The 56,786-nt window shown below is 73.4% G+C and carries 50 protein-coding genes, 1 rRNA gene and 1 pseudogene (1 of these 52 running past the window's edge); 37 read left to right on the forward strand and 15 right to left on the reverse strand.

Annotation, left to right across the window (positions count from 1 at the left end):
* Both rrf and AB0K80_RS24105 read left to right on the forward strand, forming a co-directional pair.
* Positions 1 to 92, forward strand: a 5S ribosomal RNA gene (rrf, locus tag AB0K80_RS24100); the annotation flags it as partial.
* 1,105 nt (positions 93 to 1,197) lie between these two features.
* Positions 1,198 to 1,929: a hypothetical protein gene (locus AB0K80_RS24105; RefSeq protein WP_365673201.1), complete on the forward strand. Its 732-nt coding sequence runs from the start codon at positions 1,198 to 1,200 to the stop codon at positions 1,927 to 1,929.
* Between the two features lie 54 nt (positions 1,930 to 1,983).
* Here the strand turns inward: AB0K80_RS24105 and AB0K80_RS24110 are convergent, their stop codons facing one another.
* Positions 1,984 to 3,276: a DUF1015 domain-containing protein gene (locus AB0K80_RS24110; RefSeq protein WP_365672902.1), complete on the reverse strand. Its 1,293-nt coding sequence runs from the start codon at positions 3,274 to 3,276 to the stop codon at positions 1,984 to 1,986.
* Positions 3,277 to 3,350: 74 nt separating this feature from the next.
* On the opposite strand from AB0K80_RS24110, the gene AB0K80_RS24115 reads away from it, so the two are divergent.
* From AB0K80_RS24115 to AB0K80_RS24130, 4 genes are all read left to right on the forward strand, one after another.
* Complete coding sequence (locus AB0K80_RS24115) at positions 3,351 to 4,382, forward strand: HAD hydrolase-like protein (protein WP_365672904.1); 1,032 nt, start codon at positions 3,351 to 3,353, stop codon at positions 4,380 to 4,382.
* An 85-nt stretch (positions 4,383 to 4,467) separates the two neighbouring features.
* Complete coding sequence (locus AB0K80_RS24120; RefSeq protein WP_365672906.1) at positions 4,468 to 5,511, forward strand: iron chelate uptake ABC transporter family permease subunit; 1,044 nt, start codon at positions 4,468 to 4,470, stop codon at positions 5,509 to 5,511.
* Positions 5,512 to 5,519: 8 nt separating this feature from the next.
* A complete protein-coding gene (locus AB0K80_RS24125) occupies positions 5,520 to 6,566 on the forward strand; it encodes an iron chelate uptake ABC transporter family permease subunit (protein WP_365672908.1) in 1,047 nt (348 codons plus the stop codon).
* On the forward strand, positions 6,563 to 7,516 hold the full coding sequence (locus tag AB0K80_RS24130; protein ID WP_365672911.1) for an ABC transporter ATP-binding protein: 954 nt from the start codon (positions 6,563 to 6,565) through the stop codon (positions 7,514 to 7,516). Before AB0K80_RS24125 ends, AB0K80_RS24130 begins: the two co-directional genes overlap by 4 nt.
* Here AB0K80_RS24130 and AB0K80_RS24135 read toward each other — a convergent pair.
* Positions 7,500 to 7,847 (reverse strand): SCP2 sterol-binding domain-containing protein, encoded by a 348-nt coding sequence (locus AB0K80_RS24135; protein ID WP_365672914.1) that lies wholly within the window; start codon positions 7,845 to 7,847, stop codon positions 7,500 to 7,502. The genes AB0K80_RS24130 and AB0K80_RS24135 overlap by 17 nt on opposite strands.
* A gap of 42 nt (positions 7,848 to 7,889) precedes the next feature.
* Here AB0K80_RS24135 and AB0K80_RS24140 point away from each other — a divergent pair, with 42 nt between their 5' ends.
* The 6 genes and pseudogenes from AB0K80_RS24140 (at position 7,890) to AB0K80_RS24165 (ending at position 13,749) form a co-directional block, all read left to right on the forward strand.
* Positions 7,890 to 8,174, forward strand: coding sequence for a hypothetical protein (locus AB0K80_RS24140; protein WP_365672916.1), 285 nt, complete (start codon positions 7,890 to 7,892; stop codon positions 8,172 to 8,174).
* A 7-nt stretch (positions 8,175 to 8,181) separates the two neighbouring features.
* Positions 8,182 to 8,997, forward strand: a complete 816-nt coding sequence (locus AB0K80_RS24145; RefSeq protein WP_365672918.1) for a TlyA family RNA methyltransferase — start codon at positions 8,182 to 8,184, stop codon at positions 8,995 to 8,997.
* Positions 8,994 to 9,899 carry an NAD kinase gene (locus AB0K80_RS24150; RefSeq protein WP_365672920.1) on the forward strand — a complete coding sequence of 302 codons (906 nt, stop codon included), beginning with the start codon at positions 8,994 to 8,996 and terminating at the stop codon, positions 9,897 to 9,899. The genes AB0K80_RS24145 and AB0K80_RS24150 overlap by 4 nt, the downstream gene beginning before the upstream one ends.
* 113 nt (positions 9,900 to 10,012) lie before the next feature.
* Positions 10,013 to 11,731: a DNA repair protein RecN gene (gene recN, locus AB0K80_RS24155; protein WP_365673203.1), complete on the forward strand. Its 1,719-nt coding sequence runs from the start codon at positions 10,013 to 10,015 to the stop codon at positions 11,729 to 11,731.
* A 19-nt stretch (positions 11,732 to 11,750) separates the two neighbouring features.
* A pseudogene (locus AB0K80_RS24160) lies at positions 11,751 to 12,380 on the forward strand (hypothetical protein).
* A 226-nt stretch (positions 12,381 to 12,606) separates the two neighbouring features.
* Positions 12,607 to 13,749: a glycosyltransferase family 4 protein gene (locus AB0K80_RS24165; RefSeq protein WP_365672922.1), complete on the forward strand. Its 1,143-nt coding sequence runs from the start codon at positions 12,607 to 12,609 to the stop codon at positions 13,747 to 13,749.
* Here the strand turns inward: AB0K80_RS24165 and AB0K80_RS24170 are convergent, their stop codons facing one another.
* Positions 13,750 to 15,411, reverse strand: a complete 1,662-nt coding sequence (locus AB0K80_RS24170) for a PucR family transcriptional regulator (protein WP_365672923.1) — start codon at positions 15,409 to 15,411, stop codon at positions 13,750 to 13,752.
* An 88-nt stretch (positions 15,412 to 15,499) separates the two neighbouring features.
* Between AB0K80_RS24170 and AB0K80_RS24175 the strand changes: the two genes are divergently transcribed.
* Complete coding sequence (locus tag AB0K80_RS24175) at positions 15,500 to 16,462, forward strand: LLM class F420-dependent oxidoreductase (RefSeq protein ID WP_365672925.1); 963 nt, start codon at positions 15,500 to 15,502, stop codon at positions 16,460 to 16,462.
* On the opposite strand, the gene AB0K80_RS24180 is transcribed toward AB0K80_RS24175, so the two are convergent.
* Positions 16,459 to 18,261: a glycoside hydrolase family 15 protein gene (locus AB0K80_RS24180; protein WP_365673205.1), complete on the reverse strand. Its 1,803-nt coding sequence runs from the start codon at positions 18,259 to 18,261 to the stop codon at positions 16,459 to 16,461. The two genes, AB0K80_RS24175 and AB0K80_RS24180, sit on opposite strands and share 4 nt — an antisense overlap.
* A gap of 529 nt (positions 18,262 to 18,790) precedes the next feature.
* On the opposite strand from AB0K80_RS24180, the gene AB0K80_RS24185 reads away from it, so the two are divergent.
* The 12 genes from AB0K80_RS24185 to AB0K80_RS24240 all read left to right on the forward strand — a co-directional run bounded on the left by AB0K80_RS24185 (position 18,791) and on the right by AB0K80_RS24240 (position 32,680).
* The gene (locus AB0K80_RS24185) at positions 18,791 to 20,476 is read left to right on the forward strand and encodes a CTP synthase (protein ID WP_365672927.1); all 1,686 of its coding nucleotides are present in this window, start codon (positions 18,791 to 18,793) and stop codon (positions 20,474 to 20,476) included.
* A gap of 90 nt (positions 20,477 to 20,566) precedes the next feature.
* Positions 20,567 to 21,193, forward strand: a complete 627-nt coding sequence (locus tag AB0K80_RS24190; RefSeq protein WP_365672928.1) for an NUDIX hydrolase — start codon at positions 20,567 to 20,569, stop codon at positions 21,191 to 21,193.
* Between the two features lie 193 nt (positions 21,194 to 21,386).
* Entirely contained in the window at positions 21,387 to 23,450 is a 2,064-nt protein-coding gene (locus AB0K80_RS24195) for a tetratricopeptide repeat protein (RefSeq protein WP_365672930.1), read from the forward strand.
* Positions 23,451 to 23,586: 136 nt separating this feature from the next.
* A complete protein-coding gene (gene ald, locus AB0K80_RS24200) occupies positions 23,587 to 24,711 on the forward strand; it encodes an alanine dehydrogenase (protein ID WP_365672932.1) in 1,125 nt (374 codons plus the stop codon).
* A gap of 370 nt (positions 24,712 to 25,081) precedes the next feature.
* The gene (locus AB0K80_RS24205; protein ID WP_365672934.1) at positions 25,082 to 26,260 is read left to right on the forward strand and encodes a ParA family protein; all 1,179 of its coding nucleotides are present in this window, start codon (positions 25,082 to 25,084) and stop codon (positions 26,258 to 26,260) included.
* Entirely contained in the window at positions 26,245 to 26,847 is a 603-nt protein-coding gene (locus AB0K80_RS24210) for a hypothetical protein (RefSeq protein ID WP_365672936.1), read from the forward strand. Before AB0K80_RS24205 ends, AB0K80_RS24210 begins: the two co-directional genes overlap by 16 nt.
* 474 nt (positions 26,848 to 27,321) lie before the next feature.
* The gene (locus AB0K80_RS24215) at positions 27,322 to 28,356 is read left to right on the forward strand and encodes a segregation/condensation protein A (RefSeq protein WP_365673207.1); all 1,035 of its coding nucleotides are present in this window, start codon (positions 27,322 to 27,324) and stop codon (positions 28,354 to 28,356) included.
* The gene (scpB, locus tag AB0K80_RS24220; RefSeq protein ID WP_365672938.1) at positions 28,353 to 29,042 is read left to right on the forward strand and encodes an SMC-Scp complex subunit ScpB; all 690 of its coding nucleotides are present in this window, start codon (positions 28,353 to 28,355) and stop codon (positions 29,040 to 29,042) included. The genes AB0K80_RS24215 and scpB overlap by 4 nt, the downstream gene beginning before the upstream one ends.
* Positions 29,042 to 30,106, forward strand: a complete 1,065-nt coding sequence (locus AB0K80_RS24225) for a pseudouridine synthase (protein ID WP_365672940.1) — start codon at positions 29,042 to 29,044, stop codon at positions 30,104 to 30,106. Before scpB ends, AB0K80_RS24225 begins: the two co-directional genes overlap by 1 nt.
* 73 nt (positions 30,107 to 30,179) lie before the next feature.
* A complete protein-coding gene (locus AB0K80_RS24230) occupies positions 30,180 to 30,908 on the forward strand; it encodes an NUDIX domain-containing protein (protein WP_365672943.1) in 729 nt (242 codons plus the stop codon).
* Positions 30,905 to 31,924, forward strand: coding sequence for an ADP-ribosylglycohydrolase family protein (locus tag AB0K80_RS24235; protein ID WP_365672945.1), 1,020 nt, complete (start codon positions 30,905 to 30,907; stop codon positions 31,922 to 31,924). The genes AB0K80_RS24230 and AB0K80_RS24235 overlap by 4 nt, the downstream gene beginning before the upstream one ends.
* A 3-nt stretch (positions 31,925 to 31,927) precedes the next feature.
* Positions 31,928 to 32,680: a nucleotidyltransferase domain-containing protein gene (locus tag AB0K80_RS24240; RefSeq protein ID WP_365672947.1), complete on the forward strand. Its 753-nt coding sequence runs from the start codon at positions 31,928 to 31,930 to the stop codon at positions 32,678 to 32,680.
* Here the strand turns inward: AB0K80_RS24240 and AB0K80_RS24245 are convergent.
* A complete protein-coding gene (locus AB0K80_RS24245) occupies positions 32,606 to 33,382 on the reverse strand; it encodes a nucleotidyltransferase domain-containing protein (RefSeq protein WP_365672949.1) in 777 nt (258 codons plus the stop codon). The genes AB0K80_RS24240 and AB0K80_RS24245 overlap by 75 nt on opposite strands.
* A 22-nt stretch (positions 33,383 to 33,404) precedes the next feature.
* Positions 33,405 to 33,842, reverse strand: coding sequence for a Rieske (2Fe-2S) protein (locus tag AB0K80_RS24250; protein ID WP_365672951.1), 438 nt, complete (start codon positions 33,840 to 33,842; stop codon positions 33,405 to 33,407).
* Between the two features lie 154 nt (positions 33,843 to 33,996).
* On the opposite strand from AB0K80_RS24250, the gene aroH reads away from it, so the two are divergent.
* The 5 genes from aroH (at position 33,997) to der (ending at position 38,438) form a co-directional block, all read left to right on the forward strand.
* A complete protein-coding gene (aroH, locus tag AB0K80_RS24255; protein WP_365672953.1) occupies positions 33,997 to 34,359 on the forward strand; it encodes a chorismate mutase in 363 nt (120 codons plus the stop codon).
* Complete coding sequence (locus AB0K80_RS24260) at positions 34,356 to 35,441, forward strand: prephenate dehydrogenase (RefSeq protein ID WP_365672955.1); 1,086 nt, start codon at positions 34,356 to 34,358, stop codon at positions 35,439 to 35,441. Before aroH ends, AB0K80_RS24260 begins: the two co-directional genes overlap by 4 nt.
* Positions 35,442 to 35,547: 106 nt before the next feature.
* The gene (gene cmk / locus AB0K80_RS24265; protein ID WP_365672957.1) at positions 35,548 to 36,228 is read left to right on the forward strand and encodes a (d)CMP kinase; all 681 of its coding nucleotides are present in this window, start codon (positions 35,548 to 35,550) and stop codon (positions 36,226 to 36,228) included.
* The gene (locus tag AB0K80_RS24270; protein WP_365672959.1) at positions 36,186 to 36,899 is read left to right on the forward strand and encodes a lysophospholipid acyltransferase family protein; all 714 of its coding nucleotides are present in this window, start codon (positions 36,186 to 36,188) and stop codon (positions 36,897 to 36,899) included. The genes cmk and AB0K80_RS24270 overlap by 43 nt, the downstream gene beginning before the upstream one ends.
* Before the next feature lie 57 nt (positions 36,900 to 36,956).
* Positions 36,957 to 38,438 (forward strand): ribosome biogenesis GTPase Der, encoded by a 1,482-nt coding sequence (gene der, locus AB0K80_RS24275; protein WP_365672961.1) that lies wholly within the window; start codon positions 36,957 to 36,959, stop codon positions 38,436 to 38,438.
* A gap of 50 nt (positions 38,439 to 38,488) precedes the next feature.
* Here the strand turns inward: der and AB0K80_RS24280 are convergent, their stop codons facing one another.
* The 5 genes from AB0K80_RS24280 to AB0K80_RS24300 form a co-directional block, all read right to left on the reverse strand.
* Positions 38,489 to 38,890 carry a hypothetical protein gene (locus tag AB0K80_RS24280; RefSeq protein WP_365672962.1) on the reverse strand — a complete coding sequence of 134 codons (402 nt, stop codon included), beginning with the start codon at positions 38,888 to 38,890 and terminating at the stop codon, positions 38,489 to 38,491.
* Positions 38,891 to 38,980: 90 nt separating this feature from the next.
* A complete protein-coding gene (locus tag AB0K80_RS24285; RefSeq protein ID WP_365672964.1) occupies positions 38,981 to 39,763 on the reverse strand; it encodes a hypothetical protein in 783 nt (260 codons plus the stop codon).
* A gap of 331 nt (positions 39,764 to 40,094) precedes the next feature.
* The gene (locus AB0K80_RS24290) at positions 40,095 to 40,742 is read right to left on the reverse strand and encodes an ATP-binding cassette domain-containing protein (RefSeq protein WP_365672966.1); all 648 of its coding nucleotides are present in this window, start codon (positions 40,740 to 40,742) and stop codon (positions 40,095 to 40,097) included.
* Positions 40,739 to 43,456 carry a branched-chain amino acid ABC transporter permease/ATP-binding protein gene (locus AB0K80_RS24295; protein WP_365672967.1) on the reverse strand — a complete coding sequence of 906 codons (2,718 nt, stop codon included), beginning with the start codon at positions 43,454 to 43,456 and terminating at the stop codon, positions 40,739 to 40,741. Before AB0K80_RS24295 ends, AB0K80_RS24290 begins: the two co-directional genes overlap by 4 nt.
* Positions 43,456 to 43,932 (reverse strand): hypothetical protein, encoded by a 477-nt coding sequence (locus AB0K80_RS24300; RefSeq protein ID WP_365672968.1) that lies wholly within the window; start codon positions 43,930 to 43,932, stop codon positions 43,456 to 43,458. Before AB0K80_RS24300 ends, AB0K80_RS24295 begins: the two co-directional genes overlap by 1 nt.
* Before the next feature lie 164 nt (positions 43,933 to 44,096).
* Between AB0K80_RS24300 and AB0K80_RS24305 the strand changes: the two genes are divergently transcribed.
* From AB0K80_RS24305 to AB0K80_RS24315, 3 genes are all read left to right on the forward strand, one after another.
* The gene (locus AB0K80_RS24305) at positions 44,097 to 44,672 is read left to right on the forward strand and encodes a hypothetical protein (RefSeq protein WP_365672971.1); all 576 of its coding nucleotides are present in this window, start codon (positions 44,097 to 44,099) and stop codon (positions 44,670 to 44,672) included.
* Positions 44,641 to 45,939, forward strand: a complete 1,299-nt coding sequence (locus tag AB0K80_RS24310; protein WP_365672973.1) for an ABC transporter substrate-binding protein — start codon at positions 44,641 to 44,643, stop codon at positions 45,937 to 45,939. Before AB0K80_RS24305 ends, AB0K80_RS24310 begins: the two co-directional genes overlap by 32 nt.
* Positions 45,940 to 46,335: 396 nt before the next feature.
* Positions 46,336 to 46,551 carry an I78 family peptidase inhibitor gene (locus AB0K80_RS24315; protein ID WP_365672976.1) on the forward strand — a complete coding sequence of 72 codons (216 nt, stop codon included), beginning with the start codon at positions 46,336 to 46,338 and terminating at the stop codon, positions 46,549 to 46,551.
* Positions 46,552 to 46,651: 100 nt separating this feature from the next.
* On the opposite strand, the gene AB0K80_RS24320 is transcribed toward AB0K80_RS24315, so the two are convergent.
* Both AB0K80_RS24320 and AB0K80_RS24325 read right to left on the reverse strand, forming a co-directional pair.
* Complete coding sequence (locus AB0K80_RS24320) at positions 46,652 to 47,677, reverse strand: phosphatase PAP2 family protein (protein WP_365672978.1); 1,026 nt, start codon at positions 47,675 to 47,677, stop codon at positions 46,652 to 46,654.
* A 228-nt stretch (positions 47,678 to 47,905) separates the two neighbouring features.
* Positions 47,906 to 49,072 (reverse strand): hypothetical protein, encoded by a 1,167-nt coding sequence (locus AB0K80_RS24325; protein ID WP_365672980.1) that lies wholly within the window; start codon positions 49,070 to 49,072, stop codon positions 47,906 to 47,908.
* A gap of 272 nt (positions 49,073 to 49,344) precedes the next feature.
* Here AB0K80_RS24325 and AB0K80_RS24330 point away from each other — a divergent pair, with 272 nt between their 5' ends.
* Positions 49,345 to 50,949: an MFS transporter gene (locus AB0K80_RS24330; protein WP_365672982.1), complete on the forward strand. Its 1,605-nt coding sequence runs from the start codon at positions 49,345 to 49,347 to the stop codon at positions 50,947 to 50,949.
* Between the two features lie 483 nt (positions 50,950 to 51,432).
* Complete coding sequence (locus tag AB0K80_RS24335) at positions 51,433 to 52,623, forward strand: acyl-CoA dehydrogenase family protein (protein ID WP_365672985.1); 1,191 nt, start codon at positions 51,433 to 51,435, stop codon at positions 52,621 to 52,623.
* A gap of 36 nt (positions 52,624 to 52,659) precedes the next feature.
* Here AB0K80_RS24335 and AB0K80_RS24340 read toward each other — a convergent pair whose 3' ends face one another.
* Positions 52,660 to 53,097, reverse strand: a complete 438-nt coding sequence (locus AB0K80_RS24340; protein ID WP_365672986.1) for a cell division protein SepF — start codon at positions 53,095 to 53,097, stop codon at positions 52,660 to 52,662.
* A gap of 291 nt (positions 53,098 to 53,388) precedes the next feature.
* Between AB0K80_RS24340 and AB0K80_RS24345 the strand changes: the two genes are divergently transcribed.
* Positions 53,389 to 54,570, forward strand: coding sequence for a DUF5685 family protein (locus AB0K80_RS24345; protein ID WP_365672988.1), 1,182 nt, complete (start codon positions 53,389 to 53,391; stop codon positions 54,568 to 54,570).
* Between the two features lie 339 nt (positions 54,571 to 54,909).
* The gene (locus tag AB0K80_RS24350) at positions 54,910 to 55,818 is read left to right on the forward strand and encodes a S1 family peptidase (protein WP_365672989.1); all 909 of its coding nucleotides are present in this window, start codon (positions 54,910 to 54,912) and stop codon (positions 55,816 to 55,818) included.
* Positions 55,819 to 55,966: 148 nt separating this feature from the next.
* Here the strand turns inward: AB0K80_RS24350 and AB0K80_RS24355 are convergent, their stop codons facing one another.
* Positions 55,967 to 56,786, reverse strand: the 3' portion of a protein-coding gene (locus tag AB0K80_RS24355; protein WP_365672991.1) for a DUF3533 domain-containing protein. 200 nt of this gene lie beyond the right edge of the window; the window shows 820 of its 1,020 coding nt (coding positions 201-1,020); its start codon lies off the right edge, out of view — the gene reads right to left on this strand; the stop codon is at positions 55,967 to 55,969.

The raw sequence follows: 56,786 nt of genomic DNA on the forward strand, positions 1-56,786 counted from the left end.
CGCCCGGTTACATTCCGAACCCGGAAGCTAAGCCTTACAGCGCCGATGGTACTGCAGGGGGGACCCTGTGGGAGAGTAGGACGCCGCCGAACAATCTTTGGAGGGACCCCTGGTCACCAGCGTACAGCTGGGATCAGGGGTCCTTTTCTTTTTACAATGCTTGCGGTACCGAAGACAGGAGTCACCATGTCCACCAACTCTCCCGACGACCGACCGGAGCGCGACCAGCGGCGACGGGACAGTGGTGATCGCGGCGACCGCGGTGGTCAGCGCGGGGACCGTGGCGGCTTCCGCCGGGACAACGACCGTCGCGACAGCGACCGTGGTGGCTACGGCCGTCGCGAAGGCGACCGCGGTGGTTTCCGGCGCGACGACAGGCGTGATGACAGGCGTGATGACAGGCGTGACGACCGCCGTGGTGACGAGCGTGGGGAGCGCGGTGGTTTCCGCCGCGACCGCGAGGACAACCGTGGTGAGCGGGGCGGGTACGGCCGGCGGGACGACCGTGACCGGGGTCCGCGCCGTGACGACCGGGACCGTGGCTTCCGGCGGGATGACCGCGGTGACCGTCCCTCCTTCCGCCGCGACGACCGCCGCGACGACCGCCGTGACGACCGTCGCGATGACCGCCGTGACGATCGTGGGGAGCGGCGGGGCGACGACCGCGGTGGCTTCCAGCGCCAGGACAGCCGCGGTGGTGGATACGGTCGGCGTGATGACCGGCGAGGGGACGACCGCGGACCGCGTGGCGGTTTCCGGCGGGACGACCGCCGCGGTGACGACCGTCGGGACGACAGGCGTGACGACCGGCGTGACGAGCGTCGGGACGAGCGGGACCGTGGCTTCCGGCGGGACGACCGGGGTGGTTTCCGGGGCCGCGACGACCGTCGCGGGGACAGCCGTGACCACCGCGGCGACCGCGGCGGCTTCCGGCGCGAGGACGACCGCGGTGAGCGCGGCGGTTTCCGCACCCGGGACGACCAGCGTCCGGACCGCGGCGGCTTCCGGCGGGACGACAGCAGGGGCGAGCGGGGCGGGTTCCGCGGGCGTGATGACCGCGGGCGGGACGACCGTGGCCGCGGGCCCCGCCGGGACGAGCGCGGTGGCCGGCCCGGGGGGTTCCGGGGCCGTGACGACCGGCACGGCGGCGGCCGGTTCCGTGAGGAGCGGGAGCGGGACAGGGAGCCGATCAAGCGGCTGCCCATCCCGGAGGACGTCACGGGCGACGAGATCGACAAGGACGTACGGCAGGAGCTGCAGAGTCTGCCCAAGACGCTCGCGGAGGATGTCGCCAAGAACCTGGTGATGGTCGCGCGGCTCATCGACGAGGACCCCGAGGCCGCCTACGGCTACTCCAAGGTGGCGCTGCGGCTGGCGTCGCGGGTCGCCGCCGTACGGGAGGCCGCCGGGTTCGCGGCGTACGCGAACCAGAAGTACGGTGAGGCGCTCGCCGAGTTCCGGGCCGCGCGGCGGATGACCGGGACCGTGGACCTGTGGCCGGTGATGGCCGACTGCGAGCGTGGGCTCGGGCGGCCGGAGAAGGCGCTGGACATGGCCGGTGCGCCCGAGGTGCACAAGCTGGACAAGGCCGGGCAGGTCGAGATGCGGCTCGTCGCGGCCGGCGCCCGGCGTGACATGGGGCAGCTGGACGCGGCCATCGTGACGCTGCAGAGCCCCGAGCTGGCGTCCAGCTCCGTGCAGCCGTGGACCGCACGCCTGCGGTACGCGTACGCCGACGCGCTGCTCGCCGCCGGGCGGGACGGCGAGGCGCGGGAGTGGTTCGCGAAGGCCGTGGAGGCCGACCGGGACGGCAGCACCGACGCCTCGGACCGGCTCGCCGAGCTGGACGGGGTGGAGTTCACGGACGCCCTGGACGAGAGCCAGGACGACGGTGACGCGGCCTCCCCGGAGGACGGCGACAAGGACTGACGTAAGGGAACGAAGAGACGAAGGGGCGGGGCCGGTGGTCCCGCCCCTTCGGCGTCACAGGTCCAGTGCGCGCAATACGAGGCCGGACGCCGGTTTCGGGCCGAACGACGTCGACTTGCGGGGCATGCTCACGCCCTGCCGGGCCAGGTCCCGGACGACCTCCTCGCGGACGGGATGCAGCAGCACGGCCGTACCGCCGTCGCGTTCCGCCTTGCTGACCGTGGCGGCCGGGTCGTGGATGTAGGCGATGCGGGCCGGGTCGTCCTCCGGGACGCGCCAGACGTGGGCGAGGAGCGTGGCGTGCAGCACCGTCGCGTCCAGGGTGCGCCAGGCGACGGGGCGGTCGAGCGGGACCGTCCGGGCCAGCAGGTCCGGGTCCGGGCGGTCGACCAGGTGGAAGGCGCCGTCGCCGGCGAGCAGGAAGGCGTTGCCCGCGCAGGCCGCGTCCGCCAGGACCTCCAGGGCGTCGGGCAGGGCGACGTCGAGACGCCGTACGCGGAACCGGCCGTCCAGGGCGGCGAGGGCCTCCGCCACCGGCAGGCCGTGCAGGAGGCGGTGGATGGCGCGGACACGCAGGGGGTAGCGGGCCGTGTCGACGAGGAGGACCAGGCCGTAGTCCCAGGGGCTGGGGGAGGGGTGTTCGGCGCGCAGCCGGCGGTAGGTGGCCCAGCGGTGGTGGCCGTCGGCGATGAGGGCCTGGTGCCGGGCGAGGTCGGCGCGGATCGTCGCCAGGTCGTCGGGGTCGGTGAGCGACCACAGGCGGTGGCTGAAGCCGTCCTCGGTCGTCGTCGACAGCAGGGGAGGGGTGGCCGCCGTGCGCTCCACCAGGTCGGCCGTGGCGGTCGCCGAGCCGTCGCCGCGGTACGTCAGCAGGAGGGGTTCGAGGTTCGCCGAGGTGGCGCGCATCAGGGCCGCGCGGTCGGCGACGATGTGCGGCATCACGTCCTCGTGCGGCAGCACCACCTGCTCGGCGGGGTCCGTCACTCGCAGGGCGCCTATGACGCCGCGTTGCAGCATGCCGCCGCCGTCGCGCTGCTCGTAGACGTACAGGCCCGGCTCGGGGTCGGCGGTCAGGACGCCCTCGGACAGCCAGCGGCGCAGGGTGTCGGCGGCCTGGGCGTTGCGGGCGCCGGGGGTGTCGGCCTGGGGCAGGATCAGGCGGACGATGTTGTACGGGTCGGCGGACTGGAGGTGGTGCAGGCCGTCGGGGCGGACCACGACGTCGTAGGGCGGGGATGTCACGGCGGCCAGGCTGCCGACCCGGTCGGGGTCGTAACGAAGGCCTCGGAACGGGGTGAGTTCGAGGCCTCGGCGCGGCGTTGCTTCCGAGTGACCTGCTGTGTTCATCCCGGCATCGTACGGGTGCCGGTGGCATGGGGGATGATCGGGGGAAAGTGAGCCGTACCAAGGAGCGATGCGGAATGAGCCGGAGCGTCAGGACGAGGCCCGAGGGCAGTGGGCGGGCCCTGAGCGAGGCGTACGACACGGCGCTGCTCGACCTGGACGGGGTGGTGTACGCGGGCGGGAACGCCATCGAGCACGCGGTCGAGTCGCTGGATCGGGCGCGTGCCGGCGGGATGCACCTCGCGTACGTCACCAACAACGCGCTGCGGACTCCGGACGCCGTGGCCGCGCATCTGACCGAGCTGGGTGTACCGGCGGACGCCGGTGATGTCATCACCTCGGCGCAGGCGGTCGCCCGGCTGATCAGCGAGCAGGTGCCGGAGGGCTCCCGGGTGCTGGTGGTCGGCGGGGAGGGGTTGCGGGTCGCGCTGCGCGAGCGCGGGCTGGTGCCCGTCGAGTCGGCCGACGACGATCCGGCGGCGGTCGTGCAGGGGTACGGCGGTCCGGAGTTGCCGTGGGGGCGTTTCGCGGAGGCCAGTTACGCCGTCGCGCGCGGGGTGCCGTGGTTCGCGTCCAACACCGATCTGACGATTCCGAGCGGGCGCGGGATCGCGCCGGGCAACGGGGCGGCCGTGGAGGTCGTACGGATCGCCACGGGAGCCGAACCGCAGGTCGCGGGCAAGCCGTTGCCCCCGATGCACCGGGAGACCATCCTGCGGACGGGCGCCCGGCGGCCGCTCGTGGTGGGGGACCGGCTGGACACCGACATCGAGGGGGCGTTCAACGGGGACGTGGACTCGCTGCTGGTGCTGACCGGGGTGACCGACGGGGCGCAGCTCCTCGCGGCTCCGCCGCAGCACCGGCCGACGTATGTCGACGCCGACCTGCGGGGGCTGCTCGCCGGGCAGCCGGAGGTCGCCGAGGCGGACGGCCGGGGCTTTTGTTGCGGGGGCTGGACGGCGACGGCCGGGGCGGAGCGGCTGGAGCTTGAGGGAGAGGGTGAGGCCCTGGACGGGCTGCGGGCGCTGTGTGCGGCGGCCTGGACGGCGGCCGGTGACGGGGTGTGCGAGCTGGACGGAGGGAAGGCGCTGGCGCGGTTGGGGCTGTGAGGGGTCGTCCGGGACGCCCTCGGGCAGCGGGAGGTTGCCGGGCTCGGCATCGAGATCGCTTGGCAGGGTAGGCTAACCTAACTGCGTGTTGGTCGACAGTCCTCCCGAACAGCGCGCGGAGACCGCCCCCGCGCCCCCGAACCGCCGGGCGATACGTGCCGTCGGCCTGCTCGTCGCCGTCGCGCTCCTGGTGGCCGTCGCGCTGGCGAGCATCGCCGTCGGCGCCAAAGAGCTGTCCCTGGCGCAGGTCTGGCACGGCTTGTTCGACGACTCGGGCACTTACGGGGACGTGGTCGTGGCGGAGCGGCTGTCGCGGACCGTTCTCGGGTTGCTGGCCGGCGCCGCGCTCGGCCTGTCCGGTGCGGTGCTCCAGGCGCTCACCCGCAACCCGCTGGCCGACCCCGGTCTGCTCGGCATCAACGCGGGCGCGTCCGCCGCGGTCGTCACGGCCATCACGTACCTCGGCGTCACCTCGCTGAGCGGCTACGTGTGGTTCGCGTTCTTCGGCGCCGCGGCGGTGGGGGCGCTGGTGTGGTTCCTGGGCGGCAGCAGGGGAGCGACGCCGGTGCGGCTGGCACTGGCCGGCACCGCGATCAGCGCCGCGCTGTACGGCTACCTCCAGGCCGTGATGATCATGGACGAGGCCGCGCTCGGCAAGATGCGGTTCTGGACGGTCGGTTCGCTGTCGGCGGCGGACGACTCGGCCATCACCCAGGTGCTGCCGTTCTTCGCGGCCGGCATGCTCCTCGCCCTCGGCCTCGCCCGGCCGCTCAACGCCATGGCCATGGGCGACGACACCGCCAGGGCGCTCGGCGCCGACCTCAACCGGACGCGGGCGCTGTCGATGCTGGCCGCGACCGTGCTGTGCGGGGCCGCGACCGCCGCCTGCGGGCCGATCGTGTTCGTGGGGCTGATGGTGCCGCACGTGGTGCGCTCCTTCACCGGGCCCGACCTGCGCTGGATCCTGCCGTACGCGGCGATCCTGTCGCCGGTGCTGCTGCTCGGCGCCGACGTCATCGGCCGGATCGTGGCCCGGCCCTCCGAGCTGCAGGTCGGCATCGTCACCGCGGTCCTCGGCGGCCCGGTGTTCATCTTTCTCGTACGACGGCGGAGGACGGCGCAGCTGTGAGGACCGCGGTGAAGACCACACGGGCCAACCGTGCCGTGCGGACCCCGGGCGGGCTGTCCGTCCTTGTGGACGTCCGTGCCCTGATCGTGGTCGTGCTGCTGCTGGTCGCGGCGCTCGCGGCGAGCGTGGTGCTGATCGGCACCGGTGACTTCCCGATCCCGACCGCCGATGTGCTCAGGACGCTCGTGGGGAACGGCACCGCGGGGCAGGAGTTCATCGTCAACGAGCTGCGCCTGCCGCGGGTGCTGGTCGGGCTGCTGGTCGGGGCCTCGCTGGGGTTGGGCGGCGCGCTGTTCCAGTCCATCTCCCGCAATCCGCTGGGCAGTCCGGACGTGCTCGGCCTCGGGCAGGGGGCGACCGCCGGGGCCCTGGTGGTGATCGTGCTGTTCTCCGGGTCCGCGAACCAGGTGGCCCTCGGAGCACTCGTGGGCGGCCTGGCGACCGGGCTCGCCATCTATCTGCTCGCCTGGAAGCAGGGTGTGCACGGGTATCGACTGGTTCTGGTCGGTATCGGTGTCTCGGCGATCGTCACCGCCGTCAACGGCTACCTGCTCACCAAGTCCGACATCGTGGACGCGGCCCGCGCGGTGGTGTGGATGACCGGGTCCCTCGACGGCCGTGACTGGGCCCAGGTCTGGCCGCTGCTCGCGCTGTTCGCCGTGCTCGTGCCGCTGGTCCTCGCCAACGCGCGGGGGCTGCGGATGCTGGAGATGGGCGACGACGTCTCGTACGCCCTCGGCGTGCGCGTCGAGCGCGTACGGGCGTTGCTGATGGTGGCCGCCGTACTGCTCACCGCCTCCGCCACCGCCGCGGCCGGGCCCGTCAGCTTCGTCGCGCTCACCGCGCCGCAGCTCGCCCGGCGGCTGACCCGCTCGCCCGGCCCGAACCTGCTGGCCTCCCTGTGCATGGGCGCCGCCCTGCTGGTGACCGCCGACTGGGCCTCGCAGCGGCTCTTCGGCGCCGAGCAGTTGCCCGTCGGCGTGGTCACCGGTGTGCTCGGCGGTGTGTATCTGCTGTGGCTGCTGGTCACCGAGCGCAGGGCGGGCCGGATATGAGCGGCCGGAGCGTCGGGAGCACCACGGCCGGGAACAGCAGGCCCGGGAGCAGCACGGCCGGGAACAGCAGGCCCGACAGCAGCAGGGCCGCCGGCGGGCCGAACACCGACGGGCCGCAGAACAAAAGGAGCACCGTGAACCGTCTGTCCGCCCAGGACGTCACCCTCGCCTACGACCAGCGCGTCATCGCCGAGCAGCTGTCGGTGGAGATACCCGACCACTCCTTCACCGTCATCGTCGGCCCCAACGCGTGCGGCAAGTCCACGCTCCTGCGGGCGCTGTCGCGGATGCTCAAGCCCAGCCAGGGCCGGGTGCTGCTCGACGGGCAGGTCATCCAGTCGATGCCCGCCAAGAAGGTCGCCCGGACGCTGGGCCTGCTGCCCCAGTCGTCCATCGCGCCCGACGGCATCACCGTCGCCGACCTGGTCGGCCGGGGCCGCTACCCGCACCAGGGCATCCTGCGCCAGTGGTCCGCCGAGGACGAGCGGGTGGTCCAGGAGTCGATGCGGCAGACCGGGGTCGCCGAGCTCGCCGACCGGTACGTCGACGAACTCTCCGGCGGTCAGCGGCAGCGCGTGTGGATCGCCATGGCGCTGGCCCAGCAGACCCCGCTGCTGCTGCTCGACGAGCCGACCACGTTCCTGGACATCCAGCACCAGATCGACGTGCTGGACCTGTGCGCCGAGCTGCACGAGGAGCAGGGGCGCACGCTCGTCGCCGTCCTGCACGACCTGAACCACGCCGCGCGGTACGCCACCCACCTCATCGCCTTGAAGTCCGGCAGGGTCATCGCCGAGGGCGCGCCGGGCGACATCGTCACCGCGGAGCTGGTCGAGGAGGTGTTCGGGCTGCGCTGCCAGGTGATCGACGACCCGGAGACGGGCACGCCCCTGGTGGTGCCGGCGGCGCGCAGGGCGCGGGCACGGGCCGTCGCTACAGAAGCTTCCTGAGGCGGAACAGGTCCCGCAGGCCCGCCTCCAGCCTCACCCGGCCCGAGCCCCAGGCCTTCGCGAAGTTCAGCTCGCCGTCGACCAGCGCCACCAGGTCGTCGCCGGTCATGGCCAGTCTGATCTCGGCCTTCTCGCGCGGCGGACCGTCGAGGGTGTCGTGCACCACGATCCGGCCGTCCTGGAGGCGGCCGGTGAAGGTGACGTCGAGGTCCGTGATGTGGCAGCTCACCGAGCGGTCCAGGGCCGCCGCCTCGCGGACATCCCCTTCGGTGTTCTGCATGCTGTCCGAAAGCTTCTCGAGTGCGGCACGGCACTCATCGATCGTGGCCATCGCGATCGACGGTACACCGCCTGTTCGAGGTAGCGTCTGGGCATGGACGAGTCGGTTCCGCAGACGCAGACCCCTGAGGAGACGGCGGCGCCCGGGCCCGCGTACGACCCCGCCGCCCCCGCCCCGCTGCACGTGCCCCGCACGCCCACCGGCAACGCCGACGTGGACGCGGCCCTTCAGCGGCTCGGTGACGCCGACCACCTCGCCACCGACGGGCACGTGGAGGTGTACGAGGATGTACACCGGGGGCTGCGCGACGCGCTCACCGCGCTCGACGCCCGCCCGGGACCTCCGGCGCCCCCATCGGCCTACGGGAACAGGAGCTGAACCCACCGTGGCAGGAGTCGCACGCCGCCGTCTCGACGCGGAGCTGGTCCGCCGCAAGCTCGCGCGCTCGCGGGAGCACGCCAGCCAGCTGATCGCCGCCGGGCGGGTCACCGTCGGCAGGACCGTCGCGACCAAGCCCGCCACACAGGTCGAGACCGCGGCCGCGATCGTCGTCGCCCAGGACGACAGCGACCCCGACTACGTCTCCCGGGGCGGACACAAGCTCGCCGGTGCCCTTGAGGTCTTCGTGCCGCAGGGGCTGGTCGTCGAGGGCCGGCGGGCCCTGGACGCCGGCGCCTCCACCGGCGGCTTCACCGACGTACTGCTGCGCTCCGGAGCCGCGCACGTCGTCGCCGTGGACGTCGGATACGGACAACTCGCCTGGTCTCTGCGCAACGATGAACGCGTCACCGTCAAGGACCGTACGAACGTACGCGAGTTGACGCTCGACGTGATCGGTGGGGAGCCTGTGGATCTTGTCGTGGGGGATCTGTCCTTCATCCCGCTGGGGCTGGTGCTGCCGGCCCTGGTGCGGTGTGTGAAGCCGGACGCCGACCTGGTGATGATGGTCAAGCCGCAGTTCGAGGTGGGCAAGGAGCGGCTGGGCAGCGGGGGAGTCGTACGCAGTCCGCAACTGCGGGCGGAGGCCGTGCGGGGGGTGGCCGACAAGGCCTGGCAGCTGGGGCTCGGGGCGAAGGGCGTGACGGCCAGTCCGCTGCCCGGGCCCTCGGGCAATGTCGAGTACTTTCTGTGGCTGCGCGCCGGGGCCCCGCAACCGGACCCGGCCGACATCGACCGAGCAGTGGCGGAGGGGCCGCGTTGACCGAGAACCGAGCTCGTACTGTTTTCCTGCTCGCCCACACCGGCCGGCCCGCGGCCGTGCGCAGCGCCGAGCTCCTCGTCAAGGGGCTGCTGCGGTCCGGGATCGGCGTGCGTGGCCTGGAGGCCGAGGCGCGGGACCTTCCGCTGCCGGACGAGGTCGACCTGGTCAAGGAAGCCACGCCGCAGTGCCTGGACGGCTGTGAGCTGCTGATCGTGCTCGGCGGTGACGGCACGCTGCTGCGGGGCGCGGAGTTCGCCCGGGCGTCCGGTGTGCCGATGCTCGGCGTCAACCTCGGGCGGGTCGGGTTCCTCGCCGAAGCCGAGCGCGACGACCTGGAGAAGGTCGTCGACCGGGTCGTGAGCAGGGCGTACGAGGTCGAGGAGCGCATGACCATCGACGTGGTCGTGCACCGCAACGGCGAGATCGTGCACACCGACTGGGCGCTCAACGAGGCCGCCGTGCAGAAGGGGTCCGTCGAGAAGCTCCTGGAGGTGGTCCTGGAGATCGACGGGCGGCCGGTGACCGGGTTCGGCTGCGACGGGATCGTGTGCGCGACGCCCACCGGGTCGACGGCGTACGCGTTCTCCGCGGGCGGGCCCGTGGTGTGGCCGGAGGTGGAGGCGCTGCTGATGGTGCCGATCTCCGCGCACGCGCTGTTCGCCAAGCCGTTGGTGACCTCGCCGGACTCCGTGCTCGCGGTGGAGGTCCTGCCGCATGTCTCGCCGGGGGTGCTGTGGTGTGACGGGCGGCGGACCGTGGAGTTGCCGCCGGGGGCGCGGGTGGAGGTGCGGCGGGGGGCCGTGCCGGTGCTGCTCGCGCGGCTGCATCACGCGTCGTTCACCGACCGGCTCGTGGCCAAGTTCGCCTTGCCGGTCTCCGGGTGGCGGGGGGCGCCGCACTAGCCGGTCGCGCAGCGCCCCGCACCCATGCGGGCAGCCACTCACGTGGGTGACAAAGGCGGGCCGGTCGCACTCCCGGGCTTCGACCTCGTAAGGTCTTGTCCGTGTTGGAGGAGATGCGGATACGGTCGCTTGGTGTGATCGACGACGCTGTCGTCGAGCTGTCGCCCGGATTCACCGCTGTCACCGGTGAGACGGGCGCGGGCAAGACCATGGTGGTCACCAGCCTCGGACTGCTGCTGGGCGGGCGCGCGGACCCGGCGCTCGTGCGGATCGGAGCCGAGAAGGCGGTCGTGGAGGGGCGGATCACCGTCCCCGCGGGCGCGGCGGCCGCCGTCCGTGCCGAGGAGGCCGGGGCCGAGCTCGACGACGGGGCGCTGCTGGTCAGCCGTACCGTTTCCGCCGAGGGACGATCGCGGGCTCACCTGGGCGGGCGCAGCGTGCCCGTGGGGCTGCTCGCGGAGCTCGCCGACGAGCTGGTGGCCGTGCACGGGCAGACCGACCAGCAGGGGCTGCTGAAGCTGTCCCGGCAGCGGCAGGCGCTCGACCGGTACGCGGGCGACGCCGTCGCCGTGCCGCTCGCCAAGTACAGCGAGGCGTACAAGCGGCTGCGGGCCGTCTCCGCCGAACTGGAGGAGATCACCACGCGCGCGCGTGAGCGGGCCCAGGAGGCCGACATGCTGCGCTACGGCCTCGACGAGATCGCCGCCGTCGCACCGCGCGCGGGTGAGGACGTGGAGCTGGCCGAGGAGGCCGAGCGGCTCGGGCACGCCGAGGCGCTGGCGTCCGCCGCGAACGCCGCGCACCGCGCTCTGGCGGGCGACCCGGAGGACCCCGAGGGCGTCGACGCGGGCACGCTCGTCGCGGGTGCGGCACGGGCGCTGGAGGCCGTACGGTCGCACGATCCGGCGCTGGCCGCGCTCGCCGACCGGATCGGGGAGGTCGGGATCCTGCTGCGGGACGTGGCGGGGGAGCTGGCCGGGTACGCCGACGACCTGGACGCCGACCCGCTGCGGCTGGCCGCCGTCGAGGAGCGGCGGGCCGCGCTCAACGGGCTGACGCGGAAGTACGGCGAGGACATCGCCGCCGTGCTGGCGTGGGCCGAGCGCGGCGCGCAGCGGCTGACCGAACTCGACGGCGACGACGAGCGGATCGCGGAGCTGACCGCCGAGCGGGACGCGCTGCGCGCCGAACTGGGCGGTCTGGCGCAGGCCCTGACGGATGCCCGGACGGAGGCCGCCGAGCGGTTCGCCGCCGCCGTGACCGCCGAGCTGGCCTCGCTCGCCATGCCGCACGCACGCGTGTCCTTCGACATCCGGCAGAGCGAGGACCCCGACGGCGTCGAGGTCCATGGGCGGACGGTGGCGTACGGGCCGTCCGGTGCCGACGAGGTCGAGCTGCTGCTCGCCCCGCACCCCGGGGCGCCGCCCCGGCCCATCGCCAAGGGCGCCTCCGGTGGTGAGCTGTCGCGCGTGATGCTCGCCGTGGAAGTGGTCTTCGCGGGCACGGACCCCGTGCCGACGTACCTCTTCGACGAGGTCGACGCGGGTGTCGGCGGCAAGGCCGCGGTCGAGATCGGGCGGCGGCTGGCGCGGCTGGCCAAGACCGCGCAGGTCGTGGTGGTGACGCACCTGCCGCAGGTGGCCGCCTTCGCGGACCGGCAGCTGCTGGTCGAGAAGACCGATGACGGGTCGGTGACCCGGTCCGGTGTGAAGGTGCTCGAAGGGGAGGAGCGGATCCGGGAGCTGTCCCGGATGCTCGCCGGGCAGGAGGACTCCGAGACGGCCCGGGCGCACGCGGAGGAGCTGCTGGCGACGGCTCGGGCGGACGTGTAGCGGACCCGGTACCGGTGCCCTGCGGGCTGCGGCGCCGGGTGGCCGGGAGCGGAAGAACTACGCCGGGCGGACCGTCGAGTTGTACGCGGGGCCGGCGGCGGCGCTGGCCGCGGCGGCCGGGGCGGGACGGGGGCGGCCCGCCCCCGCCTTCGCCGTCCTGGCGGCCGGGTGTGCGGCGCCTGGGGCGATGTCGCCGGTGACGAGCGGCGCGGGTTCCTGGCGCATCTGGCCGCACTGCGCGACGGTGAGGTCACCAGCGGGGCCGTGAAGCTGTTCGGGATCTCCGCGGCCGGGCTCGTCGCCGGGGCGCTGTGAGGGAACGGCCGGTCGACCAGGTGCTCGCCGGGGTCGTGATCGCCGGGGCCGCGCACTTCGTGAACCTCCTCGACGTACGGTCCGGCCGGGCCGCCGCGGCGGTGCTCGCGCTCGGGGCGCCGGGGCTGCTGCCCGGCCGGGCCGCAGGGCAGCTGTCCGCCGCCGCGCTCGGAGCCGCCGCGGCCGTGCTGCCGACGACCTGGGCGAGCGGGCCATGATCGGCGACACGGGAGCACACGCGAGGGGCGCGGCCGGCGTCGCCGGTGCCGGGCGCGCCGGGCTGGTGGCGCACCTGGCCGCACTGGTGACGGCGGCGATGTACGGCGACAGGTGAGCGGGGCGGTCCGGGCAACGGGACAGTGGCGTCACTCGTGTGGGTGACGCTGGCCGTCTCGTTGCCGTGGCAGTCCCGAGGCGGCGGTCCCCGCCCGTCCCGGAACCCCCGTACGAGCTGGCATCCTTGGCGGTGTACGGGAAGAAAACCGCGCGCTGCGCCCCCGCCGTCCGATCCTTCTGTACTTTCGTCGTGACCGCTCGACCGAACCAGGAGCCCCGGCCACGTGACCCCCGTGAGCAGCCCCTCACTGCACGGCCAGTCGCCGCTGCGCACCGTGCAGGTGCTGGGCGGAGGCAACGCCACCAGCAGCGCCCACGTGCGCTCCCTGGCCGCGGGGCTCGTCGCGCGGGGCGTGAAGGTCACGGTGTGCGCCCCCGTGGAGGCCGACCGCGCCTACGACTTCACCGGCGCCGGCGCCGACCACGTGCACGTGCCGCGCAGCAGCGACCCGGTGTCGGTGGCGGCCCTGCGCGCGGCCTGCGCGCATGCCGACCTGGTACACGCGCACGGGCTGCACGCCTCCTTCCGTACCGTGCTCGCGCTCAGCGGGCGGCGGGTGCGCACCCCGCTGGTCGTGACCTGGCACGACCGGGCCCACGCCGAGGGGGCGCGCGCCCAGTTGCTGCGGCTGTTGGAGCGGCGGGTGGTGAAGGCGGCCACCGTGGTGCTCGGGACGACGTCCGCGCTGGTGGACCGGGCGCGCCTGACCGGTGCCCGGGACGCGCGGCTCGCCGCCGTCGCCCTGCCGGGTCCCCGGCGGCCCGTCGAGCCCGACGACCCGGACGGGCTGCGCTCGAAGGTACGGGCCGAACTCGGCGCCATCGGGCGGCCGTTGCTGATCGCGGTCGGCTCACTTGAGGCCCACCGGGGGTACGACGTCCTGCTGAACGCCGCGCGCGCGTGGCGCCACCTCGACCCGCTGCCGCTGGTGGTGATCGCCGGGGAGGGGCCGCTGCGCGCCGGACTCCAGTGGCGGATCGAGGACGAGGGGCTGCCGGTCCGGCTCATCGGCCGGCGCGACGACGTGCCCGACCTGCTCGCCGCCGCCGACCTGGCGCTGCTGCCCAGCCGCTGGGAGGCGCGCTCGGTGCTCGCGCAGGAGGCCCTCCACGCGCGCGTGCCACTCGTCGCGACCGCCGTCGGCGGCATCCCCGAACTCGTCGGTGACGCGGCCGAACTCCTCCCGTACGGGGACGCGAACGCGCTGGCGGAGACCGTCGTGCGGCTGCTCGGCGACCCCGAACGCCGCCGGCTGCTGCAGGACAGGGGCGTGCGGCAGGCGGCCACCTGGCCGACCGAGGACGAGACCGTCGCCCAGGTGCTCAGCATCTACGACGAGTTGACGCAGCCGCAGCCGCTGCTCTGACTAGCTCACATGGCGCCGGGCGCGCAGCGCCAGGTTCAGCGCCAGCACCGTCTGCGGGTCGTCGAGGTCCGTGCCCAGCAACTCCCCGATGCGTGCGAGCCGGTTGTACAGGGTCTGCCGGTTCAGGTGCAGTTCGCGGGCCGTCTCCGCCTTGCGGCCCGCGTGGGCCAGGTAGGTCTCCAGGGTGGGCAGCAGCGGCGGGCGGGAGCGGCGGTCGTGGTCCCGCAGCGGGCCGATCGCACGGTCCACGAAGGCCGCCAGGTCCGGATGGCCGCGCAGCCGCCACAGCAGCAGGTCGATGTCCAGGCGGCGCGCGTCGTACCACGGCCGGTCGGGCAGCCCCTGGGCGGCGGTCGCCGTCTCCGCCGCGTGCCGCAGGCCCGCCGAGGCCGCCGCCCAGCCGCCGGCCACCCCGACGACCACCACCGGCGCCGGCGCGCCCGGCCGCAGCATCCCGGCCCGTTCCGCCCCGGCCCGCAGCGCCGCCGCGACCCGGTCCGCCACCGCCGGCCGCTCCGCCTCCGCGCGCAGCGCGACCAGCAAGGGCACCCGGCCCTCCACCGGCCGTACGCCCAGCAGCACCGGCACTCCCACCGCGGCCAGCTCCTCCCCGACCGCACGGGCCAGCACCGCCCAGCCCCCGTCCGGGGCGAGGGCGTCGCCGAGCCGCATCACCACCGGCAGCAGCGGGCTGTCCCCCGGTCTGAAGCCCAGCACGCGTGCGTGCGCGGGGGCGTCCTCCGCGGTGACCCGGCCCTCGGCGAGGTCGGTGAGGAAGTCACCGCGCCCCCGTGCCGCCAGCTCCTCCTCCTGGCGGGCCTGCATCAGCACCACGGCCAGCAGGCCCGCCGCCCGCTCGGCCGCCATCCGGTGCACCGGGGCCAGGGAGGTCCGCACGGGCAGCAGCACCAGACGGGCGCGCACACCCGAGGTGCCGGGACCGCCGCCGGGGACGTCGACCAGCAGCGAGCCCGCGGGCGGCGGCTCGTCCCTGTGCTGACCGCGCAGGCCCTCCCACACCTGCAGCGGGTCGGTGCCCTCGGGTCCGGCCCCGGCGGCGTACAGCAGCCGTCCGTCCGCGGTCTCCAGGAACACCGGATTGCCGCCGAACTCGGCCAGGACGGCGAGGACCTGCGGCACCCCGCCGCCGCCCAGCAAAGCCTCGGTGCAGCGGCGGTGCACCTCCTCGGCGCGCTGCAGCAGCGCGTAGTGGCCGTTGACGATCTCGGTGTGGATCTCCTCCGTCACCGTCACGAACGGCACCTCACGGTGCAGCTGGACCAGCGGCAGACCGGCCGCGCGGGCCGTGTCCACCAGGGCGGCGGGCAGACGCGTGAAGCGCGGGCCGAGCTCCACCACCAGAGCCGCAATGCCTCGCTCGGCCAGCGTACGGACGAACGCCCGCTGCTCGGCGGGGCGCGAGCCCAGCCCGTAGCCGGTGGTCAGCAGCAGCTCGCCGCCCTTGAGCAGTGAGGCGATGTGCGGCACCTCACCCGCGTGCACCCAGCGCACCGTGCGCCCCAGCCGGTCGGCGCCCGCCAGCACCTCGGGCAGCCCGCCGCGCAGCCCGGGCAGCTCCAGCGCCCGCTGCACGGTGATCCCGGCGCCGTGCGTGTCGAACGCGCCGTCCCTGCCCACCGCGCTGTCCCTGCCGCTGTCCATGGGCCGGACGCTACCCGGGACGGCGCCGTCGTACGAGACGGCCCGTGCGGGCGGAATAGGGCGTGAACGGCCGGGTAGGGGCGCGGCCATGGAGTTCAGCGTGGTCGCGGTGGCGAGGGAAGACGACAGTCCGGTCGAGGAGCCGCTGCGGGTGGCCGTGGCGGCCGACCGGCTCGGCTACCGGGAGGTGTGGGCCGGCGAGGGCCCGACCTGGGACGCGTTCGTGCTGGCCGCGGCGATCGGACGGGCCACCGAGCGGGTGGCCCTGACGGCCGGGCCGGTGCCGGTGTCGGTGCGTGACCCGTACACCCTGGCCCGGGGCGCCGCCTCGGTCGCGGCCGTCACCGGCCGCCCGGCGGGCGTGGCCCTGGGAACGTCCAGCAAGCGGGTCGTCGAGGGCGTGCACGGCCGCCCGCGGGTGCGGCCCGCCGCCGTGCTGGAGGAGACGGCGGCGGCCGTACGCGGCCTGCTGCACGGCGTGCCGGGGGAACCCGTCGTGCCCGGCAGCACCTTCCGCCGCCGTCTGGCGCCGCCCGGCGGGCCGCTCACCGTGGCCGCGTTCGGCGACCGCGCCATCGCCACGGCCGCCGCGCACGCCGACCGCATGCTGCTCGACCTGGTCACCCCGGAGCAGGTGCGCACCCTGCGGACGAAGCTCCGCGACGCCGCCTCCCGCATCGGCCGTACGCCGCCCCAGCTGGCCGCCTGGCTGCCCGCCGCCGTCGACCCCGGGCCGGAGGCCCGTACGCAGATCCTGCGCAGCGTCGCCGGCTACCTGACCGTGCCGGGTTACCGCGAGATGTTCGCCGCGGCCGGCCTGGGTGAAGCCGTCGAGCTGGCCCGCGCCGGCGCCGGCCCCGGCGCCCTGCTGCGGGCCCTGCCGCCCGAGGCCGCCGAGCTGGTCGGCCTGGTCGGCGACCCCGGCACCGTGCGGGCCCGGGTCTACGCCTACGCCGAGGCGGGCCTCGACGAGATCGCCCTGGTCCCCGCGACAGCGGGCGATCCGGCGGGGGAGCGCACCCTCACCGCGCTCCGGCCCCTCCTGGCCTAGCCGCCGTACGCGCCGGACGCCGTCAGCCGCAGGGCCGTGTCGATCAGCGGCACGTGGCTGAAGGCCTGCGGGAAGTTGCCGACCTGGCGCTGCAGGCGGGGGTCCCACTCCTCCGCCAGCAGGCCCAGGTCGTTGCGCAGCGACAGCAGCTTCTCGAACAGCGCGCGGGCCTCGTCGACGCGGCCGATCATCGCCAGGTCGTCGGCCATCCAGAACGAGCAGGCCAGGAAGGCGCCCTCGTCACCGGGCAGACCGTCGACGCCCGCGTTGTCGCCGTGGGTCGGGTAGCGCAGGATGAAGCCGTCCGGGGTGGACAGCTCCCGCTGGATCGCCTCGATGGTGCCGATGACGCGCTTGTCGTCGGGGGGCAGGAAGCCCATCTGCGGGATCAGCAGCAGCGACGCGTCCAGCTCCTTGGAGCCGTAGGACTGCGTGAAGGTGTTGCGCTCCTTGTCGTAACCCTTCTCGCACACGTCCCGGTGGATCTCGTCGCGCAGCTCCTTCCAGCGCTCCAGCGGGCCGTCCACGTCGCCGGACTCGATCAGCTTGATGGTGCGGTCGACCGCGACCCAGGCCATCACCTTGGAGTGCACGAAGTGGCGGCGCGGGCCGCGCACCTCCCAGATGCCCTCGTCCGGCTCCTGCCAGTGGTCCTCGAGGTAGCGGATCAGCTTCAGCTGGAGCAGCGAGGCGTAGTCGCTGCGCGCCAGACCCGTCATGTGGGCCAGGTGCAGGGCCTCGGTGACCTCGCCGTAGACGTCCAGCTGGAGCTGGTGGGCGGCGCCGTTGCCGACCCGGACGGGGGCGGAGTTCTCGTAACCCGGCAGCCAGTCCAGCTCCGCCTCGCCGAGCTCGCGCTCGCCGGCGATGCCGTACATGATCTGCAGGTTCTCCGGGTCGCCGGCCACCGCGCGCAGCAGCCACTCGCGCCAGGCGCGGGCCTCCTCGCGGTAGCCGGTGCGCAGCAGCGACGACAGGGTGATCGCGGCGTCGCGCAGCCAGGTGTAGCGGTAGTCCCAGTTGCGCACGCCGCCGATGTCCTCGGGCAGGGAGGTGGTGGGGGCCGCCACGATGCCGCCGGTGGGGGCGTACGTCAGGGCCTTGAGCGTGATCAGGGAGCGGATCACGGCCTCGCGGTAGGGGCCGTGGTACGTACAGTGCTCGACCCACTCGCGCCAGAACTCCTCGGTCGCCTCCAGCGACTGCTCCGGCTCGGGCAGCGCCGGCGGCTCCTTGTGCGAGGGCTGCCAGGAGATCGTGAAGGCGATCCGGTCACCGGGAGCGACCGTGAAGTCCGCGTACGTGGTCAGCGACTTGCCATAGGTCTCGGCGTGTGTGTCGAACCACACGGAGTCGGGGCCGGCGACCGCCACCGTGCGCCCCTCGTGCTTGTGCACCCACGGCACGATCCGGCCGTAGGAGAACCGCATCCGCAGCGCCGAGCGCATCGGGACACGGCCCGAGACGCCCTCCACGATGCGGACCAGCTGCGGGGCGCCGTCCCGCGGCGGCATGAAGTCGATCACCCGGACCGTGCCGCGCTGGGTGTCCCACTCGGACTCCAGGATCAGCGAGTCGCCGCGGTAGCTGCGCCGGGCCGCGACGGGCGGCTGCTGGTCGGAGGCGTACGCGGGGCCGAGCCGCCAGAAGCCGTGCTCCTCGTTGCCCAGCAGGCCGGCGAAGATGGCGTGCGAGTCGAAGCGGGGCAGGCACAGCCAGTCGACCGTCCCGTCCCGGCAGACCAGGGCAGCGGTCTGCATGTCTCCGATGAGTGCGTAGTCTTCGATGCGCCCGGCCACGTGCAACTCCAGTCGAACGGCCACGTCACCCCACGAGGGGGCTGTCGCTAGTGCGGTCAAGGGGTTCTTGTAATGCGTCGTTGAGCGATGAAGCAAAACAGCCGCTCTGCCGTGACGCAAAACGCCAATTGTTGCTCAACGAACTGACGAGCTCACGTTGTTCCGGTGTGAACGGTCGGGGGTGGTGCCGTGTCTCCGGCGGGCTCGGCAGCGAGTGTCCGAGCAGGATACGACGCACGTAGATGATCTGTGTGCCGCTCTGGGCAAGGTAACTCCGCCGAACGAGTGAGCAACGGGTGAGAGACGGGTGAGGGCGAGCGGATCCGTGTCGGTCCGTGCGCGGAGCGTGGCCGGAAGCCATCCCCGCGCGGCGCTGATACGCTGGTAGCCCGTGGACCGGTGGGCGCCCCCCGAAGGGAACCAATCCGAAGGGGACCCCCGAACCGCAGCGACGGCAACCCCCGGACACCTCCGGCCGGACAGCCGCACCGCACCTCCATACCGCGACCACGGGAGCCCCCTCTTGGCCATGCCGCCCGCTGCTTTCCGAAACAGCACCACGACGACCAAGCACATCTTCGTCACCGGGGGTGTCGCCTCCTCGCTCGGCAAGGGGCTGACCGCCTCCAGCCTCGGCATGCTGCTCAAGGCCCGCGGCCTGCGCGTCGTGATGCAGAAGCTCGACCCGTACCTGAACGTCGACCCTGGCACGATGAACCCCTTCCAGCACGGTGAGGTGTTCGTCACCAACGACGGTGCGGAGACCGATCTCGACATCGGACACTACGAGCGCTTCCTCGACCGTGACTTGGACGGCTCTGCCAATGTCACTACAGGCCAGGTCTACTCGACGGTGATCGCCAAGGAGCGGCGCGGCGAGTACCTGGGCGACACCGTGCAGGTCATCCCGCACATCACCAACGAGATCAAGCATCGCATCCGCCGCATGGCGACGGACGAGGTCGACGTCGTGATCACCGAGGTGGGCGGCACGGTCGGCGACATCGAGTCGCTGCCCTTCCTGGAGACCGTCCGCCAGGTGCGGCACGAGGTCGGCCGCGACAACGTCTTCGTCGTCCACATCTCCCTCCTGCCGTACATCGGGCCCTCGGGAGAGCTCAAGACCAAGCCGACCCAGCACTCGGTGGCGGCGCTGCGCAACATCGGTATCCAGCCGGACGCGATCGTGCTGCGCTGCGACCGCGAGGTGCCCACCGCGATCAAGCGGAAGATCTCGCTGATGTGCGACGTCGACGAGGCCGCCGTCGTGGCCTGCCCCGACGCCCGCTCGATCTACGACATCCCGAAGGTCGTGCACTCCGAGGGCCTGGACGCCTACGTGGTGCGCAAGCTGGACCTGCCGTTCCGCGACGTGGACTGGACGACCTGGGACGACCTGCTCGACCGCGTCCACAACCCCGAGCACGAGATCACCCTCGCCCTGGTCGGCAAGTACATCGACCTGCCCGACGCCTACCTGTCGGTCACCGAGGCCCTGCGCGCCGGCGGGTTCGCCCACAAGGCCCGCGTGAAGATCAAGTGGGTCACCTCCGACGACTGCAAGACCCCGGCCGGCGCCGCCCAGCAGCTCGGCGACGTCGACGGCATCTGCATCCCCGGCGGCTTCGGCGACCGCGGTGTGCTCGGCAAGGTCGGCGCGATCAAGTACGCCCGCGAGAACAGGATCCCGCTGCTCGGCCTGTGCCTGGGCCTGCAGTGCATCGTGATCGAGGCCGCCCGCAACCTGGCCGGCATCCCGGACGCCAACTCCACCGAGTTCGACCCGGCCACCGCCCACCCGGTCATCTCCACCATGGCCGAGCAGCTCGACATCGTCGCCGGCGAGGGCGACATGGGCGGGACGATGCGGCTGGGCATGTACCCGGCCAAGCTGGCCGAGGGCTCGATCGTGCGCGAGGTGTACGACGGCAAGGAGTACGTCGAGGAGCGGCACCGGCACCGCTACGAGGTGAACAACGCCTACCGCGCGGAGCTGGAGAAGAAGGCGGGCATCCAGTTCTCCGGCACCTCGCCGGACGGCAAACTCGTCGAGTACGTGGAGTACCCGCGGGACGTCCACCCGTACCTGGTCGCGACGCAGGCGCACCCGGAGCTGCGCTCGCGGCCCACGCGTCCGCACCCGCTGTTCGCGGGGCTCGTGAAGGCGGCCATCGAGCGTCAGCGGGCCGAGGGCGCGCAGGAGCGTTCCGAGTAACACACCAGTTGTACGGTGGCCGGGGTGCGAACCTTCAAAGGTGAGCGCCCCGGCTTCGGTTTTCCTGGCGCACATGTGGAGGGACAGGGCATGACCATCAAGGACACCCCCGAGGAGTGGGAGATCCGCCGGACGGACACCCCCTTCACGGGCAAGAAGACCTCCGTCCGCACGGACGACGTGGTCATGCCGGACGGCACGGTCGTCACCCGCGACTACCAGGTCCACCCCGGCTCGGTGGCCGTGCTCGCCCTGGACGACGCCGACCGGGTCCTGGTGCTGCGCCAGTACCGCCACCCCGTGCGTCACAAGCTGTGGGAGATCCCGGCCGGCCTGCTCGACGTGCCCGGCGAGAACCCGCTGCACGCCGCCCAGCGCGAGCTGTACGAGGAGGCCCACGTCAAGGCCGAGGACTGGCGTGTGCTGACCGACGTCTACACCACGCCCGGCGGCTGCGACGAGGCCGTACGGATCTTCCTCGCCCGCGATCTGTCGGAGGCCGAGGGCGAGCGCTTCGCGGTCGAGGAGGAGGAGGCCGACATGGAGATCGCCCGGGTGCCGGTCGCGGAACTGGTGCGCGGGGTGCTGGCCGGGGAACTGCACAACAACTGCCTCGTCGTCGGTGTCCTCTCGCTCGTCGCCGCCCGCGACGGGGACGGGCTGGACGCCCTGCGGCCGGCCGACGCGCCCTGGCCGGCACGCCCCTTCGAGGCCTGACCGCGGCGTGGGGGCCGCATCCGCCCCTGACCTGCCCCTGTTCCCGTGGTCGGTATGACGATCTGCTGATCCGATCGAGGGACCCGTCCGCCGCGCTCCACCCGGAACGTAGCAGAGCGTGAACTAGGCTCTGAGGACGCCCGATCCGGAGTCCCGGCGGGCTTGCGTGTGCGGTGGGACGGGAGTGTGGCCCGTGACGGATCAGGCGGTGGACACAGGCGGCGTGCAGCTCTTCGGACAGCTCGGGGAGGACCGGTTCCTCGGCCGCACACGCGAGGTGAAGGAGCTGCGCGCCGACATCGAGCGCACCGGCCTGGACACCCTCGCCGGCCGCAAGGCGCCCCGCGCGCGTGTGCTGCTCATCGCCGGCCGGCCCGGCTCCGGCCGCACCGCCCTCGCCGTGGAGCTCGCACGGCAGGTGGCCCACCACTACCCGGACGGGGTGCTGCGCGCCCGCCTGAGCGAGCCCGACGGCACGCCCGTCCCCGTCGAGCGCACCGCCCGGGACCTGCTCGCCGCCCTCGAGGTGACCGCCCCGGCGGGAGCCGCCGAGGACGATCTCACCGCCGAGCTGCGCGGCGCCCTGGCCGGCCGCCGGGCCCTGCTGCTGCTCGACGACGCGGCCGACGCCGACCAGGTCGACGCCCTGCTGCCGGACAACCCGGACTGCCTGGTCGTCGCCGTCTCCCAAGGGCCGCTGACCGGCATCGCGGACGTCCGCCCGTGCACCCTGGGCGGCCTGGACACCAAGTCGGCGGTGGAGCTGCTGTCCCGGCACACCGGCTCGGTCCGCATCACGGTCGACCCCCGGTCCGCCGAGAGCCTGGCCGAGGTGTGCCAGGGGCAGCCGGCGGCGCTGATGCTGGCGGGCGGCTGGCTCGCCGCCCGGCCCCAGGCGGCCGTCTCCGACCTGGCCAAACAGCTGCGCGCCGAGGACGCCGAAGGCACCCCCCTGCACCGCGTATTCGGACTCGCCTACGCCTCCCTGCCCGCCGGCACGGCCCGGATGCTGCGCCTGCTCTCCCTGGCCCCGGCCGGCCTGGTCGACCCGCAGATCGCCTCCGCGCTCACCGGCTGCTCGGTCAGCAGCGCCCGCACCACCCTGGACGACCTCGCCGCCCTGGGCTTCCTGCACGCGGTCGAGTCGCCGCTTCCGGAGTACCAGGTGCCCGGCTGCCTGCACCCCCTGCTGCGCCGCCTGGCCGTGCTCAAGGACAAGCCCGCCGAGCTCCAGCTGGCCCGCGCCCGCATGCTGGAGCGGACCCTGCGCCTGCTCCAGTCCTGCCGGGCCATCACCGAGACCGACAGCCCGAAGGCCCGCGAGAAGCTCCTGTCCATGCCCCCGGCGCTGCGCTTCCCCAGCCCCCGGGCCGCCGCCGACTGGCTGCGCATCCGCCGGCCCGCCCTGCTGGCCGCCGCGCGCCACGCGGTCGCCGACGGGGGCCTCGACACCCTGGCCCGCCGCCTGATGTCCCAGCTGGTCCGCGCGCTGGTCGCCCACGTCGGCACCCAGGGCGCCGCGGCCGACCTGTACACCGTCCACTGCCTGGTCCTCGACGTGGCCGAGCGGCGGAACCTGCCCCGCGAGAAGGCCGCCGCCCTGCTCAACCTCGGCGACCTCGACGCCCGCACCGGCCGCAACGCCGAGGCGCTGGTGCGCTACCGGGCCGCGCTGGACGCCGGCCGCGAGGCGAACGACCCCTACGCCACCGGCCGCGCGATGGAATCCGTAGGCGGTGCCCACCTGGAGCTCGGCGACTACGACCGGGCCGCCGACTGGTTCGGCCGCGCCCTGGTCGAGCGGCTCGCCCGGGACGAGCGCGCGGACGCCGCCCGGCTGTACGGCAGGATCGCCGCCGCCCACACCTGCGCCGGGCGCTACGGCGAGGCCGTACGCAACTGGCGGGCGGCCCTCGCCGGGTACCGCAAGATCGGCGATCCGGGCGCGCAGGCGCGGGCGTTGAGCGAACTGGCCCGGGTCCAGGAGCACGCCGGACGTCCTGAGGAGTCGCTGCGCACCTGCCGGGAGGCGGCCGAGTGGGCGCGGCGGGCCGAGGACACCCGGCTGCAGGCCGCGCTGCACCTGCGGATCGCCGACATCCTCGGGCATCTCGGCGACTCCGTGGCGGCCCACCTGCACCGGGGCGTGGCCGAGCGGCTGCTGGACGAGGAGCCCGAGGGGGCCTCCGCGGACGACTCCGGTCCGGAACAGGACGCTAACGCCTGCGAAATCCGTAGTGCATCCGCTGAAGATTGATGCAATGAAAGGCTAGACAGCGGGAACACCTTCATTAGACTGGCTCTGCCGCACGTTCTCCTGCGGTCTCTCCCGGTGTGCCCACGTGTGCCCGGGTATGTCTAGTAATAGCCCCATACCCTCTGAGCCAAGGACCGTGATCGACGTGAAGGTCGGCATTCCCCGCGAGGTCAAGAACAACGAGTTCCGGGTGGCCATCACCCCCGCCGGTGTGCACGAGCTGGTGCGGCACGGCCACCAGGTGGTCATCGAGCGCGGCGCCGGGCTCGGCTCGTCGATCACGGACGACGAGTACGTTGCCGCCGGCGCCGAGATCCTGGACACGGCGGACGAGGTGTGGGCCGGCGCCGACCTGCTGCTGAAGGTCAAGGAGCCCATCGCTGAGGAGTACCACCGCCTGCGCAAGGACCAGACGCTCTTCACCTACCTGCACCTGGCCGCCTCCAAGGAGTGCACGGACGCCCTGCTGGAGTCCGGCACCACCGCCATCGCCTACGAGACGGTCGAGCTGCCCAACCGGGCGCTGCCGCTGCTCGCCCCCATGTCCGAGGTCGCGGGCCGGCTGGCCCCGCAGGTCGGCGCCTACCACCTGATGCGCGCCAACGGCGGCCGCGGCGTGCTCCCCGGCGGTGTCCCGGGCGTGCTGGCCGGCCGGGCCGTCGTGATCGGCGGCGGTGTCTCCGGCTGGAACGCCGCGCAGATCGCCATCGGCATGGGCTTCCACGTGACCCTGCTCGACAAGGACATCAACAAGCTCCGCGAGGCCGACCGGATCTTCGGTACGAAGATCCAGACCGTGATGTCCAACGCCTTCGAGCTGGAGAAGGCGTGCCTGGAGGCCGACCTGGTCATCGGCGCGGTCCTGATCCCCGGCGCGAAGGCGCCGAAGCTGGTCACCAACGAGCTGGTCTCCCGGATGAAGCCGGGGAGTGTCCTTGTCGACATCGCGATCGACCAGGGCGGCTGCTTCGAGGACTCCCGTCCGACCACCCACGCCGAGCCGACCTTCAAGGTCCACGACTCGGTCTTCTACTGCGTGGCCAACATGCCCGGCGCGGTGCCCAACACCTCGACGTACGCGCTGACCAACGCCACGCTGCCCTACATCGTCGAGCTGGCCGACCACGGCTGGGCCGAGGCGCTGCGCCGCGACCCCGCGCTGGCCAAGGGTCTCAACACCCATGACGGCAAGGTCGTTTACCGCGAGGTCGCCGAGGCGCACGGCCTGGAGCACGTGGAGCTCACCTCGCTGCTGAGCTGACCGGTGACCGGACCGGTGGGATCAAGTCATCTGTAGGTAAAAGGCGATTCGTCAACAAGGGTCGTCAACGCCGCGCACCCGGCCGGACCTTGTCGAGAAGGTCCGGCCGGATGTGTGTATGGTCACTTCGCACCGCTCGGGCAACTCGCCTCGAACGCAACCCTTCCACCGATTCGCACACCGGTGAAACCCACCGTGCGACGGCCGTACGCCCTTGACAGCGGGATGTTTCATTGCCGACACATCGGGCCGGGTCCGGCGGATTGTGTTGCTGCGGACCGCCGACACGCCATAGAGTCGCCAACCGTCGGCATGGTGCCACGCTGACCTGTCTAGAAGTTTCCTGGTCACCAAGGAGGTAAGACGACTTGTGAATGAGTCGACATTTTCTCCCGGGGGTGGTCAACCAGGAACGCCTGCACGGGGCCAGGGTCCCGCGGGGTTCGAGGCTGTCGGCTCCGTCGCTGTGCGCACCTTCGCAGCCCACCAGAGTCGCCAGAGCCCAGGGGTGACTCACTCAGCACACCAGAGCATGGATGGCCATCACGTGAACGCCATGGCCGGCGACGGAAGTGGCGCGCCCCACAACCACTTCGCCGACTACGACGAACTGCCCGAGGGGCACTTCTACGACCCCGACGCGGAGTACGAGCCCGACCCGGAGTACGCGGCCACGCTCGCGCCCGACGCGGCCCGGCAGCGCCGCGAGCGCATCGGCCCGACCGGGCGCCCGCTGCCGTACTTCCCGATCCCGGGGCCGCTGACCGACCACGGACCCGCGAAGATCATCGCGATGTGCAACCAGAAGGGCGGCGTCGGCAAGACGACGTCGGCCATCAACCTGGGGGCCGCGCTCGCGGAGTACGGACGCCGTGTCCTCCTCGTGGACTTCGACCCGCAGGGCGCGCTGTCGGTCGGACTCGGCGTCAACCCGATGGAACTCGACCTCACCGTCTACAACCTGCTCATGGAGCGGGGCATGTCGGCCGACGAGGTGCTGCTGAAGACGGCGGTCCCCAACATGGACCTGCTGCCCAGCAACATCGACCTGTCGGCGGCCGAGGTGCAGCTGGTCTCCGAGGTCGCCCGCGAGTCCTCGCTCGCGCGCGCCCTGAAGCCGCTGCTGCCCGACTACGACTACATCGTGATCGACTGCCAGCCCTCGCTCGGCCTGCTCACGGTCAACGCGCTGACGGCCGCGCACAAGGTGATCGTGCCGCTGGAGTGCGAGTTCTTCGCACTGCGCGGGGTGGCGCTGCTGACCGAGACCATCGAGAAGGTGCAGGAGCGGCTCAACCCGGAGCTGGAGCTCGACGGGATCCTCGCCACGATGTACGACTCGCGCACGGTGCACAGCCGTGAGGTGCTCGCGCGAGTGGTCGAGGCGTTCGACGACCACGTCTACCACACGGTCATCGGGCGCACGGTCCGCTTCCCGGAGACCACGGTCGCCGGTGAGCCGATCACCACGTACGCCTCCAACTCCGTCGGTGCCGCCGCCTACCGCCAGCTCGCCAGGGAGGTGCTCGCCCGGTGTCACGCCGAGTGAGTCTGCCGGGGGCCGACGAACTCTTCCGTACGACAGGGGGAACGGCGCTCCAGCCGTCCACGCCCAGGCGCCAGGCCAACGGCGACGCCCGGGTGCCCGCTCCGGCCGGGGAGGGCGACGCGGCGGCGCTGGAGGACGCACCGCAGTCGGTGCCCGCGCAGGGCGGTGACGGGGAGGGCGCCGAGCACGTGGCGGCGGACGCGGACTCCGTCGAGGCCGGCGAGTCCCGCAGCCGGACCGCGTCCGTGCCGCTTCCCGCCGGGGAGCGCGCCGGGCGGCGTCAGACGGCGCAGGAAGGTTCTGCCGCGACGGTGGGTGCGTCCGGTGCCGCGGCCGCCCCGCGCAAGCGCGGACGGGCCGCCACGCGCCGGCCCAGCGGCCGTGAGCGGCACGACGAGAAGATCACCGTGTACGTGTCCGCCGAGGAGCTCATGGACCTCGAGCATGCCCGTCTCGTGCTCCGCGGCGAGCACGGTCTGGCCGTCGACCGCGGCCGGATCGTCCGCGAGGCGGTCGCCGTGGTCCTCGCCGACCTGGAGACCCGCGGGGACGCCAGCATCCTCGTACGCAGGCTGCGCGGACGGTAGCGGTAGCCTGCGGGGGCTATGACCTCGAACGGCTCCCCTGTCCCCCCGCCCGGCCCGCCCGGCCGTCGGCGTGCGCTGGGCCGGGGGCCGGGCGCACCGCGGTTCGAGCCGACCGTGCCCGCCGGGGAGCCGGTCGCGGAGCCCTCGCCCCGGTCCCCGGCTCCGGCTGACGTGCACCGGTCCGACGATGACAGGGCTGAGCGGACTGCGGTGGCTCCGCCCGCCGGGGAGCCGGGGGTGGAGCCCTCGCCGCGGTCCTCGACTTCGGCTGACGTGCACCCGGCCCAGGATGACCGGGCAACGCGGCCGGACGCCGCGCCTCAGCCCGCGCCTTCGGCCGGCACGCACCGGGCCGACGATGACCGGGCTGAGCGGACTGCGGTGGCTCCGCCCGCCGGGGGCGCGGCCGAGGAGCCAGGGGCTGACCGGGTGGATGCCGGGGTGCGTGAGGCCGGGCGGCCTGAGGGCGAGGGGTTGGAGCAGGCCGCGTCGGGGACCACTTCCGGGGGCTGTGACAGAGGGCAGGGGCCTGCCTCTGCTGAGGGGGAGGCCCCGCAGGAAAGGTCTGAGCCGGCTGCGCTGCCCGCCGGGGCGGACCGACCCGCTCAGGCCGGGCAAGAGGCCTCTCACGGCCGGCCCGAGGCGGGCAGCGGAGCCCGGGCAGCCGGCGGCGAGGGCGACGGGGCGGGGGAGGCGGACGACGGTGGCTTCAAGGTGCGGCTCTCCAATTTCGAGGGCCCCTTCGACCTGCTGCTCCAACTGATCTCCAAGCACAAGCTGGACGTCACCGAGGTCGCCCTGTCCAAGGTCACCGACGAGTTCATGGCGTACATCCGGGGCATGGGACCGGACTGGGACCTGGACGAGACGACCGAGTTCCTCGTCGTCGCCGCCACGCTGCTCGACCTCAAGGCGGCCCGGCTGCTGCCCGCGGCCGAGGTGGAGGACGAGGCCGACCTGGCCCTCCTGGAGGCCCGGGACCTGCTGTTCGCGCGGCTGCTGCAGTACCGGGCGTACAAGCAGATCGCGGAGATCTTCAGCGGGCGGCTCGACGACGAGGCCCGGCGCTATCCGCGGACCGTGGGGCTGGAGCCCGAGCACGCCGAGCTGCTGCCCGAGGTCGTCATCAGCATCGGGCCGGAAGGATTCGCCAGGCTCGCCGTGAAGGCGATGCAGCCCAAGCCCAAGCCGCAGGTGTACGTCGACCACATCCACGCGCCGCTGGTGAGTGTGCAGGAGCAGGCCGGGATCGTCGTCGCACGGCTGCGGGAACTCGGCGAGGCCAGCTTCCGGACGCTGGTGGAGGACACCGACGACACCCTCACCGTCGTCGCCCGGTTCCTCGCGCTGCTGGAGCTGTACCGCGAGAAGGCCGTGGCACTGGAGCAGCAGACCGCGCTCGGCGAGCTGCTGGTGCGCTGGACCGGCGGCGACGGGGACGAGACGCCGACGGTCACCGACGAGTTCGACCGGCCGCCCGAGCAGCCGAAGGAGGAGAAGACGGCGTGAGCGAGGACACCACCGGCCTGCCGGCCGGGCTGCGCGGCGTCGCGGACCTCGACCTCAAGCCCGCCCTCGAGGCGATGCTCATGGTCGTGGACGAGCCCGCCACCGAGGAGCACCTGGCGAAGATACTGGAGCGGCCCAGGCGGCAGGTCGCGGACGCGTTGCGCGAACTGGCCGACGAGTACACCGTCCAGGGGCGCGGCTTCGAGCTGCGGTTCGTCGCCGGCGGCTGGCGTTTCTACACCCGGCCCGCGTACGCCCCGGCCGTGGAGAAGCTGGTCCTGGACGGGCAGACGGCCCGCCTCACCCAGGCCGCGCTGGAGACGCTGGCCGTGGTCGCCTACCGTCAGCCGGTCAGCCGCAGCCGCGTCTCCGCCGTGCGCGGGGTCAACTGCGACGGCGTCATGCGCACCCTCCTGCAGCGGGGGCTCGTCGAGGAGGCGGGCACGGAACCCGAAACAGGTGCGATCCTGTACAGGACGACGAACTACTTCCTGGAGCGGATGGGCCTGCGCGGTCTGGACGAGCTCCCGGAGCTCGCGCCCTTCCTCCCGGAGGCGGAGGCGATCGAGGCCGAGACCCAGGAGGGCGTACCGTCGTTCGATCCGGACGCCCCCGATGACGGCGGGCCGGGCAGCACCCCGGTGACCCGGGGAACCGACGACGTAGACGACCAGACGGAACTTTGATGCGAAGCAGCGGCAGGAACGGCGGACACGGCGGGCGCGGGAACTACCGCGGCGCCGGCAACAACAGGGACGACAAGCAGGGGCAGGGCCGCCCCCGCAAGCCCCGCCCCGAGGAGCGCCGCTACGACGTGGGCCCCGGGGCGACGAAGGACGGCCCCAAGGCGGGACGCGGCGGCGCCGCGCGCGGCGGGACCAAGGGCGGGCCGAAGAAGCCCCAGCCGCGCGGGCGTACGGCCCCGGCGCGGCCCCGCGAGTACGAGGCGCAGATCGAGGAGCGCAACCGGGAGCGGTACGCGGGCAAGAAGGACGTCAAGCTGCCCAAGACCTTCCCCGGCGCCGAGCAGGAGGGCGAGCGGCTCCAGAAGGTCCTCGCGCGCGCGGGCTACGGCTCCCGGCGCGCCTGCGAGGAGCTGATCGAGCAGGCCCGTGTCGAGGTCAACGGCGAGATCGTCACCGAGCAGGGCAAGCGGGTCGACCCGGAGAAGGACGAGATCAAGGTCGACGGGCTGACCGTCGCCACCCAGCGCTACCAGTTCTTCGCGCTGAACAAGCCCGCCGGGGTGGTCTCCACGATGGAGGACCCCGAGGGACGGCAGTGCCTCGGCGACTACGTCACCAACCGCGAGACCCGGCTCTTCCACGTCGGCCGCCTCGACACGGAGACCGAGGGCGTCATCCTGCTCACCAACCACGGCGAGCTGGCGCACCGGCTGACGCACCCCAAGTACGGCGTGCGCAAGACCTACCTCGCGCACATCGTCGGCCCCATCCCGCGCGACCTGGGCAAGAAGCTCAAGGACGGCATCCAGCTGGACGACGGGTACGCCCGCGCGGACCACTTCCGGGTCGTCGAGCAGACCGGCAAGAACTACCTCGTCGAGGTCACCCTGCACGAGGGCCGCAAGCACATCGTGCGCCGCATGCTCGCGGCAGCCGGTTTCCCCGTCGACAAGCTGGTGCGCACCGCCTTCGGCCCGATCACTCTCGGCGACCAGAAGTCCGGCTGGCTGCGGCGGCTGTCCAACACCGAGGTCGGCATGCTGATGAAGGAAGTCGACCTGTAGGCGCGCCGACGGTCTTGTGAGTGACCCGCACCCCCTTTTATAGTCGTCCTGACCATAAAAGGGGGTGCGCGTCATGGACGGCAACGACGGCTACGACAAGTACGCCCACGAGCCCTTCGCCGTCACCGTGGACCTGGCCGTGTTCACGCTGCGCGCGGGCGCCCTGCACGTCCTGCTCGTCGAGCGCGGGCAGGAGCCGTACGCGGGCCACTGGGCGCTGCCCGGCGGGTTCCTGCACCCGGACGAGTCCGCCGAGACGGCCGCCCGGCGCGAACTCGCCGAGGAGACCGGCCTGTCCGACGTCTCGGGCCTGCACCTGGAGCAGCTGCGGACCTACAGCGACCCCGGCCGCGACCCCCGGATGCGGGTCGTCTCCGTCGCCTTCACCGCGCTGCTGCCCGACGCTCCGCAGGCGCAGGGCGGCAGCGACGCGGCGCAGGCCCGCTGGGTGCCGTACGACACGGCGGGTCCCCTCGCCTTCGACCACGACCGGATCCTGGCCGACGCCCACGAACGCATCGGCGCCCAGCTGGAGCACACCTGCCTCGCCACCGCCTTCTGCCCGCCCGAGTTCACCCTCGGCGAGCTGCAACAGGTCTACGAGGCGGTGTGGGGCGCCACCCTGGACCGGCCCAACTTCCGGCGCAAGGTGCTCGCCACCCCCGGCTTCGTCGAGCCCGTTCCCGGCGCCGCGCGCCTGACCGGCGGCCGGGGCAAACCCGCCGCGCTGTACCGCGCGGGCACCGCCACCGCCCTGCACCCCCCTGTGCTCAGACCCACCCGGGAAGGACGCCCCGCATGACCACCACCGTCAGGAAGCAGGCCGCCACAGGCGCGCTCACCGGACTCGCCCTCGGGGACGCGCTCGGGTATCCGACCGAGTTCAAGGACGTGCCGGCGATCCTCGCCACGTACGGGCCGTGGCGGCAGATGCGGCTGCCGGAGCCGGCGCTCGTCACCGACGACACCCAGATGACACTGGCGCTGGGGCGGGGCCTGCGGACGGCGATGGACCGGGGCGTGCTGGAGCCCGAGGGGATGGCACAGGCCGTACGGCAGGAGTTCATCGCCTGGAACCGCTCCCCGGAGAACAACCGGGCCCCGGGCAACACCTGCATCCGGGCCTGCGTCCTGCTGGAACAGGCCGACCGCCCCTGGCAGGACGCCAGCCAGATCCACTCCAAGGGCTGCGGCGCCAACATGCGCGTCGCGCCCCTGGGCCTGATCCCCGGTCTGAGCGACGAACAGCGCGCGGGCGCCGCCCAGTTGCAGTCCGCCCTCACCCACGGCCACCCCACCGCCCTCGCCGCCTCCGACCTGACCGCGCACGCCGTACGGCTCCTCGCGCAGGGGGCCGAGCCGACCGGGCTGGTCGGGCTGCTGCGGTCGTACGCCCTGGAGAACCGCAGCCGCTACCACCACCGCTGGCTGGGCGACCTGTGGACCCGCGCCGGGGACCCGACGCCGGAGCGGTTCATCGCCCGGGGCTGGGACGAGTGCCTGGCGATGCTCGACCGGCTCCGGCAGGCCGTGCGGACCGTCTCCCCCGAGAGCGACCCGTGCCTGGCCACCGGCGAGGGCTGGATCGCGGAGGAGGCCCTGGCGACCGGGCTGCTGTGCTTCCTGCTGTTCGTCGACGAACCGCTCACCGCGCTGCGCCGGGCCGCCTGCACCGTGGGCGACTCCGACTCGATCGCCTGCCTGGCCGGCGCCTTCGCGGGCGCGTACCTCGGCGCGGACGCCTGGCCGGCGCAGTGGGCGGACCGCGTCGAGCACCGGGGCGACCTCGTGGCCCTCGGGGCGCTCTGGGACGCTTGAGCGGTGATCGGCACCCTGGACATCGACCTGACGCCCGTGGTGGCCGAACAGCCCGACCCGGTGCTGTTCGCCACCGTCTCCGGAGCCCACCTCTACGGCTTCCCGTCCCGCGACTCCGACGTGGACCTGCGGGGCGTGCACCTGCTGCCCGCCGCCGACGTGGTCGGCCTGCGCGAGCCGGAGGAGACACGGTCGCGGATGTGGCTGCGGGACGGCGTCGAGATGGACCTGGTCACGCACGACCTGCGCAAGTTCGTCCGGCTGATGCTGCGCCGCAACGGCTATGTGCTGGAGCAGCTGCTGTCCCCGCTGGTCGTGCACACCACCGACATCCACCGGGAACTCGCCGCGCTCGCGCCGGGCGTGCTCACCCGCCACCACGCCCACCACTACCGGGGCTTCGCGACCACCCAGTGGCGGCTGTTCGAGAAGACCGGCGAACTCAAGCCGCTGCTGTACACCTTCCGGGTGCTGCTCACCGGCATCCACCTGATGCGCGGCGGCGAGGTGCAGGCCCATCTGCCCACCCTGCTCGGGGAGGTCGACGACGCGCCCGGCTACCTGCCCGAGCTGATCGCCGCGAAGACGGAGCGGGAGCACGGGGCGGCGGACGTCGACCACGCGCGCGTACGGGCCGACGTGGCGCGGCTGCACGGCGTGCTGGACGAGGCCCAGCAGGCCTCACGGCTGCCGGAGACGCCCACCGCGTACGACGCCCTGCACGACCTCGTCGTCCGCGTCCGTCTGGAGCGCTGAGGCGCGCCGGACGCGGATCAGGAAGTCCTCCACGCGCCGCCGGTCCGGCCGGTCCGGGAGCGGGCTGCGTGAGGCGGCCTCCTCGGCCTCCCGCGCCAGGCGGGTCATCCAGGAGTCGACCCGGGGCCAGGGGACCTCGCCGCGCCGCACCGCGAGCAGCGGCTCGCGCCGGTCGCCGACGTCGAGGGTGAGCGTGCCGGTGCGCAGCAGGTCGCGGGCGGTCATCAGCAGCCGCAGCAGGTGCATGGCGTGCTTCCAGCGCGGGGCGCCGTGGTTGCGCAGGTCCGCCTCCAGCTTGCGGCGCTGGCCGTGGGCGTACCGGGTGAACGTCTCTTGGACCTGGCGGGAGAGGAACGCCTCGCGCAGGGCGAGCAGTTCACGGCCGGTGTCGTCGGCGTACTCCACGAGCGGGGAGTGCAGGCACTCCAGGATGTTCGGGTTGGCGCGCAGGGCCAGCTCGCAGAAGCGTTCCAGCTCCCAGCTGAACTGCTCCTCGGCCGGGCCGTCGACGTGCGTGGGCGGCTTGGTGAAGCCCCAGAACAGACGCGTGGGGGCGAGGAACACGCCCCGCCGGTCGGTGTCGCTGGCGTCCGTCGCCAGGCCGAAGGCGCGCGAGCCCATCACACAGGCGTAGACGGTGTGGTCGCGTACCAGCGTCTCGGGGGTGGGCACGGGCGTGGGCTCGGGGCTCGCGGGGCGCATGGCCGGGAGCGTACGCGGGACCTCACGCCAGGCGGATCGAATTTCCCCGCACCGTGATCTTCTCCTCGGGCAGCGGTCTGGTCGCCGGTCCCCGGGCCACCGCCCCGTCGGCGATGCGGAACCGGCTGCCGTGGCAGGTGCAGTTGATCGTGCCGTCGCCGACGGTCGCCAGCAGGCAGGCCTGGTGGGTGCAGATCGCCGAGAAGGCCTTGAACTCGCCCTGCTCCGGCTGGGTCACCACGACCTTCTCGTCGGGGAAGATCCTGCCGCCGCCGACCGGGATGTCGCCGGTGCCGGCCAGCTCCCGGCCCCCGGTGGTTCCCGGGGTGCCCGACGAGTCCCCGTTCCCTGTGCCGTTCCCGTTGCCGTTGCCGTCCCCGCCGCAGCCCGCGGTCAGGGCCGCCGCGCCTGCCGCGCCTGCCGCGAGGAGAACCGTACGTCGCGTCGCGCTGTGGGTCATGTCGTGCATCTTTACACGTATCCCCCCGAAACGGGCCGTCCGGCAGCCCGTGGTCCGCCCCGTCTCAGCGGGCGGGCACCTGCGACGGGGCAGGCCGCGCTGACTAGGCTGGACGCACCAGCGAGACACCCGCACATCAGCAAGGAGCAGCGCCGTGGCGGTACGAGCGGTCCGGGGGGCCGTCCAACTGGAGCGTGACGAGGCCGGCCACATGGACGAGCAGGTCGGAGCCCTGCTCACCGCCCTCCTGGAGCGCAACGGCCTGACCCACGACGACCTGATCAGCATCTGGTTCACCGCCACGCCCGACCTGCACAGCGACTTCCCGGCCGCCGCCGCCCGCAAGATCGGCATCGTCGACGTCCCGCTGATCTGCGCCCAGGAACTCGACGTGGAGGGCGCCATGCCCCGGGTCGTGCGGGTCCTCGCGCACATCGAGTCCGACCGGCCCCGCTCCGACCTCGCGCACGTCTACCTCGGCGCCGCGGCCGCCCTGCGCAAGGACATCGCCCAGTGAGAACCGCACTCGTCATCGGCACCGGCCTCATCGGCACGTCCGCCGCCCTCGCGCTCACCCAGCGCGGTGTCGTCGTCCACCTCGCCGACCACGACCCGGAGCAGGCCCGTACGGCGGCCGCGCTCGGCGCCGGCACCGACGAGGCGCCCGACGCTCCCGTGGACCTCGCGCTCGTCGCCGCCCCGCCCGCGTACGTGGCCGACGTGCTGGCCGACGCCATGCGCCGGGGCGTGGCGCGCGGCTACGCCGACGTGGCCAGCGTCAAGGGCGGGCCGCGCCGGGAGCTTCAGGCCCGGGGCCTGGACCTGTCGTCGTACATCGGCACGCACCCCATGTCCGGCCGGGAGAAGTCCGGGCCGCTGGCCGCCACCGGCGACCTCTTCGAGGGGCGGCCCTGGGTGCTCACCCCCACCCGGGACACCGACACCGAGGTGCTCAACCTCGCCCTGGAGCTGGTCTCCCACTGCCGTGCCGTGCCGGTCGTCATGGACGCCGACGCCCACGACCGTGCCGTCGCCCTCGTCTCCCACATGCCCCACCTGGTCTCCAGCATGGTCGCCGCGCGCCTGGAGCACGCCGAGGAGGCGGCCGTACGGCTGTGCGGGCAGGGCATCCGGGACGTGACCCGGATCGCCGCCTCCGACCCGGGCATGTGGATCGACATCCTGTCCGCCAACCCCGGGCCGGTCGCCGACCTGCTCACCGATGTCGCCGCCGACCTGGAGGAGACGGTACGGGCGCTGCGCGCCCTACAGTCGTCCGACGAGGACAAGCGGCGCGAGGGTGCCGCCGGCATCGAGGACGTGCTGCGGCGCGGCAACGCGGGCCAGGTGCGGGTCCCCGGCAAGCACGGCTCCGCCCCGCGGGCCTACGAGGTCGTGGCGGTCCTCATCGACGACCAGCCGGGTCAGCTGGCCCGCATCTTCGCCGACGCGGGGGCGGCCGGGGTCAACATCGAGGACGTCCGCATCGAGCACGCCACGGGGCAGCAGGCGGGTCTGGTCCAGCTCATGGTCGAGCCCAAGGCGGTGCCGGTGCTGACCGGGGCGCTGCGGGAGCGGGGGTGGACCATCCGGCAGTAGGGTGCCGCCCCGGGCTGGGCCGATCGGGGGACGTGCACCCAGTAACCTTGTGCAGGGCAGTCGCGCCCCCACTCCCCGCCCGTCAGGTCCAGGAAGGTACCCCACTGTGGAAAGCGCCACGCCAGTGATTGTCGCCATCGACGGCCCCGCCGGCACGGGCAAGTCGAGCACGTCGAAGGCCGTGGCGGCCCAGCTCGGCCTGAGCTACCTGGACACCGGCGCCCAGTACCGGGCGATCACCTGGTGGATGGTGAACAACGGCATCGACATCGACGACCCCGCCGCGATCGCCGCCGCGGCCGGCAAGCCCGACATCGTCTCCGGCACCGACCCGGAGAACCCGGCCATCACGGTCGACGGCGTGGACGTCTCCGGCCCGATCCGTACCCAGGAGGTCTCCTCCAAGGTCAGCGCGGTCAGCGCGGTGCCCGAGGTGCGCGCCCGGATCACCGAGCTGCAGCGCTCCATCGCGGCCTCCGCCGAGCACGGCATCGTCGTCGAGGGCCGCGACATCGGCACCACCGTGCTGCCCGACGCCGACCTGAAGATCTTCCTCACCGCCTCCCCGGAGGCGCGCGCCGCCCGCCGCAGCGGCGAACTGAAGGGCGCCGACGTGCACACCACCCGCGAGGCGCTGCTGAAGCGGGACGCGGCCGACTCCAGCCGCAAGACCTCGCCGCTCGCCAAGGCGGACGACGCCGTCGAGGTGGACACCACCGACCTCACCCTCGCGCAGGTCATCGAGTGCGTCGTCACCCTCGTCGAGGAGAAGCGAGCCGGGAAGTGAGCCTCCCCTCCCAGAGCCTTCCCTCCGAGAAGGGCGCCGAGATCGGGCGGCGCATCGGCGTCGGCCTGATGTACGGGCTGTGGAAGCCGCGGGTGCTCGGCGCCTGGAAGGTGCCCGCGACCGGCCCGCTGATCCTCGCCGTCAACCACTCGCACAACATCGACGGCCCGATGGTCATGGGCGTGGCGCCCCGGCCGACGCACTTCCTGATCAAGAAAGAGGCGTTTATCGGGCCGCTCGACCCGTTCCTGACCGGCATCGGCCAGCTGAAGGTGGACCGCGAGACCACCGACCGCACGGCGATCACCCGGGCGCTCGGGATACTGGAGAACGGCGGTGTGCTCGGGATCTTCCCCGAGGGCACCCGCGGCGAGGGTGACTTCGCCTCGCTGCGCGCCGGGCTCGCCTACTTCGCCGTCCGCAGCGGCGCGCCGATCGTCCCGGTCGCCGTGCTGGGAAGTTCCGACCGGCGCGGACGGTTGGTCAAGGGGCTGCCCCCGCTGCGCTCGCGCATCGACGTCGTCTTCGGGGAGCCCTTCGAGGCGGGCGACGGCAGCGGACGGCGCACCCGCAAGGCGCTGGACGAGGCGACCGAGCGCATCCAGAAGCAGCTCACCGCGCACCTGGAAAACGCCAGGCGCCTGACCGGGCGCCGGGCGACACTTGAGTAGTGGATCACCCGGCACGGGAGCTCCACCGATCACCACGATGAACGAGGTACGGACTTCATGAACGACCACATCCACTCCGATGGCTCGGGCGGGGCCCATGACCACGGAGAGCTTGGCGATGCCGAGTACGCGGAGTTCATGGAGCTCGCCGCGGAAGAGGGCTTCGACCTCGAGGACGTCGAGGGCGCCATCGAGGCGGCCGGACACGGCCCGCTGCCGGTGGTCGCCGTCGTCGGCCGCCCCAATGTCGGCAAGTCGACCCTGGTGAACCGCATCATCGGCCGCCGTGAGGCGGTCGTCGAGGACAAGCCGGGCGTCACCCGCGACCGTGTCACCTACGAGGCCGAGTGGGCGGGCCGCCGCTTCAAGGTCGTCGACACCGGCGGCTGGGAGCAGGACGTCCTCGGCATCGACGCCTCCGTCGCCGCGCAGGCCGAGTACGCCATCGAGGCCGCCGACGCGGTCGTCTTCGTCGTCGACGCCAAGGTCGGCGCCACCGACACCGACGAGGCGGTCGTACGGCTGCTGCGCAAGGCGGGCAAGCCGGTCGTGCTGTGCGCCAACAAGGTGGACGGCCCCAGCGGTGAGGCCGACGCGGCCTACCTGTGGTCCCTCGGACTCGGCGAGCCCTACCCGGTCTCCGCGCTCCACGGCCGCGGCACCGGCGACATGCTCGACCAGGTCCTCGAGGTCCTGCCCGAGGCGCCCCGCGAGACCTTCGGCGGCACCGGCGTCGGCGGTCCGCGCCGCGTCGCCCTCATCGGCCGCCCGAACGTCGGCAAGTCCTCGCTGCTGAACAAGGTGGCCGGCGAGGAGCGCGTCGTCGTCAACGAACTCGCGGGCACCACCCGCGACCCGGTCGACGAGCTGATCGAACTGGGCGGCAAGACCTGGAAGTTCGTCGACACGGCCGGTATCCGCAAGCGCGTCCACCTCCAGCAGGGCGCCGACTACTACGCCTCGCTGCGTACCGCCGCCGCGGTGGAGAAGGCCGAGGTGGCGGTCGTGCTGATCGACGCCGCCGAGTCGATCTCCGTCCAGGACCAGCGCATCATCACCATGGCCGTCGAGGCCGGACGCGCGCTCGTCCTCGCCCTCAACAAGTGGGACACCCTCGACGAGGAGCGCCGCTTCTACCTGGAGCGGGAGATCGAGACCGAGCTCGGCCAGGTGGCGTGGGCGCCCCGCGTGAACGTCTCGGCGCGCACCGGCCGGCACGTGGAGAAGCTGGTCCCGGCGATCGAGACGGCCCTGGCGGGCTGGGAGACCCGTGTCCCGACGGGCCGGCTGAACGCCTTCCTCGGCGAACTGGTCGCCGCCCACCCGCACCCGATCCGGGGCGGCAAGCAGCCGCGCATCCTGTTCGGCACGCAGGCGGGCACCAAGCCCCCGCGGTTCGTGCTGTTCGCCTCCGGCTTCATCGAGGCGGGCTACCGGCGCTTCATCGAGCGCCGGCTGCGGGAGGAGTTCGGCTTCGAGGGGACGCCGATCCACATCTCGGTGCGGGTGCGCGAGAAGCGCGGCGCGAAGAAGAAGTGACGGCACAAGGGGTGGCCCCGTGGGGGCCACCCCTTGTGTGTGCCGACCGGTCAGTGGCCGCCGCGCCGGGCCGGCGGCAACGCGGGCGGGACGTGGTGCATCCGGCTGTCCTGCGGATCGAGGGTCCCGACCCGCTGCCACTGCGGCTGGTGCCCGGTGCCGTGCCGGGCGCTGTGCGCTCCCGCGCTGTAGGCGCTGTACGAGCCGCCGTACGTCCCCGAGCTGTGACCGCCGTACGAGCCCGTACTGTGCGGGATGTTCCCGAAGGCGGTGAAGCCCAGCTTCTCCTCGCCGCTGCGGTCACCCGGCAGCGCGCGGAAGGACTTGACGTACTCGGCGTAGAGCGCGTCGTAGATCGGCGTGGCCGAGGGGCCGCCCTGGTTGTCCTGGGCCGGCCGGGCGGAAGGCACCGGCACAAAGGACTGGCGGCGGGGAACGTCGTATGCGTGCACGTATGTCCAAACGATCCCCTGCGCGAAGAGATGCGGTCCGGCGGCCCCCTATGGGGGCGAGGGCTGTGACAGCCCGGGCGGCGGGCGCTCTCAGGTGCCCGCGAGCGGCAGGGCCGCCCCCACCAGCTGACCGTTCGCCGCCGCCTTGTCCAGCGCGTCGCGCAGCAGGTCCTCACGCGGCTGACGCCCGATCGACCCCACCGGCGCGGCGAACATCAGCACCTGGTGGTGCTTGTTCGCCGCCGTGCGCCAGCCGTCCGTCACCTGGAGCGGCTGGTGCGCCTGCCACCAGGCCACCGGCCGGCCGCCATTCGTCCCCGGCTGGAGCACGGCGTGCAGCTGGCCCACGGCGAGCAGCACCGACCAGCCGTGCAGTACCGGCGGTACGGCGGACAGCTCGCTGATCGGCATGAACCCCTGCTCGATCAGCAGCGGCAGGAAGTCGTCGCCGCCGCCGGTCGCGCCCGGCCGCGCGATGGGCGAGGTCGGCTCGACGACCAGCGCCGGGTGCAGCTCGCCGCCGATCAGCACGAGCCCGCTGGTCACCCCGAGCACGGCCTGCTCGGGCGCGACCTTCTCGGGCTCCGGGGCGGCGGTGTCGCCGGAGATCGACCGCACGGCGCCCTGGAGCTGCTCCTCGGTGACCTGGACGACCTGCGAGGGCAGACAGCCGGCGTGGGCGAACGCGAGGACGGCGGTCTCGTCCCCGATGAACAGCACGGTGCTGGTGCGCTCCTGCTCGGAGTCGCCCGGAGTGCGGCAGGACGTGCAGTCGTAACTGCCCGGGGCGGTCTCTCCGGTGAGCAGGCGGTCGGCTTCTTCGTCGCCGATCTCGGCGCGTACCTCGTCGCTGACGTCGAGCATGCGCGGCACGGGTGGCTCCCTCGGGATGCGGTGCGTGACAAGGCCGGGTGGCCCCGGCCCCTGATCCGGGTGGGTCCCCGGCTCATGAAGAAGACAACGGCCGATCTGTGGCGGGAGTCACGCCCCACGGCGAACGGAATCGCACCATCCCGCGCGCGGGCTCACGCCGGCCGCGTCATCCGGCATTCGAGCTCAACTCGACGGGTGAGCAGCGGTGTTGGGTGAGCGAAGTGAGTCGGGGATCACGAGATGTACGGGTCGACAAATCCGGAAATCGGCGAATGAAGTGGGTGTCCGGAAATCGTCGATACCCGCGGTCATGACATCGCCGACGCGTCCGTCAGTCCCGGCGTCCGAGTTCGCCCGCCTCACCCGCGAACACGACCGTCCCGCGGTGCAGTTCGTAGACGAGGGCCGTACGGCCGCGCAGGGCGGGCGGCAGCCGCTGTTCGGCGACGACCACGCACGCGCCGAGCCCGCCCAGCACCTCATAGGTGCGGGCGGCGACCGCGGGCGACATGCCCTGCGCGGGCTCGTCGGCCAGCACCACGCGCGCGCGTGCCAGCAGCGCCCGGGACAGGGCCAGCATCCGCTGCTCGCCGCCGGAGAGGGTGCCGGCGCGGCGCTCCAGCAGGGGCCGCAGCTGCGGATAGGCCTCCAGGGCGGGGCCGTGCTCGGCAGCGGCGAGGTCCAGGTTCTCCCGGACGGTCAGGGAGCCGAACACGGCCTGCCGCTCCGGCACCAGGCACAGCCCGCGCCGGGCCCGCTGGTACGCCGGTACACGCGTCACGTCGGCGCCGTCCCACAGCACCGCGCCGCCGGACAGCGGCACGGTCCCGGCCAGTGCGCGCAGGGCGGTGGTGCGGCCGGAGCCGTTGCGGCCCAGCAGCACGGTGAGCCCGGGGCCCGGGGCGGCCAGGGTGACGCCGTGCAGGGCCTCCAGCGGGCCGTAGCGCACGCGCGCGTGGCGCAGGGCGATGACCGTCATGGCCCGGCCGCCGTACCGAGGGCGTCCAGGACGCTGCCGGGCGGGCCGGAGGCGACGATCCGTCCGGCCGTCATCACGTGCGCGACATCGGCGAGGCCGGCGACCAGGTCGAGGTCGTGCTCGACGACCAGCAGGGCCGTGCCGTCGGCGGCCAGGGCCTTCAGCACCCGGGCCAGCGCGGCCACTTCGGCGGTGTCGAGCCCGGCGGCGGGCTCGTCGAGCAGCAGCACGCGCGGGCCGCCCGCCAGGGCCCGGGCCAGCTCGACGCGGCGCAGGGTGCCGGTGGGCAGCCCGGCGGCGGGCCGGGCCCGTACCGGCCCGTCGAGCCCGAGCAGCCGCAGCGTCCGCTCCACGGCGGCCGGGTCGCCCACCCGGCCCTGCTCGGCGCCCACCCGCACGTTGTCGGCGACCGTCAGCGTCGGGAACACGGCCAGCTGCTGGAAGGTCCGGGCGATGCCCAGCCGCGTACGGGCGTGCGCGGGCAGCCGTGTGATGTCCCGGCCGCCGAGGAGCACCTGTCCGCGCTCGGGCCGCAGCGTTCCGGCCAGACAGTGGAACAGCGTGCTCTTGCCCGCGCCGTTGGGCCCGACGACCGCGACGACCCGCCCGGGCGGCAGGAGGAGATCCACACCGTCGAGAGCGGTGAACCCGCCGTAGCGGACCCGCAGACCGCGGGCGGTCAGGACGGGCGAGGGCGGGGAGCGGCGGGCGCTGCCGACCGCGGTGGCCGGGGAAGGCGGGGGAGTGCGGCCGGGCCGGGCAGGACCGGGCCGGGGCCCCCGGGCCTCGGCGTGCCGCCGCTGCCCGCGGCCCACCGCCGTCACCCCCGTGACCGCGGACCGGTGCGCCGGCCCGGACCGCTCGTGCCGGAGCCGGTCGCGCACCCGGGCCCCCAGCGGTGTGAGCTGCTCCCCGCGCCGGGGCCGGAGCCGGCGGGCCGCCGTGCGCAGCGCCTCGTAGGGACCTTCGGGCAGGCGTCCCACCAGCAGGGCCAGGACGCCGATCACCGCCGCCGCCACACCGCCGCGCGCCCCCGCGTCCAGGCCGACCAGGAGAGCCGCCGCGGCCAGCGCGCCCAAGGTGCTGTCGGCGCCCAGGACCACGACGGCCGCGAACCACAGCAGGCCGCGCACGGGGTCGTACGCGGCGGGATCGAAGGCGCGCAGGCCCATGCCGAGCATGCCGCCGCCCAGGGCGGCCAGCGCGGCGCCCGAGACGAAGGCGAGCAGCTTCAGGGAGGGCACCGGCACGCCCGCCGCCTGCGCCCCCGCCTCGTGGTCCCGCAGGGCGGCCAGGGCCCGGCCGGTGCGGCCCCGGCGCAGGGCCCGCGCCGCCGGCAGGGCGCCCGCCAGCAGCACCAGCTCCAGGACGTAGTAGGCGCGGTCCCCGTCGAAGCCCGCCGGGCGGCCGAGCGACAGCCCGGCCGTGGCGTACGGCTGGGCGAAGACGAAACGGCTCACCCCGACGCCGACCGCGAAGGTCGCCAGCGCCAGCGCCAGGCCCTGGCGGCCGATCGCCGGCCAGCCGGTCAGCACGCCCAGCGGAGCGACCAGCAGCACCGCCACCGCCAGGGCGGCCAGTTCCGGCAGGCGGGGCAGGCCGGGGAAGCGGCCCGCCGCGAGCAGGGCCGTGAACAGGGCGCCCAGACCCGCGTACGCGGCCTGCCCGAGGGAGATCTGCCCGCCCCGGCCCATGACGACCACCAGCGACAAAAGGATCACGCCCAGCGCGGGCACCTGCACCGAGGTGTGCAGGTCACGACCGGCGAACCCCAGCGGCAGCAGGAACAGCACCACGGCCACGATCCAGGTGCCCGGCGGGAGCGGCACGCGCGCGCCGGCCGTGCGCGGCAGCGCGTCGCGGGCGCCGACGCCGGGCAGCACCAGGGCCGCGACCAGCAGCGCCACGACGAACAGGTTCGCGCCGACCGCCTGGAGCAGCGGCTCGGCCCACCCGGACGGGTGCAGGCGGGTGAGCTGGCTCTGCGCGACCCCGATGCCCAGCGCCACGGCCACCGCCACGGGCAGGCTGCGCATCCGGGCGGCCACCGCGACCGCCACCACCTCCATCACGAGCAGCGGAAGGCCGTACGGGTCCAGCCGTACGTACGGTGCCAGCAGGACGCCCGTCAGGCCCGCCGTGCACGAGCCGAACGCCCAGCCTGCCGCCGCGACCCGGTCCGCGTCGATGCCGCAGAGCACGGCCAGCTGCCGGTCGTCGACCACCGCCCGCAGCCGGCGCCCGAACCGCGTCCAGCGGATCGTCGCCGAGACCCCCGCGGCCAGCACCAGCACCACCGCGAGCTGTCCCCACGGCTCGTCCGGCACCAGCCGCGGCGCGTCGTCCCGTGCCCCCGGCCCCCACAGCAGCGCCGCCCCGCCCACCAGCAGCACGAACACCCCGAGGGACGCCACCAGCGTCTGCGCCGGATCGCCGCCGAGGACGGACAGCGGGCGGAAGACGAACCGTTCCAGCAGCACGCCCAGGCCGGGCGCCAGCACCAGCAGCGTCACCGTGGCCGCCGCCCACAGCGGCCAGCGCCACTCGACCACGCACTGCCGCAGCGCGTACGCGCACACCATGGCGATCGCGCCGTGCGCGAAGTTCAGCACCCCCGTCGCGCGGTAGGTCACGATCAGGCCGATCCCGGTGAGCGCGGCGGCGCTGCCGACCGACAGGCCGGCCAGGGTCAGGTCGTACGTCAGGGACGACATCAGTCGGTTTCTTCGGCGGGCTCACAGATCGGGCAGGGGCCGAGCTCGCCGCTCGCCACCAGCGTGGAGTCCACCGGCACCGCCTCCGCCTTCCCGGCGACCAGCGGGCAGTCCGCGCGGTGCCACAGCGTGCCGCCCGGCACCATCAGCATCTCTCCGCTGACCGCGACGGGCGCGCCGGCCGGCTGCCCGGTCCGGCCGGTGCCGTCCGGTTCGGCCGCGACCAGCAGGTCGTACAGCCGCTGCACGCGCTCGGCGGCCACGGCGTCCCGGCCGTGGGCGAGCAGCACCGCCCCGGCGACGATCAGGGCGGCGCCGGGAACCGTGCAGGAGGCCAGGTAGGGCAGCTGCCGTGCGGCGTACCGCTCACCGGAGACGCCGTACCAGCCGAGGACGCACAGCACGGCGCCGGCGGCCAGCGCGACCCAGCCGGCCCAGAGGACGGGGTGCGCACCGCGCAGTCGGGCTGTCCGCATCGCTGGCTCCCACACGTAGGTGTCTGTGCACGTGCCTGCCTGCCACTGACGGCCTCCGGACGCCGCTTTCCGAGCCGCCCGTTGGCTTGCACTATGCCCTGTGTGAGCTGACCCTGAAAGCACCGGGCGCACATGGCCCGGACCGACACCCGGTGGTGAGCCAGATGGTTCTCGGCAGCGACCTCAGGCGGGGGAACGCGCGGCGGGACCGCGGCCCACGGGCCGCCCGACGGGGTACGGCGACCGCCGCCGCCCTGGCCCTGTTCCTCGCCCCGGTCCTCACGGCCTGCGGCGACGGCGACGGCGGGGGCAGCGAGACCCGGCCGCCCTCCCCGACGGTGCGGCCGACGACGAGCACGCCGGCGGCCACGCCCCCCAACGCGGCGCAGGCCGAACAGGAGATCCGGCAGAACTGGCAGAAGTTCTTCGACCCGAAGACTCCCGTCGCGCAGAAGCAGAAGGTCCTGGAGAACGGCGAGCGGATGGCCCCGGTGCTCGGGGCCTTCAGCGGTGACGCGCGCGGCGGCCAGGTGCAGGCCAAGGTCACCCGGGTCGAGTTCACCTCGCCGACCCTGGCGACCGTGACGTACGACCTCACCCTGAAGGGCGCCACCGTCCTGCCGAACGCCTCAGGGACGGCCATCGAGCAGGGCGGCACCTGGAAGGTGTCCGCCAAGACGCTGTGCGCCCTGGTGCAGATGAGCGGCAATGGGTCGGCGACAGCCGTCCCGGGCTGCTGAGGCCCTCGCCGCGGTGGTGCTGCTCGCCCTGAGCGCGGCCTGCGGCAGCCGCCTGCCGGAGAGCGACTTCACACCCGGGGACCACAGCCGCGCACCCGCCCGGGCCACGCGGGAACCGATCCGGGTCGGCATCATCACCAGCGCCACCAGCCCGGTCGGCGGCAGCACCTTCACCGGCCCGCGCGACGGCGCCCGGGCCTGGTTCGACCGCCTCGACGCGCGCGGCGGCATCGACGGCCGCCGCGTCGAGGTCCGGCTGTGCGACGACGGCGGCAGCGGCGTCGGCAACAACGAGTGTGTGCACCGGCTGGTCGACGAGGAGAAGGTCGTCGCCCTGGTCGCCACCACGGCCCTGGACTACGCGGGCGCCCCCCGCGTCTCCCGCGCGGGCGTGCCCGACATCGGCGGCCAGCCCATCGGCGCCGCCTACGACACCTGGCCGCACCTGTACAGCATCTACGGCAGCCACGCGCCCCGGAACGGCACCCCCGGCTGGGACGGCGAGCTGTACGGCGGCACCGAGGTCTACCGCTACTTCACACGCGAGCACGGCGCCCGCACGGCCGCCGTCGTCTCCTACAACCAGTCCGCCTCCGCCGCCTACGCCCGGCTCGTGGAGCGCGGCCTGAAGGCCGAGGGGTACCAGGTCGTCACCGAGCAGGTCGACTTCGCGCTGCCCAACTTCCGGGCCGTGGCCGCCGACCTGAAGGAGCAGGGCGCCGACCTCGTCTTCGACGCCCTCGACACCCACGGCAACGCCCAGCTGTGCCGGGCGATGGACGAGGTCGGCGCCCAGGTCACCGCCAAGGTCACCAACGTGCAGAACTGGGCCTCCACCGTCCCCGGGGACTACAAGGACGCCCCGCGCTGCCGCAACGCCCTGTGGGCGACCGGTTCCAGCCGCAACTACCAGGACACCGGCCACCCGGCCGTACGGGAGTTCCGCGCGGCGACGAAGGGCCTGAAGACGCACTCGCAGTGGCAGCTGGAGGGCTGGGCGGCGGCCCGGTGGTTCACGGACGCGGCCCGCTCCTGCGCGAGGACCGGCGTCACGCGCGCGTGCGTCGACGCCTTCGTGGACCGCAGCGCGGGATACACCGCCGGCGGCCTGCTCCTGCCCGTGGACTTCCGGCGGCTGCCCGAACCGCCGAGGACCAGCAGGACCTGCCTGTCGGTGGCCCGCTGGCGGGACGGCGAGGGATGGGTGACCCAGGGGGACATGAACCGCACCTGCTTCACCGTTCCGCAGCTGGCCTACCGGCCCTGAGCGAAGGCCGACCCGCGCCCCACGTACCCGCGAGCCCACGCCATGGTGCTCGCGCGGCCGCGCGCCCCGGCAGGGGGCTTATGCGCCGTTCACGCGCCGGGCGTCGCATTTGCCGTGCGCGGACGGATTCCCCGACCGCGCCCCGTTCCCGGAATGGAACGGCGTTCCGGGGGTACCTGTACTGCTTTTCGACCGGAATTCCGTGCGGCGCTCGGGGCGGGCCGGAATTCCGCTCCGAAGCCCGCGAACGGGGGTACGGAACCCCTCTTCCGGGTGACGCGGCGCATCCGAAACCCGTGTCGTGATCTTGTGACAGAAGTGTGACGCGGGAGGGACGTCCACCCCGTGTTCCCGGTCGGCCTTCCCCGCTTCCCGGGCAGGGCATAGCGTGGCCGCATGGCACCCATTCCGACACCCTCAGCCGAACCGAACGACAGCCCGGACACGTACGTGGGCCTGGAGGCCGACCGGGCCGAGCACCTCGCACGGGAGCGGGGCTGGTCGACGGTGCGTGCGCTGCCACCAGGGGCGATCATCACCATGGAGTACCGCGTGGGCCGGCTGAACTTCGAGGTCAAGGGCGGCCGGGTGGCCCGGGCCTGGAAGGGCTGACCCGGCCGGCCCGACGCCGACGGCCCCGGCTTCCCTCGGGAAGCCGGGGCCGTCGTCCTGGCGGGGTGTGCGTACCTGCCGGGCTCTGCGCCGACTCGTGTCAGCCGCCGGTCAGCGGGCGGGCCGGCGAGGCGGGGCCGCGCTGGTGGCGCTCCGGGTGCGGCGGGCGGCGGCTGCCGGCCGGGGTGACCGGGGAGCGGTCCGAGCGGGCCGTGTGCGGGCCCGGAGCCAGGTACACGGGTGCCCGGGCCGAGCGGCCCGCGGAGACCGGTGCACGGGCCGCGGCCTCCTCCTGGTCCGCGGGGGACGGGGTGAGCAGCACCGGCGCGCCGAGCGGCGGGGCCGCCGGAGCCGTACGGACCTGGCCGCGACGGGCGCGCCAGCGGTCCCGCTGCTCGAGGATCCACGCCTCCGAGCGGGCGATCAGCGGCTCGAACCACGGCAGGGCCAGCAGGATCAGCAGACCCGCGGTCCAGCCCAGCAGCACGTCGCTCAGCCAGTGCGTACCGAGGTAGACGGTGGCCATCCCGACCCCGAGCGAGGTCACCGCGGAGACCGCGGACAGCCACCGCCGGGCCCGGGGCGTGGAGGCCAGGTAGGCGAGGATTCCCCAGGTCACCACGGCGTTGGCGGTGTGACCGCTCGGAAATATATCGCCGCCGAGCCACATCTCGTTCGAGCCGATCTCGGTCGCGTAGTGCGGTCCCAGCCGGCCCATGCCGTACTTGGCGGCGCCGACCGTGATGTTCAGCAGCAGCAGCGAGACGCCGAGCGCGAGCAGGGGGCGCAGCGTGTGCTGCCGCCAGGAGCGCCAGCCCAGCCAGGCCGCGACCATCACGGCGGTCGGGCCGCGCTGGCCGAGCACGACGTAGTAGTCGACGAAGGCGTGGATCTCCGACCACTGCTGGTAGGGCCGGAAGAACATGACCTGCCAGTCGAGCCTGACCAGCCAGGAGGTGATCACCACGGCCCACACGATCGCCCCGTAGAAGGCCAGGGTGGCCGCGAGGAGCACGACGCGGTGCCGGCTCATCCTCGGCACGTCGATGTGAGCCGGCCGTTCCGGCTCACGATCCAGCCTGGCGAACACCCGGTCCAGACGGGTGAGCTTCCGTTCGGTACGCACCCAATCGACGTTACAGCGAGTGAGCTGAGAAGCCCGTCGAATCAGCGGCTTTGTGATGACGATGTGATGTGGGATTCCTCTCAGTGGCAGGTTTATTTCCAGTGAATCCGCAATCGCCGCCAGGGGTGGCCTTCATTTCCTTTGATCATTCCAGACGCTCGGTTTTGGCGCGCTTTTGCATTCGTTCACCGAGCCATGGGGTGGAATTCGTCGGACGCTCACGCTGTGTCAGGGCGGACCGGAGCCGTTGAGCCAGAACGCCCCGTACACCGCCGACCCGGCCGCCACCGATGCCATCACCAGCGCTGACCGGGGCGTACGCAGCCGGGCCAGGGCCCGTGCCAGGGGGAGCAGCAGGGGGAAGGCGGGCAGCAGCAGGCGCGGTTTCGAGCCGAAGTAGCTCGAGGCGCACAGGGCCAGGGCGGTGACGACCCCCGCGTACACCAGCAGCGGCAGCGGCTGGCGCTGCCGTACGCAGACGGCGTACAGCCAGATCACCAGGGCGACCCCGGCGACCAGGCCGAGCCCTGCCAGGGCGGAGGGGAACGAGGTGAACTTGCCGGCGACGAAGCGGGCGAAGGCGTACCCGCCGTCGAAGCCGTTGCGCCACCCGGCCTGGACGTCGAGGTACCCGAGCGGTCCCCTGCCGGTGCGCTGCCCGACCCACAGGACGTACCCCACCGTGCCGAGCGGGGCGAGCAGCAGGCCGAGGGCGCGTGCCCCGGGGCGCGTGCCGTGCGGGGGAGCCGTGCGGCGGCCGCGCGCGAACGGGGCCAGGCCCGCCGCCCACACCGCCGCGACCACCGCGAGCCCGACCGGACGGGTCAGCCCGGCCAGCAGGGCCAGGGCGCCCGCCGTCACCCAGCGGCCGGTGAGCACCGCGTACAGCGACCAGGCCGCCAGCGCCGTGAACAGCGACTCGCTGTACGCCATCGACTGCACGATCCCGACCGGCAGGACCGCCCACAGCAGCACCGCGCAGATCCCGGCGCGGCGGCCGTACACGTGATCCGCCACCGCGAAGATCCCCCAGGCCGCGGCGAGCGAGGCGAGCAGGCTCACCGCGAGGCCGCCGTCGGCGTACGACAGCGGGGAGACCGCCGCCACCAGCCGCTCCAGCCAGGGCAGCAGGGGGAAGAAGGCGAGGTTGGAGTGCACGTCGCCGTTCGGCAGACGCACCTCGTAGCCGTAACCGAGCTCGGCGACCCTGGTGTACCACAGCGCGTCCCAGCGGGCCGTCAGCAGGGTGTGGGCGCTCTTGCCGCGCGCCGCGCTCCACAGGGCCAGGACGAGCAGGCCCAGGGCCCGTACGGCCGCGTACCCGAGGAGCGCCGGGGCGGCCCGGCGCAGCGCCCCGGAGCGGGCCGGTGCCGCGCGCGTCGCGAGATCGGTCATCGGCCGATTATCGACCGGCGCCGCAACCGCCCGGCCGGCCGGGGCGTGCTTCCCAGCAGGGGTGTGGCCTACACAGTGGCGTACGCCACACCTGTTCCGCCGGACGGGTGAGAGGTCCGCCACTCGGCTCCCGCACGGACTCGCGTACCCTGACGTGTCACTCGCCTTTCGTTGCGCGGGCCGGAGACCACCGCTCCTCTCCGGCCGAGTCGCGGGGAATCCCCGACCCCGTGAGCCCGCCGGACGCGAGGAAACATCTGGGAGGTACGTACATGTCCGGGACGACCACGGCTGCCGCAGCGCTGCGCCGTCGGGCGGCCGGGGCCGGTGCCGACCGCTGGGTGGTGCTCGTCGTCCTCTGCGTCAGCCTGCTGCTCGTGGCGGTCGACGCCACCGTGCTGCACGTGGCGGTCCCCGCCGTGACAGAGGACCTGAAGCCCGGCGCGATAGAGCTGCTCTGGATCGTCGACGTCTACCCCCTCGTCTGCGCCTCGCTGCTGATCCTCTTCGGCACGCTGGGCGACCGGGTCGGCCGCAGACGGATCCTCCTGCTGGGCTACGCGCTGTTCGGCGTCGCCTCCGCGCTGGCGGCCCTCGCCGACGACGCCCAGGTGCTGATCGTGGCGCGGGCGCTGCTCGGCGTCGGCGGCGCGATGATCATGCCCGCGACGCTGTCGATCCTGCGGCAGGTCTTCCCGGACCGGCGCGAGCGGGCGCTGGCGATCGGGATCTGGAGCGCGGTGGCCGCGGTGGGCGCGGCGGTCGGTCCGCTGCTCGGCGGGTTCCTGCTGGAGCACTTCTGGTGGGGCGCGGTGTTCCTGGTCAACATCCCGCTGATGCTGGTCAGCCTGCCGGTCGGGTGGCTGCTGCTGCCCGAGTCCAAGGGCGACCGGAACGGCCCCTGGGACGTGGTCGGCGCGCTGATGGCCGCGGCCGGGCTGTTCGGGGTGGTGCTCGGGGTGAAGCGGCTGGGCGGCGGGCAGCCGGCCGGGAGCGTGCTGACCGTGCTGCCGCTGCTGCTGGGCGCGGTGCTGCTGGTGCTGTTCGTGCGGCGGCAGCGGCGCCGGGCGCATCCGCTGGTGGATCTGCGGATGTTCGCGCGGCCGGCGTTCAGCACGTCCGTGGGGTGCATCGTGCTGGCGATGCTCGCGCTGGTGGGTCTGGAGCTGATCGCGGCGCAGTACCTGCAGCTGGTGCTGGGGCTGTCCCCGCTGCAGACCGGGCTTCGGCTGCTGCCGCTGACCATCGCGGCGATGGGGGCGGGGCTGGCGGGAGCGCGGATGCTGCGGCGGTTCGGGCCGCGGCGCATGGTCTGCTTCGGGTTCTGCTTGACGGCGGCGGCGGTGGTGCTGCTCACCGCGCTGGGCCGGGAGGACGACTGGCCGCTGATGCTGTGCGGCTTCGTGCTGCTCGGCTTCGGGCTGGAGACGACGCTGTTCGGGGCGTACGAGTCGATGCTGAGCGAGGCTCCACAGGCGCAGGCCGGTGGGGCGGCGGCGATCGGGGAGACGTCGTACCAGCTGGGTGCGGGGATCGGGATAGCGCTGCTGGGCACGGTGATGAACGCGGCGTACGCGCCCGGGCTGTCAGGTGTGCCCGGGGTGCCCGCGGCCGCGTCGCAGGCGGCGTCGCACTCGCTGGGGGAGGCGTACGGGGTCGCTGCGCGGCTGGGCGGGGCGGCGGGGGGTGCGCTGCGGCGGGCGGCCCGGGACTCGTTCGTGTACGGGCTTCATGTCACGTTGCTGGTCAGTGCGGGGTTGTTGCTGCTGGGGGCGGTGATGGCGTTGCGGTTGCCGCGGGTGATGCAGTGTGAGGGGGAGACGGCTGTGGAGGTGCCGTCGCAACGGGACGCTGCGGAGTCCCGCGTCTCGGTCTGAGCCCCCTTGGCCCACCCACGCACCACCCGTAACTCCCTGCCGAGAGGCCCGACTCTCCCGTGGGGCCCGCTCACCGTCGGCGGCTGCGGGTGGCTGTGGGGGTGGCGTGTGAGGGGCGGCGACCACGGTGCCGCAGGCGGCCCGACGACGCCGCGCCCGCGGCGGGGGCATCCGGCGTCCGGTTCGGTCGCTGTGGGTGGCGCGCGACCGCCGCGCCGCAGACTGCTCGACGGCGCCGCGCCCGCCGTCCGCCCGACGGCGCCGCGCCTCCCGCCGGGGGCATCCGGCTCCCGGCCGGGCGTTATCGGTGGCCGTGAGGGACGACCACCGTGCCGCAAGCCGCCGACGGCGCCGCGCCCCCACCACGGGCGACCTCCACCTCGCGGTCGGCAGTTACGGGTGGTGCGTGGGTGGGAGACCCCCCGCGGTGTGCGGCACACTGCGTCTAGCAGTGCTAGTTTTCGAGTCCCGGGAGGGTGTCCCATGTCCGCGTCCGCGAAGTTGCCCCCCTTCGACCCCGCCGACCCCCTCGGCCTCGACGACCTGCTCGCGCCGGAGGACCTCGCCGTCCGGGACACCGTACGGGCCTGGGCCGCGGACCGGGTTCTGCCGTATGTGGCCGAGTGGTACGAGAAGGGGGAGCTGCCCGGCATCCGGGAGCTCGCCCGCGAGCTGGGGGCCATCGGAGCCCTCGGGATGTCGCTCACCGGGTACGGGTGCGCCGGCGCGAGCGCGGTGCAGTACGGACTGGCCTGCCTGGAGCTGGAGGCCGCCGACTCCGGGATCCGCTCGCTGGTCTCCGTGCAGGGCTCCCTCGCCATGTACGCCCTCCACCGGTTCGGCAGTGAGGAGCACAAGCAGCACTGGCTGCCCCGCATGGCCGCCGGCGAGGTCATCGGATGCTTCGGGCTCACCGAGCCCGACCACGGCTCCGACCCCGCCTCCCTGCGCACCTACGCCAAGCGCGACGGCTCCGACTGGATCCTCAGCGGGCGGAAGATGTGGATCACCAACGGATCCGTCGCCGGGGTCGCCGTGGTGTGGGCGCGGACCGAGGACGGCATCCGCGGCTTCGTCGTGCCGACCGACAGCGCCGGGTTCTCCGCGCCCGAGATCAAGCACAAGTGGTCCCTGCGCGCCAGCGTCACCAGCGAGCTGGTGCTGGACGACGTACGGCTGCCCGCCGACGCCGTACTGCCCGGGGTCACCGGCCTGAAGGGCCCCCTCAGCTGTCTGTCGCACGCCCGCTACGGGATCGTCTGGGGTGCGATGGGAGCGGCCCGCTCCTGTTTCGAGGCGGCGCTCGACTACGCGAAGACACGCGAGCAGTTCGGACGGCCCATCGGGGGCTTCCAGCTGACGCAGGCCAAACTCGCCGACATGGCGGTGGAACTGCACAAGGGAATTCTGCTCGCCCATCATCTGGGGCGGCGCATGGACGCCGGCCGCCTGCGTCCCGAGCAGGTCAGCTTCGGCAAGCTCAACAATGTGCGGGAGGCGATCGAGATCTGCCGTACGGCCCGTACGATCCTGGGGGCCAACGGGATTTCCCTGGAGTATCCCGTGATGCGGCACGCGACCAACCTGGAGTCGGTGCTCACCTACGAGGGCACCGTAGAGATGCACCAGCTCGTGCTGGGCAAGGCGCTCACCGGACTCGACGCGTTCCGGTAGAACCCGCCGGGTGGCGGGCCGATGAGCGGCCCCGCCTCAGCTCTGGTTGAAGAAGCCGTCCGTGCGGTGCGCGGCCGCCTCGCCGCTGACGACCTCCGTGTCGGCCGGGCTCAGCAGGAACACGCGGTTGGAGACCCGCTCGATGGAACCGCGCAGGCCGAAGATGAGCCCGGCCGCGAAGTCGACCACGCGCTTGGCGTCGGCGGGGTCCATGGCGGTGAGGTTCATGATGACCGGGACCCCCTCCCGGAACATCTCGCCGATGGCGCGGGCGTCCCGGAAGCTGTCCGGCGTCACCGTGCCGATCCGGCGGCCTCTCTCCTCGGCGACGTCCGAGGCCACCTTGACCCGCGGATCGGTGACCCAGGCATCCCCGGAGTCGGTCCCGTCGGAGTAGTCGTCGTCGTAGTAACGCTCGTCTTCGTTGTCGTCGACGAGGCCAAGCCAGGCACTTGCCTTGCGTACCGATCCCATGGACGCCTCCTCTCACAGCGGTCTTTCGTGCTTTCCGCATCCCTATCGTCATCCATGATGCGGACGGTGCGCCAAGTGGATAGACGCCGCGCGGGGGGTTTGTGACGGTACTGGTGCACAGCCGATCCGTCGAGAGTCCGTATGTCCCAAGGGTCTTGACGTAAACGGTTGCTGACCGGGAGTGAAATATGATTTCTCCCGGCGTACGGGTGATGAGCGGTGCGTACGGGTGAACACGGTGATCGATACGATGCCCGGCGACTCAACGTCGTAGGCACCACGGGGGACATCGTGTTCGGAATGGTCAGGCCCTGCCGGCACCGGCTCGGCGAGAAACTCTCGGCGCAGTGGCTGGCGCATCTGTGCGGGCTGTGCCTGGCCCTGCGCGGGGACCACGGTCAGCTCGCCCGCATCGTGACGAACTATGACGGGCTGCTCATATCCGTGTTGACGGAGGCTCAGGCCGCACCGGGTGACGGAGGGCGGCGTACGGCGGGGCCGTGCCCGTTGCGCGGGATGCGCACCGCGTCCGTCGCCCAGGGCGAGGGCGCGCGGCTCGCGGCGGCCGTGTCGCTGGTGCTCGCCTCCGCCAAGGTGCGCGACCATCTCGCCGACGGGGACGGACTGCTGGCCCGCCGCCCGGTGGCGCTCGCCGCGCGCCGGGTCGCCGCGCGCTGGGACCGGGCGGGGGCGCGGACCGGCTCCGACGTCGGGTTCGACACCGCCGTCCTCCTCGACGCCGTCGAGCGGCAGACGGGGATCGAGGCGCTCGCCGGGCCGGGCACGCCCCTGCTCGCCGTCACCGAGCCGACCGAGACCGCGACCGCCGCCGCCTTCGCGCACACCGCGATCCTCGCCGGGAGGCCGGGCAACGCCGGGCCGCTCGCGGAGGCCGGGCGGCTCTTCGGGCGGCTCGCGCACCTCCTGGACGCTGTCGAGGACCGGGAGGCCGACGCCGCCTCGGGCGCCTGGAACCCGCTCACCGCCACCGGCACCCCGCTCACCGAGGCCCGGCGGCTCGCCGACGACGCCGTGCACGGCATCCGACTCGCCCTGCGTGAGGTCGAGTTCACCGACGGAAGGCTCGCGCACCGGCTGCTCGCCCACGAACTGTCCGCCTCCGTCGACCGTGCCTTCGGTACGGTTTCCTGCGCGCACGGGGTGCGGGGTGCCCACGGGGCCGGCCCTTACGCGCCGCCCGGCCCCGGCGGACCCGGCGGACCCGGCGCCCCGCCGCCCCCGGAGCCGCCGCACCGCCGGCGCGGACTGCTCGCGGGCTGCGCGGTGTGGCTGGGGATGGCCTGCACCTGCCAGCTGTGCTGCGGCACGTACCAGGACCCCTGGACCGGGCAGCGCAAGGAGTCGCCGTGCACCAACTGCGACTGCAGCGGGTGCGGAGACTGCTGCAACTGCTGTGAGTGCTGCGGCGAATGTGACGGCTGTTGCTGCGACGGGTGCGGCTGCGACTGCTGAGCGGACAGGGGGAACACCGGCTCGCCGGACCAACCGGAAGGGTGACTTCCGGACAGCTCGGGAAGTCCGGCGAGCCGGTGGTCCCCGTCCGCGCGCCGCACGGCCGCGCCGGTCACCGGCCGGGCGCTGAGCAGGCGTCAGGGGGCAAGCGGCGCAGATGGTTCAAAGGCCCTCGGCCGAAAGGCACCCTTGCGCCGACCGTCCGTTCGGCCGAATACTCCCCCACAGCGCTTGTCAGGGGCACGGCGTGTCCGGAATCCGGATGGCCGGGTGCCCTGGCTGCGCCTCACGGGCCCAACCCCACGAGGGCCCCCTACTTCCCCTTCGGAGGAACGCAAAGTGAGGATCAAGCGCACCACTCCCCGCAGCGGCATTTCGAGACGGACCCGGCTGATCGCCGTATCCACCGGCCTCGTGGCCGCCGCCGCGATCGCGGTCCCCAGCGCGAACGCGTCCGACACCCCCACCACCTTCAGCGCCTCCGCTCTCAAGAGCGCCAGCGCCTCCGTGCTGAAGGCCGACATCCCGGGCACCGCCTGGGCCGTCGACAGCAAGACCAACCGGGTCCTCGTCACCGTCGACAGCACGGTCTCCCAGGCCGAGATCGCCAAGATCAAGCAGCAGGCCGGGGCCAACGCCGACGCGCTCACCATCAAGCGCACGCCCGGCAAGTTCAGCAAGCTGATCGAGGGCGGCGACGCCATCTACGCGAGCAGCTGGCGCTGCTCCCTCGGCTTCAACGTCCGCGACAGCAGCGGGGCGTCGTACTTCCTGACCGCCGGTCACTGCACCGACGGCGCGGGCACCTGGTACTCGAACTCGGGCCGCACCACGGTCCTCGGCTCGACGTCCGGGTCCAGCTTCCCGGGCAACGACTACGGCATCGTCCGGTACACCAACACCTCCGTCAGCAAGCCCGGCACCGCGGGGGGCGTGGACATCACCCGTGCCGCCACGCCGAGCGTCGGCACCACCGTCATCCGTGACGGCTCCACCACCGGCACCCACAGCGGCCGGGTCACCGCCCTGAACGCGACCGTCAACTACGGGGGCGGCGACATCGTCTCCGGCCTGATCCAGACCACGGTCTGCGCCGAGCCCGGCGACTCCGGCGGCCCGCTCTACGGCAGCAACGGGACCGCGTACGGCCTGACCTCCGGCGGCAGCGGCAACTGCACCTCCGGCGGTACGACCTTCTTCCAGCCCGTCACCGAGGCCCTGAGCGCGTACGGCGTCAGCGTCTACTAGGCCCTCGCGGCAGGAAGCCGGCAGGAGCCTCGAGCCCCCGCACACCTCGGGTGTGCGGGGGCTTTCGGGTGTCCGCGGGCGGGGTGGGGAGGGCTGCGGTGCCCTGCGGGCTCGGCGGCGGGCGTGCGCGGCTGTGCCGCCTGGTCCGTCACCGCGGCCGGGGATGCCGTGCCGCCGCCAGCAGGGTGATCGCCGTTCCCGCCGCCGCCCAGGCCGCCAGCACCAGGAGTGCGGAGGCCATGGCGTTGCCCTCGAAGTAGGCGAGCGAGCGGGTCGCCCAGGTGCCCGCGCCCGGGGGCAGGGCCGGGCCGACGGCCTTCCAGAACGGGGGCAGCAGGGGTGGGGGCAGGGCGCCGCCCGCGCTCGGGTTGCCGAGGACCACCACGAGCAGGATGACCAGTCCGATGCCGACGGTGCCGAACAGACCCTGGAAGGCGAGGGTGGCCGCGCCGACCGCGAAGACGATCAGGGCGCCCAGGCCCCAGTAGGCCGCCGTACTCCCCGGCAGGGCGTCCAGGACCGGGCCGACGATCACCGCCCCGCCGAGCCCGCCGACGGCCGCGAACAGGGCCGTGACCAGGAGGCGGAGCACCGCGCGTCGCGGGTCGGACGGCTTCGCTCCGGCGCTGATCGCGAGGGCCGCGGCGCACAGGTAGCCGCCCACGCACCAGCCGACGACCAGGTAGAAGGGGGACAGCCCGTTGGGATCGCGGGTGGCGGAGGGGACCACGTCGACCGTGCGCACCGTGCGGCGCTGCGACGCCTCCAGGTTCGTGGTCAGGGTGGTCAGCGCGGTGGACAGGACCCTGCCGCCGCCGGAGGCGACCAGGAGGGTGTCGGTGGGGGCGGCGGGGTCGATCAGCAGGGCCGCGTCGATGTCCCGGTTCCTCAGCTGCTCACGGGCCGTCGCCTCGTCGGGGAGGGCGCGCGGGTCCAGGGGGGAGCCGGGCAGGCGCTCGAGCCGGGCG

Source organism: Streptomyces sp. NPDC052682 (assembly GCF_040678435.1).
In the GTDB taxonomy this organism is placed as follows: Bacteria; Actinomycetota; Actinomycetes; order Streptomycetales; family Streptomycetaceae; genus Streptomyces.

What these genes read in the sequence shown, in the direction of transcription:
- AB0K80_RS24110 (WP_365672902.1), bottom strand. Translation starts at nt 3,276, where the DNA reads ATGAACACAGCAGGTCACTCGGAAGCAACGCCGCGCCGAGGCCTCGAA.
- AB0K80_RS24115 (WP_365672904.1), top strand. Translation starts at nt 3,351, where the DNA reads ATGAGCCGGAGCGTCAGGACGAGGCCCGAGGGCAGTGGGCGGGCCCTG.
- AB0K80_RS24130 (WP_365672911.1), top strand. Translation starts at nt 6,563, where the DNA reads ATGAGCGGCCGGAGCGTCGGGAGCACCACGGCCGGGAACAGCAGGCCC.
- AB0K80_RS24135 (WP_365672914.1), bottom strand. Translation starts at nt 7,847, where the DNA reads ATGGCCACGATCGATGAGTGCCGTGCCGCACTCGAGAAGCTTTCGGAC.
- AB0K80_RS24140 (WP_365672916.1), top strand. Translation starts at nt 7,890, where the DNA reads ATGGACGAGTCGGTTCCGCAGACGCAGACCCCTGAGGAGACGGCGGCG.
- recN (WP_365673203.1), top strand. Translation starts at nt 10,013, where the DNA reads ATGCGGATACGGTCGCTTGGTGTGATCGACGACGCTGTCGTCGAGCTG.
- AB0K80_RS24170 (WP_365672923.1), bottom strand. Translation starts at nt 15,411, where the DNA reads ATGGACAGCGGCAGGGACAGCGCGGTGGGCAGGGACGGCGCGTTCGAC.
- AB0K80_RS24175 (WP_365672925.1), top strand. Translation starts at nt 15,500, where the DNA reads ATGGAGTTCAGCGTGGTCGCGGTGGCGAGGGAAGACGACAGTCCGGTC.
- AB0K80_RS24185 (WP_365672927.1), top strand. Translation starts at nt 18,791, where the DNA reads ATGCCGCCCGCTGCTTTCCGAAACAGCACCACGACGACCAAGCACATC.
- AB0K80_RS24190 (WP_365672928.1), top strand. Translation starts at nt 20,567, where the DNA reads ATGACCATCAAGGACACCCCCGAGGAGTGGGAGATCCGCCGGACGGAC.
- AB0K80_RS24225 (WP_365672940.1), top strand. Translation starts at nt 29,042, where the DNA reads ATGCGAAGCAGCGGCAGGAACGGCGGACACGGCGGGCGCGGGAACTAC.
- AB0K80_RS24230 (WP_365672943.1), top strand. Translation starts at nt 30,180, where the DNA reads ATGGACGGCAACGACGGCTACGACAAGTACGCCCACGAGCCCTTCGCC.
- AB0K80_RS24235 (WP_365672945.1), top strand. Translation starts at nt 30,905, where the DNA reads ATGACCACCACCGTCAGGAAGCAGGCCGCCACAGGCGCGCTCACCGGA.
- AB0K80_RS24245 (WP_365672949.1), bottom strand. Translation starts at nt 33,382, where the DNA reads ATGCGCCCCGCGAGCCCCGAGCCCACGCCCGTGCCCACCCCCGAGACG.
- AB0K80_RS24250 (WP_365672951.1), bottom strand. Translation starts at nt 33,842, where the DNA reads ATGACCCACAGCGCGACGCGACGTACGGTTCTCCTCGCGGCAGGCGCG.
- der (WP_365672961.1), top strand. Translation starts at nt 36,957, where the DNA reads ATGAACGACCACATCCACTCCGATGGCTCGGGCGGGGCCCATGACCAC.
- AB0K80_RS24290 (WP_365672966.1), bottom strand. Translation starts at nt 40,742, where the DNA reads ATGACGGTCATCGCCCTGCGCCACGCGCGCGTGCGCTACGGCCCGCTG.
- AB0K80_RS24295 (WP_365672967.1), bottom strand. Translation starts at nt 43,456, where the DNA reads ATGTCGTCCCTGACGTACGACCTGACCCTGGCCGGCCTGTCGGTCGGC.
- AB0K80_RS24300 (WP_365672968.1), bottom strand. Translation starts at nt 43,932, where the DNA reads ATGCGGACAGCCCGACTGCGCGGTGCGCACCCCGTCCTCTGGGCCGGC.
- AB0K80_RS24305 (WP_365672971.1), top strand. Translation starts at nt 44,097, where the DNA reads ATGGTTCTCGGCAGCGACCTCAGGCGGGGGAACGCGCGGCGGGACCGC.
- AB0K80_RS24310 (WP_365672973.1), top strand. Translation starts at nt 44,641, where the DNA reads ATGGGTCGGCGACAGCCGTCCCGGGCTGCTGAGGCCCTCGCCGCGGTG.
- AB0K80_RS24315 (WP_365672976.1), top strand. Translation starts at nt 46,336, where the DNA reads ATGGCACCCATTCCGACACCCTCAGCCGAACCGAACGACAGCCCGGAC.
- AB0K80_RS24325 (WP_365672980.1), bottom strand. Translation starts at nt 49,072, where the DNA reads ATGACCGATCTCGCGACGCGCGCGGCACCGGCCCGCTCCGGGGCGCTG.
- AB0K80_RS24330 (WP_365672982.1), top strand. Translation starts at nt 49,345, where the DNA reads ATGTCCGGGACGACCACGGCTGCCGCAGCGCTGCGCCGTCGGGCGGCC.
- AB0K80_RS24335 (WP_365672985.1), top strand. Translation starts at nt 51,433, where the DNA reads ATGTCCGCGTCCGCGAAGTTGCCCCCCTTCGACCCCGCCGACCCCCTC.
- AB0K80_RS24340 (WP_365672986.1), bottom strand. Translation starts at nt 53,097, where the DNA reads ATGGGATCGGTACGCAAGGCAAGTGCCTGGCTTGGCCTCGTCGACGAC.